The sequence below is a fragment of the Mycolicibacterium chlorophenolicum genome (assembly GCF_001044235.1).
Classification (GTDB): Bacteria; Actinomycetota; Actinomycetes; order Mycobacteriales; family Mycobacteriaceae; genus Mycobacterium; species Mycobacterium chlorophenolicum.
Genome location: NZ_JYNL01000051.1, coordinates 55,056 through 111,603, shown reverse-complemented (window position 1 = coordinate 111,603; position 56,548 = coordinate 55,056). Strand labels below are relative to the sequence as shown.

Here is a 56,548-nt window from a genome sequence, read left to right as displayed (position 1 = left end):
GCTAGGACGCCGAGGCCAGTTCGGGTTGCGCGGCGGACGTCTCGATCGGCGATGGGGCAGCCATCAGACGTTCGCCGCGCGCCACCCAGTCCGGATCGGCCCACTCGATGCAGGCCGGAAGCCGGCGCCAGTACGACGGGTGCGCCCGCAGGTAGCAATCCACGCTGGCGTGCACGGCGGCGCCGGCGGGGATGCGGCGCAGGGAGACCGGGTGGGTGCTCCCGGCCAGTGCGTCGACGGCACAGGGGGCAGGTGTCTGGTGGCGGGCCGCGTCGGCGACCTCGAGCCCCGCGGCGACCGCGCCGTCGAGCACCCAGTCCAGCGCGATGTCCGCCAGCGGCGCGCAGGCGTGTCTGCCGCGGGTGATATCGCAGTGCGCGCCGCGGAACCACACCTCCTCCACCTCGGGGCCGGTGTGGCCGAGCGGTACCGGGGCCACCCGCGCGTCGATGGCCAGCGCGTGGCGCGCCGCGCCGACCCGGGAGAGCGGGTCGGGGCCGCTGCGGCGCGGAAGGCCCGGCACGCCGAGGGTGTCCCACAGCCCGAGGAATTCGACGCCGACCGACGCGTCGGCGCATCCGCTCAGCGCGGCGGCGAGTCGCCCGACGCGCTGCCAGTCGGCAGGCTCCCGCGGGGTGCGGGGTACCGCGTAGGTGGCGAGCACGTACTCGCGCAGTTCGGGTGCCGGGGCGTCTGCGGTGGAGGACAGGACGCCGACGGTGCCCAGCAGTCGGGTGAGGGCCCGCGCGCAGTACCCGCCGCGACCGGCCCCGAACACGAACACGCGATCCCCGGACTCCCAGTGCTCGGCCAGATATTCGTAGGCCTCGACCACATGGGCGCGCGCCACGTCGACCTCGCGGGCCCGTCGCCGGCGCAGGCTGCGCACGGGCGGTTGGTCGCCGGTGGTGCCGATCGACGACCAGACGATCTGCCGGTCGGAGCGGAAGAGCAACTCACCGAGCGCCGCGGCGTTACCGCGATAGCCGGACTGGTCGAAGCACAGCGCGATGTTCTTCACGAGGACCCCCCGACGCGATCAAGCGGTGAGCGCTGTCTTAGGAGTTTGCCAGAATGGTGGCTCGTTGTCTTCGAATTGCCGCGTCAATCCCGCTGGTGGCCGCGGCATTCGCTCAGATCAGCTAAATAAAGCGCGGGTCCTGCGCAATTGACGAATGCGTCAGGCGCCCATCAGTGTGCGCCACTGCTCGAGGTTGCTGGCGCGGTAGACGTAGTTGGTGCGACGCACGTTGGTCAGCGGCGCGCTGGGCTGCGTCGAATACCAGTGCCCCGGGAACACCGTCGGGTCGCCGGGCAACTGTGCGAGCGCCTGCAGACTGCGGAACATGTCGTCGACGTTGCCGCCCGGGAAGTCCGTCCGACCGCATCCGTCGAGGAACAGGGTGTCCCCGGCGACCAGCCGGCCGTCGAGCAGGAAGCACTGGCTGCCCGGGGTGTGTCCGGGGGTGTGCAGCAGTTCGATGTCGATGTCACCGACGCTGACCGTGTCGCCGTGCCGATGCGCGGTCAGCTCGCTGCGGGCGATACCGGTGACGCGGGAGACCCACTCGGCTTCCTCGGCGTTGACGTGGACGGGCACGCTGACCCGCTCCAGCAGCTCGGCGAGCCCCTTGAGCTCGAAGCCCATCATCGAACCCCCCACGTGGTCGGGATGATGATGGGTGACCAGCACCCCCGACAGCGTCATGCCGTCGGCCTCCAGCACGTCCACCAGATCCTGCGCGGCGTAGGCCGGATCGACGACGACGGCGTCGCCGGTCTCCCGGTCCCCGATCAGGTACGCGAAATTGCGCATCTGCTGGGCGATCATGTCGCCGGTGGCGAAATCTCGGCCCGAGAGCAGCTGTTTGAAGTAGAGGCGGTCGGAGTCGGCCATGCCGGTCAGCGTAGGCGGTCAGCCGCAGAGGCCGGTCGCGAGCCGACAGTGACCAGCGGTTTGGCGCCGCAATCGGTGAGAATGTACCCTCTTTAAGGCTCGTCGCTTGGCGATGCGCCGAGTACGCGAGACAGGCCCCCTTAGCTCAGTCGGTAGAGCGTTTCCATGGTAAGGAAAAGGTCAACGGTTCGATTCCGTTAGGGGGCTCGGTGGACCGCTGCACGGTCCGCGGGGCGGTGTAGCTCAGCTGGTTAGAGCGCACGACTCATAATCGTGAGGTCGGGGGATCGAGCCCCCCCACCGCTACAAGAACTAACGAGACGTAGAAGAAAGAGACGACTGCCGTGGCCTCCAGTACCGACGTACGGCCCAAGATCACCTTGGCGTGCGAGGTGTGCAAGCACCGCAACTACATCACCAAGAAGAACCGCCGCAACGATCCCGATCGCCTCGAGATCAAGAAGTTCTGCCCGAACTGCGGCAAGCACCAGGCCCACAAAGAGTCGCGCTAGGCGGCACGACCGGCCCGGGCGCCGTCGGATGCACGCCGCGCCGCGCCTGACTAGGTAGGTTCATCAGTCGTGTCTTTCTTGGACGAATACGTCGGGTTGCACTACCGCCATCCCGACCATTACGTCGTCGGACGCGAGAAGATCCGCGAGTACGCCACCGCCGTCAAGAACGACGACGCGGCCTTCTTCGACGAGAAGGCCGCCGCCGATCTGGGCTACGACGGGCTGCTGGCGCCGCTGACCTTCATCTCGGTGTTCGGTTATCAGGCGCAGTCGGCGATGTTCGCCGCCGCCAAGATCGGCATCACGGACGCGAAGATCGTCCAGGTCGACCAGGCGCTGAAGTTCGTCCGTCCCATCAAGGCCGGCGACACCCTGCACTGCGACGTGTGGATCGAATCGGTCCGCACGGCCCACGGCACCGACATCATCGTCACCAAGAACATCGTCAGCAACAGCAACGGCGAGGTCGTACAGGAGTCCTACACCACCCTTGCGGGGCGGAGTGAAGAAGACGGAGAGAGTGGCTTTTCCCATGGCACTGCGTGAGTTCAGTTCGGTCAAGGTCGGCGATCAGCTGCCCGAGAAGGTCATCACGTTGACCCGGGCGGACCTGGTCAACTACGCCGGAGTCTCCGGTGACCTCAATCCGATCCACTGGGACGATGAGATCGCCAAGCAGGTCGGCCTGGACACCGCGATCGCGCACGGCATGCTGACCATGGGTCTGGGTGGCGGGTACGTCACCTCCTGGGTGGGCGACCCGGCCGCCGTCACCGAGTACAACGTGCGCTTCACCGCCGTCGTCCCCGTCCCCAACGACGGCAAGGGCGCCGAGATCGTGTTCAACGGTCGAGTGAAATCCGTTGATCCCGAATCGAAGTCGGTGACCGTGGCGCTGAGCGCCACCGCCGGCGGCAAGAAGATCTTCGGCCGCGCCGTCGCCACGGCGACGCTGGCGTAGGCGGCGCGTCATGGCACTCAAGATCGACATCAGGGGCATGGTCTGGAAGTACCCCGAGCCGTACGTGGTGGGTCACGAGCAGATCCGCCAGTACGCCAACGCCGTCAAGGCGACCGATGCGACGAGCCACAGCCTGGAGGCGGCGCGGGCGGCGGGTCACGAGGCGCTGATCGCACCGCCGACGTTCATGTCGATCTTCGCGGTGATGATCCAACGGCACTTCTTCCAGCACAACGACCTCGGCTTCGAGACCCTGCAGATCGTCCAGGTGGACCAGAGGTTCCAGTTCCACCGGCCCATCAAGGCGGGTGACGAGCTCGAGGGAACGCTGTACGTCGTGAGCGTCGACGAACGTTTCGGCGCGGACATCGTCACCACCCGCAACACGCTGATCGATCAGCACGGCGAGCTGGTCATGGAGTCGTTCACGACGCTGATGGGCCACAGCGGCGAGAATTCGATCTCCGCTGGGTGGGATCCCGAGACGGGTCAGGTGATGCGCAAACCCGTCGTGCACGACGACACCGAGGACACCGCGGACGCTGCCGCCCAGGCCGTGCCGGCCGGAACGGATTAGTAACTCGGACCTGCGGCACGCTACACTCGGTCCTCGGGGTTTTCCCAGTTGAGCGCGCTGTCCGTCGGGGTTCTTTCACCGAACGGGGGGCGCGCGAATTGTGTGGGCCCTGCAGGGAACCCTCTAGGGGCGTAGCTCAACTGGCAGAGCAGCGGTCTCCAAAACCGCAGGTTGCAGGTTCAAGTCCTGTCGCCCCTGCTCAACTGAATACACGACACGTGGGCCCGCTGGCCGGTTCTGGATACTGGACAGTGACCCACCAACCGGACGATCACGAGGGAGCACGCGGTGAGCGACGAGCGCGACGGTGCCAGCTCCGCAGGCACCGACAGCGGCGCGGAGACCGACGGCGGTGACGCGCGCGCGCAGACCGCGGTCGTGACGCGCCCGCTGCGACCCACCGGCAAGCGGTCGCGGCGCGGGGCGGTGGCCGAGGTCGACACCGAGGACACCGACACGGAGCCCGAGACCGACAGCTCCGGCGGCAAGGACGACGGCAAGGGCCCGAAGGCGAAGAAGAAGACCGCCAAGAAGCCCAAGGACGGCCCGTCCCGCAACCCGTTCGTCTTCATCTTCAACTACCTGAAGGAAGTCGTCGCCGAGCTGCGCAAGGTCATCTGGCCGAACCGCAAGCAGATGGTCAGCTACACCACGGTCGTGCTCGTGTTCCTGGTGTTCATGGTGGCGCTGATCGGTGGGGTCGACCTGGGCCTGGCCAAGCTTGTGACGCTGGTGTTCGGCTGACCTGAGGTCGGCCAACGCCACGCAATGACATCTGAGAGAGGACTGACACGTGACTAGCTTCGACGGCGAGACTGCCGCGAGCGTGTCCGAGGCGCGCGCCGAAGCTGCCGATCCGGCGGTCGTGATCGCTGACGAGGCCGCCGAGCACCTCGACGAGAGCACCGCGGCCGAAGCGGTCGAGGATGCGCCGCTGGACATCACCGACGAGACCGCGGAGGCCGACGACGCCGCCGAGGCGCCGGCCCCCGAGTCCGACGAGGAAGAAGACCCGGCCGTCGCGCTCAAGAAGGAACTGCGCCTCAAGCCGGGTGACTGGTACGTCATCCACTCCTACGCCGGCTACGAGAACAAGGTGAAGGCGAACCTCGAGACCCGCGTGCAGAACCTCGACGTCGGCGACTACATCTTCCAGGTGGAAGTGCCCACCGAAGAGGTCACCGAGATCAAGAACGGCCAGCGCAAGCAGGTCAACCGCAAGGTGCTGCCCGGCTACATCCTGGTTCGCATGGAGCTCAACGACGAGTCGTGGGGCGCGGTGCGCAACACCCCCGGCGTGACCGGTTTCGTCGGCGCGACCTCGCGGCCCTCGCCGCTGTCGCTCGACGACGTGGTGAAGTTCCTGCTGCCGCCCGCGGCCGCGAAGAAGCCGGCCAAGAGCACGGCCGGCGCCGCCGCGTCCTCCGAGGCGTCGATGGAGCGCCCCGAGATCCTGGTCGACTTCGAGGTCGGCGAGTCCGTCACCGTCATGGACGGCCCGTTCGCGACGCTGCCGGCCTCGATCAGCGAGGTCAACGCCGAACAGCAGAAGCTCAAGGTGTTGGTGTCGATCTTCGGCCGCGAGACGCCCGTCGAACTGACCTTCAACCAGGTCGCCAAGATTTAAGCCGGGCCCCTCGGCCGCGAGGAAGCCCACGAGAAAAAAGAAGGAACGCACGCAACCATGCCCCCGAAGAAGAAGGTCGCCGGGCTGATCAAGCTGCAGATCCAGGCCGGGCAGGCCAACCCCGCCCCGCCGGTCGGTCCCGCGCTCGGCCAGCACGGCGTGAACATCATGGAGTTCTGCAAGGCCTACAACGCGGCGACCGAGTCGCAGCGCGGCAACGTCATCCCCGTGGAGATCACGGTCTACGAAGACCGCACCTTCACGTTCGCGCTGAAGACGCCGCCTGCCGCGAAGCTGCTGCTCAAGGCCGCCGGAGTGCAGAAGGGTTCGGGTGAACCGCACAAGACCAAGGTCGCCAAGGTGACCTGGGATCAGGTGCGCGAGATCGCCGAGACCAAGAAGGAGGACCTGAACGCCAACGACATCGATCAGGCCGCCAAGATCATCGCCGGCACCGCCCGGTCGATGGGGATCACGGTCGAATAAGACGGCGTGGTCTCACGTTGAGACTGCGGTGAAGGTAGCGAGATCCGGCGACGGACCGCCCTGAGCGCAGGATCGACGACGTAATCCGTGGGAGAGCTGGCATCGGCTCGTCAACCACTGACTCTGAACAAGGAGAGAAAAAATGAGCAAGAACAGCAAGGCCTACAAGGAAGCCGCCGAGAAGGTCGACAAGACCCGGCTGTACACGCCGCTGGAAGCCGCGAAGCTGGCCAAGGAGACGGGCTCGAAGAAGCAGGACGCCACCGTCGAGGTCGCGATCCGGCTGGGCGTCGACCCGCGCAAGGCCGACCAGATGGTGCGCGGCACGGTGAACCTGCCGCACGGCACCGGTAAGACCGCCCGCGTCGCGGTGTTCGCCGTCGGTGACAAGGCCGAGCAGGCACTGGCCGCCGGCGCCGACGTGGTCGGCAGCGACGACCTGATCGAGAAGATCCAGGGCGGGTTCCTCGACTTCGACGCCGCGATCGCCACGCCCGACCAGATGGCCAAGGTCGGCCGCATCGCCCGCATCCTCGGCCCCCGCGGCCTCATGCCGAACCCGAAGACCGGCACCGTGACCCCGGACGTCACCAAGGCCGTGAACGACATCAAGGGCGGCAAGATCAACTTCCGCGTCGACAAGCAGGCCAACCTGCACTTCATCATCGGCAAGGCGTCGTTCGACGAGAAGTCGTTGGTGGAGAACTACGGGGCCGCGCTCGACGAGATCCTGCGCGCCAAGCCGTCGTCGTCGAAGGGCCGCTACCTGAAGAAGGTCGTCGTCTCGACGACCACCGGACCGGGCATCCCGGTGGACCCCGCGGTGACCAGGAATTTCACGGAGGAGTAACCCTCCCAGGAGTGCTTCTCGACCACCGCAACCGTCCGGCCTGACCCGAACCGCCGCCCCCCACGAACGGGGGCTCAGGTGCGCGGGCCGGACTTCGGGGGTCGCATCCCCCAGTGAACCCCGAAGTGGTGGCCGAGAAGCACCCCCGCGCAGCAACGTAGCACCGCAGACCGCGGTCGGCGCGGTCAACGACGAAAACGCAGCTAACAAAAATCCCCCGGGCCGAGGCCCGGGGGATTTTTGTGCGTCACAGGTCAGGCAGCGGCACCGGACTTCAGGTAGGTGACCAGGCTGACGTCGATGGACTCGTCGATGAAGTAGTACTGGCAGCCCTTCAGGTACCGCATGTAGTGCTGGTAGTGCTCCTCGTCGGTGGCCGCGATGGCCGTCTCCTTGTTGCTCTCCAGCCGGTCGGCCCAGATGCCAAGGGTCTTGATGTAGTGGTTGCGCAGCGACAGCGTCTCGGGCACCACGAAGCCGGCCTTCTCGCCGTGCTCGACCATCATCTGTGTGGTGGGCAGCCGGCCGCCGGGGAAGATCTCGGTGAGCATGAACTTGATGAACCGGGCCAGCTCGAAGGTGAGCTTCTTGCCCCGCGCGGCCAGGTCGTAGGGGTGGTACCCCACGCTGCTCTGGATCGTCATGCGGCCGTCCTCGGGCAGCACCTCGAAGCACATCTTGAAGAAGTCGTCGTAGCGCTCGAAGCCGAAGTGCTCGAACGCCTCGATGGACACGATCCGGTCGACGGGGGAGTGGAACTGCTCCCAGCCTTCGAGGCGGACGTCGAAGGTGCGCTCGGTGTCGAGCTTGGCCAGCAGCTGGTCGCAATAGGCCTTCTGGTTCTTCGACAGGGTCAGGCCGATGACGTTGACGTCGTACTTCTCCATCGCCCGCTGCAGAGTCAGGCCCCAGCCGCAGCCGACCTCGAGCAGCGTCATGCCCGGCTTCAGGTCGAGCCGGTCGAGGTGCTGGTCGACGTTGGCGATCTGAGCTTCCGACAGCGTGACGTCAGGACCGGTGAAGAAGGCGCAGCTGTACTTGCGGGTCGGGTCCTGGAAGACGCCGAAGAAGTCGTCCGAAAGGTCGTAGTGAGCCTGAATGTCCTCGAAATGAGGCGTCAGATCCTTCGTGCCGGTGGATTGGTCAGACATGTCTCTCTACGTCCCTCTACTTCGTGTGCTTCATGAGATGGTGCGGTTGCGACGACCGTACCGAAGCGCGGCCCTGCCTTGCTGCAAACACGCTTCTCGGGCGACCAGCCTATCTGGTGGCCGGTCGCCCGATCCAATCCGCTCAGACGGGCTGTTTGACCAGTGTGAACTGGTTGACGTCGGTGTATCCCTTGCGGAACGAGTCCGCGCACCCGGTCAGGTAGTGCATGTACCGGTCGTAGACCTCTTCGGACTGGACGGCGATCGCCTCGTCCCGGTGCTCCTCCAGCGCGGCCGACCAGAGATCGAGCGTGCGCGCATAGTGGGGCTGCAGCGACTGCTCGCGGGTCAGCGTGAACCCGGCCTTGCCCGCGTGCTCGCCGACGAGCTCGATCGTCGGCAGGTATCCGCCGGGGAAGATCTCGGTGAGGATGAACTTGATGAACCGCGCGACCGAGAACGTCAGCGGAATGCCGCGCTCGATCATCTGCGGGATCGTCAGCGCGGTGATGGTGTGCAGCAGCATCACACCGTCGTCGGGCAGCACCCGGTAGGCGGTGGCGAAGAAGTCGTCCCAGCGGTCCTTGCCGAAGTGCTCGAAGGCGCCGATCGAGACGATGCGGTCCACGGGCTGGTCGAAGTTCTCCCACCCCTCGAGCCGCACCTCCTTGGTCCGCGGGCTGTCGGACTCGGCGAAGATCCGCTCGACGTGCGCCTTCTGGTTCTCGCTCAGCGTCAGGCCGATGACGTTGACGTCATAACGCTCGATCGCCCGCATCATCGTGTAGCCCCAGCCGCACCCGACATCGAGCAGCGTCATGCCGGGCTCGAGGCCGAGCTTGCCCAGCGCGAGGTCGACCTTGGCGCGCTGAGCCTCCTCGAGCGTCATGTCGTCGCGCTCGAAGTACGCGCAGCTGTACATCTGCGAGGGGTCGAGGAACAGCCGGAAGAACTCGTCGGACAGGTCGTAATGCGCCTGGACGTCGTCGAAATGCGGCTTCAGTTGTTTTTTGGTCGAGGCCATGAGTGGCTCCTTGGGGACGCTGCCCGAAGAGGTTCTCCTGAAACGGCGGTCACGCGTGCCCGACAGGCATGCTACGTCTTTTCGGAAAACTGTGAATTGACGGAGACGCAGGTCACATGGCCTGGGCGAACGTCGTCTCGAGTTCGCCCACGATGTCGTCCCACAGCGGTTCGGGAAGCTCGTGGCCCATGCCGTCGAACAGCACCAGCCGGGCGCCGGGGATCGCGCGCGCGATGGCGCGCCCGCCCGAGGGCCGCATCAGCTTGTCCGCCTTGCCGTGGATGACGACGGTCGGCGCGGTGGTCTGCCGGTTGTAGCGGCGCAGACTGCCGCTGCCCAGGATCGCCGCGAACTGCCTGCCGACGCCGGCGGGGTAATACGACCGGTCGTAGCCCTCGACGGCCTCGGCGCGGATCACGTCGTCGGGGCGGGGAAAGCCGGGGCTGCCGATGATCTTGGTGACCCGGACCGCGTTGTCGACGATCGCGTCGCGGTCGCTGCCGGCGGGCTTGCCCAGCACCGCGAGCAGCTGCTGCGGGCCGGGCGGGGGCAGCGCCGCCTGGTTGTTGCTCGAGAAGATCACGCCGAGGCTCCTGGTGCGCGCGTGGTGGCGCGCCCCGAACACCTGGGCGATCATGCCGCCCATCGACGCACCGACCACATGCGCCCGGTCGATGTCGAGGTGGTCGAGCAGCGCGGCCGCGTCGTCGGCCATGTCCTCGAGCGTGTAGGCCGCCGGGCTGGCCAGCCCGACGAACGACCGCGCCATCCGCGGCAGCAGCGGCGCGCCGGAGTGGTGGCCGGGTAGCTTGCCGGACAGCCCGACGTCGCGGTTGTCGAAGCGGATGACCCGCAGGCCCTGGTTGATCAGCTTCTCGCAGAACCCGGTGCGCCAGAAAATCATCTGCGCACCCAGACCCATGATCAGCACGACCGCCGGATCGCCCGGATCGCCCATGTCCTCGTAGTGGATGCCGATCTCGCCGGACGGGGCGGTTCCGGTGCGGACCTGCATCAGGCGTCCAGCTCCTCGGAATGCTCCCGGGACACCTCGACCATGAAGTTGGCGAAGTAGCCGGTCAGGGAGGGGTCGCTCATCATCTGCCATTTCGGCGCGAGCAGCTTCATGTAGCGCTCGACATAGAGGAACTGCTTGCCGATCAGCACCAGCTCCCGGGGCAGCTTGACGTCGTAGGCCTCGGCGAGCGCGGAGAGCTGCTTGCCGATCTCGGCGTAGCTCAGATCGCCGAGCGACGTCATCGTCAACGGGGTCGCGAACTTCTCCAGGTCCTTGGCGGCCTCCGCCTCCGGCTTGACGGTGCCCACAGCGCCCATCAGCACGACGATCTTGCCCGCCGCGGCGTGGTCCTTCTTCACCAGCAACGCGTACACCAGCTCACGCAGCAGCCAGCGGGTGCGGGGATCGATGCGGCCCATGATGCCGAAGTCGAAGAACACGATCTTGCCGTTGTCGTCGACGTAGAGGTTGCCCGCGTGCAGGTCGCCGTGGAACAGGCCGTGCCGCAGCCCGCCCTCGAACAGGCTGAACAGCAGCGCCTTGACCAGCTCGGTGCCGTCGAAGCCCTTCTTGCGGATCGCGGCGACGTCGTCGATCCGGGTGCCCTGCACGCGTTCCATCGTCAGCACCCGCGCACTGGTCAGATCCCAGTACACCTGGGGCACCCGGATGTTGGCGCCCAGCGGCGAAGCGTGCATGTGGGCCACCCACGCGTCCATCGACTGCGCCTCGAGCCGGAAGTCCAGTTCCTCGGCGAGGTTGTCGGCGAAATCGGCGACCACATCCTGCGCGGACAGCCGCTGGCCCAGCTTGGCGAACTCGACCAGCCGCGCGCCGCGCTTGAGGATCTGCAGATCCGCGGCGACCCGGCGGCGGATGCCCGGCCGCTGGATCTTCACCACGACCTCCTCGCCGCTGTGCAGCGTCGCGTAGTGCACCTGCGCGATCGACGCCGAGGCGAACGGTGTCTCGTCGAACGTCTTGAACAGGTTGGCCGGGTCGTCGCCGAGGTCCTCGACGAACAGCTTGTGGATCTCTTTCGGGTCCGCGGGCGGCACCCGGTCCAGCAGGCTGCGGAACTCCCTGCTCAGCGGTTCGCCGAAGGCGCCCGGGCTGGACGCGATGATCTGGCCGAACTTCACGTAGGTGGGGCCCAGGTCGGCGAAGGTCTGCGGGATCTGCTTGACGATCTTCTGCTGCAGGGAGCCGCGGCCGGTCAGCTTCGCGGCGACGCGCGCGCCGGTGCGGGTGATCTGCCACCCGGTGGCTCCGATGCGGGCCGCCTCGACCGGCAGCGGGACCCGGTCCAGTCTGGCAACCTCGCGATGTTGGCTGTTGTCGGCTTTCCGCGTGGTGCTCATATCAGCAGTGTCCCAAAAAGCCCCGGTCGGCGAAAAAACGTGTGCATCGGGTCACAGTGGCCCACCTGCCGCGGAAGCGCATTCCTGGTCGCGATTCCTGCGCTGCAGCAGCCAGGAACGCTATTCCGCGGGGGGCGGGGGCTCAGGCGAACGCGTCCTCGAGTTCCTCGCGGGTGCGCACCGGGTCGGTGCCCGGCCGGTAGGTCGGCAGCGTGTGCGGCACGGTCGTCCCCGCGGCGACCCGCGCCTTGGCCTGCTCGAACTCCGACGCCGCACCCGCGGCGAGGTGCACGCCGTTGATGATCGACCACACCAGCGCGCGGCGGGCGGTGCGCTCGACGATGTTCGGGTTGCTGTGCTGGATCAGTCCCTGCGCCCACGACGGCATGGTGTCGCGGACGGCCCAGTTCAGCGCCGCCTGCGGCAGCGGCAGATTCGGCCCGGTCGCCATCGCGGTGCCGTAGGTGACCGCGAGCTTGGGCAGATAGGACTTCAGGCAGTCCAGCGTCTCGGCCTTGGTGGTCGGCAGGTCGGTTCCCCCCAGTGCGTGCCCGACGCGCACGAACTCGCCGTAGTAGCGATCGATCTTGTTGCCGCGCAACGGGTTCGGATGATACAGCTCGTGCGCGGTGGCAATCCCCCACACCACGGTCGCGTAGTTCCAGCGCAGCCACTCGGGATCGTCGGCGTCATAGCGCGCGCCGTCGGGACGGGTGCCCTTGATGGTGTGGTGCATCGAGCGCACCGCGGTGGCCAGCCGATCGGCCGTCTCGGTCGAGCCGTACGCCGTCCCGATGAAGAACGCGACCGAATGCCCGAGCCGGGTCAGCGCGCCCTTCGGGTCGATCTGGGGCATCGGGTCGTCGCGGGTGTCGTCGCGGACGAGCCGGGAGTGGTGCACGCCCATCCAGTAGATCGACGGGTCGAGGCGCTCGAGGAAGGCCGCACACTGCAGGCCGAAGATCAGCGCGTGCATGTGGGAGTGCACGTGCCACACCGCGCTGCCCGGCCCGAACCAGCCGGGGTCCCCGACGGGCGCGGCGAACTCCATGCCCTTGAAGAATCGGCGCCGCACATCCTGGTCGAACCGCTGGTTGAGCATCTGGCCGACGAGCTGGTGCGGCAGGAACATCGCATCCTCCAATGTGGTCACGGGTGTGGCCAGAATAGCGTTTGGCGACGGATGTGACCAGAACCGGGCCGGCGCGGCTTAGGCTGACCGGATGTCGAGTCCCACCCGGTGGGCGGGCGTCCCGCTCACCGACCGCCGCGCGGAGCGGCGCGAGCTGCTGGTCGACGCCGCCTACCGGCTGTTCGGCGACGGCGGGGAGGCCGCACTCGCGGTGCGCTCGGTGTGCCGGGAGAGCGGGCTGAACTCCCGCTACTTTTACGAGAGCTTCGCCGACCTCGACGACCTGCTCGGCGCGGTGTACGACCGCGTCAGCGCCGAACTCGCGCAGGCGGTCGGCGCGGCGATGGCTACGGCCGGGGAGTCGCTGCGGGCGCGCACCCGTGCGGGCATGGCCGCCGTGCTGGAGTTCAGCTCGGTCGATCCGCGGCGTGGGCGCGTGCTATTCACCGACGCGCGAGCCAACCCGGTGCTGACCGCGCGCCGCGCCGCGACCCAGGACCTGCTGCGCGAAGCCGTGCTCACCGAGGGCTGGCGGCTGCATCCCGACACCGACCCCGTCGCCGCCATGGTCGGCGCCGCGATGTACACCGGCGCGATGGCCGAGCTGGCTCAGCAGTGGCTCGCCGGGCACCTCGGCGCCGAACTGGACGTCGTCGTCGACTACGCGCTGCAGCTGGTGCTGCGCTGACTACGGCGTGGCGGCCGGCGTCCACGGCTTGAGCCAGTCGGTCTCCGGCCAGCCCTCGACACCCGCGAGCAGCTCGTAGAGCGTGGCGCCGTCGATGCTCTCGCGGATGATGTCGCCCTGTCCGGCGTGGCGGGCCAGCTCCTCGATCATGTGGAAGAACACCCACCGCACCGACCATGCCGCGATGTCCTTGGGGAACCACGGCGCGTCCTGCGGCACCGGCACCGCCGCTCCGAGGTCGGCCGTCTCGACCAGCCGGATCGTCTCGGCGTTCTGGGCGTCGAACGCCGCCAGCACGCCGGCGAGCGTCTCGTCCTCGCGCATCGTGAACTCGTCCTCCCAGTCGGCGGCCCGTTCGTCGGCCGGGCGGCCGTCGTCGGCGACGGCGTCGGGGGCGGCGGCGACGCGTTCCATCCACCCGCGCTGACACGTGGTGACGTGCTTGATCAGCCCGCCGATCGACAGCGCACTCACCGACGGCGTGGAGCGGGCCTGCTCGTCGGTGAGCCCGAACGCGATCGCGTGGAACGCGTGCTGCTGCGCGGTGAGGTACTCCCGCAGACCGGCGCGTTCGTCGGCGATGGGTGGGGGCATGGCGGCCATGTCAGCTCTCCTTCGGGTGGGTGTGGGTGTAGAGGTCACGCAGCAGCGCGATCTCGGCTCCGTGGTGGATGACTTCGCGGGTGATGTGCAGGACGAGCGTGATCATCGGCGCCTGTGCCCACGGTCCCTCGGCGGGTCCGACCGGCTGCGCCAGCCGCGCCGTGTCCAGGCCCCGCACCCCCTCGATCCAGCGCCGGTAGGCGTCGTCGAGCTGAGTCAGAGCCGTGGCGGCGTCGGTGGCGTACGACCAGCTCTGGTAACCGGCCGGCGGTCCGCCGAAATGTGCGTGCGAGCGCGTCGCCAGCACGCCGACGATGACGTGGGCCATCCGCCACGCGATCGTGGTGACGGCCTCGGGTTGCGGCGCCGGGAACTCGAAATCGATGCCGCCGTCGCGGTGCACGGTCCAGCAGCCCGGCACCGGCTCCCAGAAGTACTCGTCGTCGGCGAGGCCGTCCAGGCGGGGCCGCAACTGGGACCGCCAGTGCAGGTCGAGCTGTTCGGCCAGTTCGGACACCACATCGATGCTCATGGATGTCACTGTCGCACCCGATGCGGACAGTTTCTGTCCTCAATGTGCGGCAGGATGGCGGCATGTCGGAAACGACCGGCCGGGTGCTCCAGTTGCTCGGCCTGCTGCAGGCCCGCCGCGTGTGGAGCGGCGAGGAGCTGGCCGAGCGGCTCGGCGTCACCACCCGCAGCGTGCGCCGCGACGTCGACCGGCTGCGCGAGCTCGGCTATCCCGTGCACGCCAGCACCGGCGTCGGCGGCGGCTACCGGCTCGGCGCCGGGGCAGCCCTGCCCCCGCTGTTGCTCGACCCGGACGAAGCCGTCGCGATGGCGGTGTGCCTGCGCGTCGCCGCGGGCGGCAGCGTCGCCGGGGTGGGGGAGTCGGCGCTGCGCGCACTGTCCAAACTCGACCAGGTGATGCCAGCGCGGCTGCGCTCGCAGGTCGCGGCCGTGCACCAGACGACCGTGACCCTGGGCACCCCCACCGAGACGCCGGTCGAGCCGGACGTGTTGATGACCCTCGCCCGGGCCAGCCGCGACCACGAGCACGTCACCGCCGGCTACGTCGACCTACACGGCAACGTCACGCACCGCCGCGTCGAGCCCTACCAGCTCGTGACGACGGGCCGGCGCTGGTACCTGCTCTGCTACGACCGGGACCGGTCGGACTGGCGCAGCCTGCGGCTGGACCGGATGTCCGACGTGCGCGCCCACGGCACCACGTTCACCCCGCGCGAGGCGCCCGACGCCGCGTCCTACGTGCGCCGGGCGATCAGCTCCTCGCCCTACCCCTACGTGGCGCGGGTGCGTTATGCGGCACCGCACGACGTTGTGGCGCAGTGCTTTTCGACGGCTTCGGTGCACATCGAGCCGGACGGTCCGGACGCGTGCATCCTCACCGCCGGAGCCGACGACCCGCAGCGGATGGTGCCGTGGCTGGCGCTGCCCGGCTGTGACTTCGAGGTGCTGGAACCGCCCGAGGTCGTCGAGGCGGTGCGCGTCGTGGCCGAGCGGATCGCCCGCGCCGCGCGTCAGTCCCCGACGCCGCCGCGCACAACGTCGCCGACGAGCGGGACGCCGGGCCGATAGGCCAGGTGGATGTAGGAGGGGGCGTCGAGGCGGACGAGGTCCGCGCGTTTCCCCGCGGCGAGCACGCCGATGTCGTCGCGCCGCAGAGCCCTGGCGCCCCCCGCGGTCGCCGCCCAGAGGGCCTCGGCGGGGGTGAAGCCCATGTCCCGCACGGCCACCGCGATGCAGAAGCCCATGCTCGTCGTGTACGAGCTGCCCGGGTTGCAGTCGGTGGCCAGAGCCACCGTGACGCCCGCGTCCAGGAATCGGCGGGCATCGGGCCACGGTGCGCGCGTGGAGAATTCGGCACCCGGCAGCAGCGTGGCGACCGTGTCGCCGGCGGCCAGGGCGTCGATGTCGGCGTCGGTGGCGTAGGTGCAGTGGTCCACCGACGCCGCCCCGAGTTCGACGGCCAGCCGAATCCCGTCGCCGGGGCCCAGCTGGCTCGCGTGCAGGCGGGGCACCAGTCCGACGTCGACGCCTGCCGTCAGGATGAACCGGGCCTCGTCGACGTCGAACGCGCCGCGGTCGCAGAACACGTCGATCCAGCGGGCATGCTCCCGGCACGCCGCGAGCATGTCGGCCGCCACCAGCCGGACATAGGCGTCGCGATCCTCGCGGTATTCGGGTGGGACCACATGGGCGCCGAGGAACGTCGTCTCGGCGGTGACCGACGTGGCCAGCTCGAGGCTGCGCTGCTCGTCGACGGTGGTCAGGCCATAGCCGCTCTTGGTCTCGAACGTGGTGACGCCGCCGCGGTGCAACTCGGCCGCGAGCCTTCCCACGTTCGCGGCCAACGCCCCGTTCGACGCGCCGCGGGTAGCCGCGACCGTGGAGGCGATGCCCCCGCCGTCGTAGGGCCGGCCCGCCATGCGCGCGGCGAACTCGGCGGACCGGTCACCGGCGAAGACGAGGTGGGCGTGGCTGTCGACGAAGCCGGGCAGCACGCTCGTGCCGCCGCAATCGACGCGTCGATCTGCCGCGGGCGCTTCGTGTTTCGGTCCCACCCAGGCGATGCGGTCACCGTCGACCAGCAGCGCGGCCCCGGTGATGACGCCGAGGGGGCTGCCGTCCCCGGCGGCCGGATCGTTGGTGACGAGCTCGCCGATGTCGTCGTACAGCACGGTCACGACCACATCTCCCCGATGATCTCTGCCAGCGCGCGCCCGGCATCGAGGCGGTGGTGCCGGTCGGTGACGACGGTACGCCCGTCGACGACGACGTCGGTGACGTCGGCGGCCGACGCGGCGAACACTACGTTCTCGGCAGTGGCGCCGCCGCCCGCGGTGCGCACCGACGCGAGGTCGACGGCCACCAGATCGGCTCGGGCACCGGGTTCGAGCCGGCCCGCGGTCGTCCAGCCCAGCGCCTGCTGGCCGTCGAACGTGGCGGCGTCGAGCAGTCGAGCCGCGGGAATCGTGCCGCGGCGGCGGCCGGCGAGCCGCTCGTCGAGTTCAACGGCCCGTGCCTCTTCGAGGAGGTCGATCATCGCGTGACTGTCGGTGCCCAGGCTGAACAGGCCCGGTCCGTCGAGTAGTGCTGGGGCGGGGCCGATTCCGTCGCCCAGATCGCGCTCGGTGGTGGGGCAGAAGCAGGTGCCGGTGGAGGTGGCCCGCATGTCGGCGATGTCTTGTGCGGTCAGATGCGTCGCGTGCACCGCGGTCGTGCGCGACCCCAGCACGCCGTGCTCGCGCAGCAGCGCCGTCGGCGTGCAGCCGTACGCGGCCAGGCACTGCTCGACCTCGGCGACCTGCTCGCTGGAATGCACGTGCAGCGGGGCGTCGTACGCCTGCGCCCACGACGCGACCCGGGCGAGCTGTTCGGCGGGCACGGCGCGGACGGAATGCACTGCGGCGCCGACGAGGACGTGGGGTTCGTCCTCGGCGGCCGACCGTAGCGCATCGGCTCGCTGGGCCCACCGGTCGGCATCGCCGTCACCGAACCGCAGCTGCGGACCGTCGAGGGGCTCGCCGGCCGGTCCCGCCGTCAGGTAGCAGGTGTCGAGCAGCGTGAGCCGGACACCGGCGTCGGCGGCCGCGGAGATCAGCGCCCGGCCCATCTCGTTGGGGTCGGCGTAGAGCACGCCGCCGGGGCCGTGGTGCAGGTAGTGGAATTCGCCGACCGCGGTGATACCCGCCGATGCCATCTCGGTGTACACCGCGCGGGCCAGCGCCAGGTAGCTCTGCGGGGTGAGGCGGTCGGCGATGCGGTACATCGCCTCGCGCCACGTCCAGAACGAACCGCCGCCACGCTGGGTGTGGGCCCGCAACGCGCGGTGGAAGGCGTGCGAATGCGCGTTGGCCAGACCGGGAATCACCAAGCCCTGCAGGCATGTACCGGTGGGAGGCCGACCGACCTCGACCGCGTCGATCACGCCGTCGGTCGTCGTGACGAGCACACCGTCGGCGACACGACCGTCGACCCAGGCGTGCTCACACCACCACGCGTCGCTCACCCGGTCACCCAGTCGACCATCACGTCGGCCAAGGCGTGGGCGCCCAGCCTGCAGTCGGCGATCTCGGCGTACTCGTCGGGGGAATGCGAGATACCGGTCGGGTTGCGCACGAACAGCATCGCGGTCGGCACCGTCGCCGACAACACCCCGGCGTCGTGCCCGGCCTGCGTCGGCAGCACGGGGACGTCGCCGAGCCCAGCGAGCGCGCGCACGATGCGCTCCCGCGGCTGATCGGGAAAGACCACGGCCGGGCTGACGGATTCGACGTCGACCTCCAGTGAGATCCGGTCGCCCTCGGCGAATGCGGTCGCGTCGGCGGCGATCGCCTCGACCATCGCGGCCAGCGTGTCCTCGTCGGCGGCCCGCGCGTCCAGCCAGGCCTCCAGCTGCGAGGGAATCGCGTTGGCGCCGTTGGGTGTCACGGCGAGCTTGCCGAACGTCGCGACGGCGTCGTGCACGGTGGCCCGGTCGCGGGCCGCCCGCACCGTCGAGGCGAATGCCAGCATCGGATCACGCCGGTCGACCAGTCGCGTGGTGCCCGCGTGGTTGCCCTCGCCGCGGAACCGGAAGCGCCATCGTCCGTGTGGCCAGATCGCCGAGGCGACGGCGACGGGGCGATCCATCAGATCCAGGGCGCGACCCTGCTCGACGTGCAACTCGACATAGACACCGACCCGCTCGACCAGGCGCGGGTCGACGCCGACGTGTTCGGGATCGCGGCCCGCGGCCCGCAGCGCCTCGGCCAGCGTGGTGCCGTCCGCGTCGCGCAGGTTCAGCGCGCGGTCGGCCGTGACGGCGCCGGTGGACAACTGGGAGCCGACGCAGGCCACGCCGAACCGGCCGCCCTCCTCGTCGGAGAAGGCGACGACCGCCACCGGGATCCGCGGGCTGACCCCGCGACCGATGAGGTCGTCGATCGCGGCGAACGCCGACACGATGCCCAGCGGTCCGTCGAACGCGCCGCCACCCGGCACGGAGTCCAGATGGGAACCGGTGACGAAGGCGCCCACGGGATCGCCGATCCAGCCGGCCGGCATCCACCACGCCCAGACGTTGCCGTTGCGGTCCTCCTCGACCGTCATGCCGCGCTTGCCCGCCTCGCCGGTGAACCATTCGCGCAGCGTCAGATCGGCGGTGGTCCAGGCGAACCGGCGGTAGCCGCCGGCGGGGTCACGGCCGACGTCGTGGATCGAGTCCCACAGGCTGTCAAACGTCATCTCGCCTGTCCTGCATCGGGATTCGAACCCCACGCTGCGCGGCGACCCGGGTGGCGTACTCGTAGCCCGCGTCCACGTGGCGGATGACGCCCATGCCGGGATCGTTGGTCAGCACGCGCTCGAGCTTCTGGGCGGCGAGCGCGGATCCGTCGGCGACGCACACCTGTCCGGCGTGGATGGACCGACCCATGCCGACCCCGCCGCCGTGGTGGATCGACACCCACGAGGCCCCCGAGGCGGTGTTCACCAGGGCGTTGAGCAGCGGCCAGTCGGCGATGGCGTCGGACCCGTCGAGCATCGCCTCGGTCTCGCGGTACGGGGACGCGACCGAACCCGAGTCCAGGTGGTCCCGGCCGATCACGATCGGCGCGGACACCGCGCCGGACGCCACCAGTTCGTTGAACTTGAGGCCCGCGCGGTGACGTTCGCCGTAGCCGAGCCAGCAGATGCGTGCGGGCAGGCCCTGATACGCCACCTTCTCCCCGGCCATGGTGAGCCAGCGGCGCAGGTGCTCGTTGTCCGGGAACAACTCCATCACGGCGCGATCAGTGACCTCGATGTCCTTCGGGTCGCCGGAGAGCGCCACCCAGCGGAACGGGCCGAGCCCCTCCTCGAACTGCGGACGGATGTAGGCCGGCACGAAGCCGGGGAAGTCGAAGGCCCTGTCGTAGCCGGCCTTGCGGGCTTCGTCACGGATCGAGTTGCCGTAGTCGAAGACCTCCGCGCCCTTGTCCTGGAAACCCACCATCGCCGCGACGTGCGTGGCCATCGAGGCCTGCGCCTGCTCGGTGAACCAGGCCGCGTCCTTGTCGGCCATCGTCTTCATGTCCTCGAACGCGACCCCGATCGGCAGGTAGGACAGCGGGTCGTGCGCCGAGGTCTGATCGGTGACGATGTCGATGGGTGCGCCCCGGTCGAGAAATTCGGGGAAGACCTCCGCGGCGTTGCCGAGCAGTCCGATCGACAGCGGCCGCCCCGCGTCGCGGGCCTCGACGGCGAGCCGCAGCGCGTCGTCGACCGACTCGGCGCTGGTGTCGAGGTAGCGCTGCTCGATGCGGCGCCGGATCCGGCTCGGGTCGCAGTCGACGCAGATCGCGACGCCGGAGTTCATCGTGACGGCCAGCGGCTGCGCGCCGCCCATACCGCCGAGGCCGGCCGTCAGCGTGATCGTGCCGGCGAGTGTGCCGTCGAACCGCTTGCGCGCGACGGCGCCGAACGTCTCGTAGGTGCCCTGCAGGATGCCCTGGGTGCCGATGTAGATCCACGACCCCGCGGTCATCTGGCCGTACATCATGAGTCCGGCGGCCTCGAGCTCGCGGAACTTCTCCCAGTTCGCCCAGTCGCCAACGAGATTGGAGTTCGCGATCAACACCCGCGGCGACCACTCGTGGGTGCGGAACACGCCCACCGGCTTACCGGACTGCACCAGCATGGTCTCGTCGTCCTCGAGTGTGCGCAGCGTGGCGACGATCGCGTCGAACGCCTCCCAGCTGCGCGCGGCGCGCCCGGTGCCGCCGTAGACGACGAGTTCGTCGGGATGCTCGGCGACCTCCGGATCGAGGTTGTTCATCAGCATCCGCAACACGGCCTCCTGTTGCCAGCCCTTGCAGGTGATCTCGCTACCCCGCGGCGCACGCACGGGGCGCGGCGATGACGACGTCGTGGTTCCCATGGCGTCCAGCACACCCGACCACGCACCATTGCTCCAGAGCATTCCAGCGGCTAGTGTCTCGTATCCGAGACGTGGAGGGGCCGCCGATGTCGAGCACCTCACCCGCCGTCGGCCGCGCCCTGGACGTGCTGCTGTACCTCGCGGGCAAGCCCGGTCCGGTGTCCGGTGCCGCGGTGGCCCGTGACCTCAAGATCCCGCGCTCGTCGACCTACCACCTGCTCGACGTGTTGATCGCGCGCGGATTCGTCGTGCATTTCCCCGACCGGCGCACCTACGGGCTGGGCATGGCCGCCTTCGAGATCGGGTCGGCGTACCTGCGCCACGAGCCGCTGGAGCTCCTCGCCCGCCCGGTGCTGCGGCGCCTGGTCGCCCAGGTCGGCGAGACCGCGCACCTCGGCGTCCTGCACGGCGCCGAGAGTCTGTACCTGCTCAAGGAGCAACCCGCCGTGGCCCGGATCCCGGTCACGCTGGTCACCGACGTCGGCGTCCGACTGCCCGCGCACCTCACCGCCAACGGGCGCTCCCTGCTGGCGCACCTGTCGGCGGCGCAGGTGCGGGCGCTGTTCCCGTCGACGCGCGGGTTCGTCGACCGCACCGGCCAGGGCCCGGCCACCCTGCCCGAGCTCCGGCGGGTGCTCGCCGCGGAGCGACGGCAGCGGTGGTCCGAGGAGATCGGGCTCGTCACCGCGGGGCTGCAGTCCGTGGCGGCCTGTGCCTTCGACCATTCGGGCCGCCCCTGTGCCGCGATCAGCGTGACGTGGCGGCAGGACCACACCCGGGCATCGCACCCGGATCTGGTGCACGCGGTCCGCACGGCCGCGAGCGAGCTGACCGCGGCGTTGTCGGGGCACGGCCCGGAGGGCTGGTTCGACGAGCCGGGTGTCTGAGATCCGAGACACTAACTCCCGGGGGCCGGTCCGGAACCGGGCTCGCACGCCCTAGGTTTGCGCACATGACAGTCACCGTCGGCATCGGTCCCGTCAGCTTCGACGACGTCGTGGCGGTCGCCCGGGCCGACGCTCCCGTCGTGCTCGCCGACGACGCGGTCACCGCGATCGAGCAGAGCCGCCGCCACATCGAGGCGCTGGCCGCCGATCCGACGCCGGTGTACGGGGTCTCGACCGGGTTCGGGGCACTCGCCACCCGCCACATCCCGCTGGACATGCGGACGGCCCTGCAGCGCAGTCTGATTCGCTCGCACGCCGCGGGCTCGGGCGCCGAGGTCGAACGCGAGGTGGTGCGCGCGATGATGCTGCTGCGGCTCTCGACACTCGCCAGCGGACGTACCGGGGTGCGTCGCGAGACGGCCCAGGCTTACGCCAACCTGTTGTCCGCCGGGCTGACCCCGGTGGTGTACGAGTACGGAAGTCTGGGCTGCTCCGGCGATCTCGCCCCGCTGGCACACGTCGCGCTCGCAGTGATGGGGGAGGGGCACGTCCGTGATCGGGACGGTGCGCTGCATCCCAGCGCCGGCGCGCTCGTCTCCCACGGCCTGGAGCCCGTCGTCTTCGCCGAGAAGGAAGGGCTGGCGCTCATCAACGGCACCGACGGCATGCTCGGACAGCTGATCCTCGCGCTCGCGGACCTGGACAACCTCTTCCGCGTCGCCGACATCGCCGCGGCGATGAGCGTCGAGGGTCAACTGGGCACCGACCGGGTGTTCGCCGAGGACCTGCAGCAGCTGCGGCCGCACCCCGGGCAGGCCGCGTCGGCGGCGAACATCCGGGCGCTGCTGGCCGACTCGGCGATCGTCGCCAGCCATCAGACCCCCGACTGCACCTACGTGCAGGATGCGTACTCGCTGCGCTGCGCACCGCAGGTGGCCGGGGCGGGCCGCGACACCGCCGCGCATGCGCGCGCCGTCGCGGAGCGCGAATTGGCCAGTGTCATCGACAATCCCGTCGTCACCCCGGACGGCCGGGTCGAGTCCAACGGCAACTTCCACGGCGCACCGGTGGCCTACGTGCTCGACTTCCTCGCCATCGCCGTGGCCGATCTGGCGAGCATCAGCGAGCGCCGTACCGACCGGTTCCTGGACGTGGCCCGCAATCACGGGCTCAACGCCTTCCTGGCCCACGACCCCGGCGTCGACAGCGGCCACATGATCGCCCAGTACACGCAGGCCGGGATCGTCTCGGAGCTCAAGCGGCTGGCGGCACCGGCGAGCGCCGACTCGATCCCGTCCTCGGCGATGCAGGAGGACCACGTGTCGATGGGGTGGTCCGCGGCGCGCAAGCTGCGCCGCGCGATCGACGGTCTCGGTCGCGTACTGGCCGTGGAGGTGCTCACCGCGGCGCGCGGCATCGACATGCGCAGCCCGCTGACCCCCTCGCCCGCCACCGGTGCCGTGGTCGCGCTGCTGCGTCGGCACGTCGCCGGTCCCGGCCCCGACCGCTACCTGGCCCCCGAGCTGACGGCTGCCGTGGCGCTGGTGCAGTCCGGCGCGGTGGTGGCCGCCGCCGAAGGGGCGGCGGGGCCGCTGCAGTAGAGACGGCGACTACGCCGAACACGGGGGATCGGTGCGGGCGCGCCCGTAGGGTGTGGTGGTGCACGTCACCTCCGCGGAGTCGACGGATCTGTTCTCCGGCCCGCCCGACGACGCGGTGCAGCTGGTGCGCGTCGCGTACCGCGCAGGGACCTCGCGAACCGCCGTGCAGGTGGAGGGACCCGGGCTGACGACCGTCGGCGAGGTCACCACCGAGTCCGGCGACGGCTCCGTCGAGGTCGCCGTGCGCGTCACCGATCCGGTGACCGGGCAGCGCCGTCCGGCGCGGGTGATCGCCGGCGACAGTTCCCTCGAATTCGACTTCGTCGTCGCCGAGCCCGGCTGGACCATGTTCATGATCAGCCACTTCCACTACGACCCGGTGTGGTGGAACACCCAGGCCGCCTACACCAGTCTGTGGACCGAGGACCCGCCCGGCCGCTGCCGGCAGACCAACGGGTTCGACCTCGTCCGCGCACACCTCGAGATGGCCCGGCAGGACCCGGTGTACAAATTCGTGCTCGCCGAGGTCGACTACCTCAAACCGTTCTGGGACACCCACCCCGAGGAGCGGGCCGACCTGCGCAGGTTCCTCGCCGAGGGCCGCGTCGAGATCATGGGCGGCACCTACAACGAACCCAACACCAACCTCACCGGCCCGGAGACCGCGATCCGGAACTTCGTCCACGGCATCGGGTTTCAGCGCGACGTGCTGGGAGCCTCGCCGACGACCGCGTGGCAGCTCGACGTGTTCGGCCACGATCCGCAGTTCCCGGGCATGGCGGCCGACGCGGGCCTGACGTCGAGCTCCTGGGCGCGCGGGCCGCACCACCAGTGGGGACCGATGGCCGACGGGGGTGATCCCGAACGCATGCAGTTCGCCAGCGAATTCGAGTGGATGGCGCCCTCGGGCCGCGGGCTGCTCACCCATTACATGCCCGCCCACTACGCGGCGGGGTGGTGGATGGACTCCGCGCCGACGCTGGCCGAGGCCGAGGCGGCGACCTACGCGTTGTTCCGTCAGCTGAAGAAGGTCGCGCTGACCCGCAACGTCCTGCTGCCCGTCGGCACCGACTACACCCCGCCCAACAAGTGGGTCACCGACATCCATCGCGACTGGAACGCCCGCTACACCTGGCCGCGGTTCGTGTGCGCGGTGCCCGGGGAGTTCTTCGCCGCGGTGCGCGCCGACGCCGCCGAGCGGGGCGTGACGCCCGCGCCGCAGACCCGCGACATGAACCCGATCTACACCGGCAAGGACGTCTCCTACATCGACACCAAGCAGGCCAACCGCGCCGCCGAGAACGCCGTGCTGACCGGCGAGCGGTTCGCGGTGTTCGCCGGCGCGCCGAGAACGACCGCGCGGTGAGCACGTTGTCGGAGAACGCCACCAGGGCGATACCGACNGGCGGCGCTGGCGAAGGCCTGGGTGCAACTTGCCTACGGCGCCCACCACGACGCGATCACCGGGTCGGAGTCCGACCAGGTGTACCTGGACCTGCTCACCGGGTGGCGGGACGCGTGGCAGCTCGGCCGCGGAATCACCGACCGTGCGCTGACACTGCTCTCCGACGCCGTCGATGCCACGGTGGTGGTATGGAACCCGTTGGCGCACAATCGGACCGATGTGGTCACCGTGCATCTCGACGAGCCGTGGCACGGCCGTGTCGTCGACGCCGACGGCGCGGCAGTCGCCGTGGTCGCCGAGCACGACGGCCGTGCGCTGACCTGGCTGGCCCGCGACGTCCCGTCGCTGGGCTGGCGGTCCTACCGGCTGGAGCCGGGTGGCGCCGCAGAAGACTGGAAAGCGTTGCCGGGCAACATCATCGCGAACGACACGATCACGGTCGCGGTGGACGCGTCCCGTGGTGGGGGCGTCAGCTCGCTGGTGGCGGACGGTCGCGAATTGCTCGCCACGGGCCGGGTCGGCAACGAACTCGCCGTCTACGACGAGTATCCCGCGCACCCGACCGCCGGGGAGGGGCCGTGGCACCTGCTGCCGCGCGGTCCGGTCGTCACGTCGGCGCAGTCGCCGGCGGCGACGGTGACCCGGTACCGCAGCGACATCGGCGAGCGTCTGGTCGTCACCGGGGAGATCCCCGGGGTGCTGCGCTACACCCAGACGTTGACGCTGTGGCACGGCGTCGACCGCCTGGACTGCCGCACCACCGTCGACGACTTCACCGGTGAGGACCGGCTGCTGCGGCTGCGGTGGCCCTGCCCGGTGCCGGGCGCCATGCCGGTCAGCGAGGTGGGCAACGCCGTGATCGGGCGCGGCTTCGCGCTGCTGCACGAACCGGGCTCGGCCGAGTCGGTCGACACGGCCGTGCACCCGTACACGCTCGACAACCCGGCCCACGGCTGGTTCGGCCTGTCTGCGACGGCGCGGATCCGGTTCCGCGGCACCGCGGCACGCGCGATCGCGGTCGCCGAGGTGGTGATCCCGGCCGCCGCCGACGCGCCGTTGCTCGCCGCGGTCCGCGAGCTTATGGCCGCGCTCGGCCGCGCCGGCGTGACCGCGACCTGCAGCAGCGCCGACGCGCCCCGCTACGGTGACCTGTCGGTCGACTCCAACCTGCCCGACATCCGCATCAGCATCGGCGACAACGCCTTCACCGCAACGGTTCTCGACGCCCCCGCGGCCGCGTCCCGGGTGTGGGTGCCCGCGACGGCACCGCTGCGTGACGTCTGGGTGCCCGGCGCTGACCTGCGTGCGCCACGGGTGCTCCCGGTCCTCGTGGTGGGCGCCGACGGGTACACCGTGGCCGCGGTCGCCGCACTGGCCGCCGACCTGGCCGATGGCGAGATCGGCGTCGACCAGGACGTAGGGGAGGAGTACGCATCCCACACCGTCGCCATCGTCAACCGCGGCTTGCCGGGCTTCGCCGTCGACACCGACGGCACACTGCACCTGTCGCTGATGCGGTCCTGCACGGGTTGGCCGTCGGGCACCTGGATCGACCCGCCGCGCCGCACCGCCCCCGACGGCTCCGGCTTCGGGCTGCAGCACTGGACGCACGCCTTCGACTACGCCGTGGTCACCGGAGCCGGTGACTGGCGCGACCTCGGAATGCCTGCGCGCAGCGCGGAATTCAACAACGAACTGATCGCCGTCCGCGCCCACCACGATCCGCGCGGCGGAGGTCTGCCCGCGTGGGGATCGCTGCTGGAGGTGCACCCCGCCGGCGACGTCGCCGTGGGTGCGATCAAGAGGGTGGGTAACCCCACCGCGCAGGGGAGTGCCCGGCGGGTCGGCCCGACCGACGACATCGCGATCCGGTTGGTCGAGACGCTGGGCCGCGGCACGCAGGTGACGCTGCAAACCGGGCTGCGCACCGTCTCGGGGGCAGAGCGCCTCGATCTGAAGGAAGAACCCGTCGAGGCGTCCACTGATGCGCTGCAGCTGGGCGGCTACGAGATCGCCACGCTGCGAACGCCGTTGAACCTGTCCCGGGTGCTCGACGCCGACGGTGAACCGCTCGGGCCCGATGCCGAACCGGCACAGCCGCTCTACAGTCGCTACTGGCTGCACAACCGCGGGCCCGCCCCGCTCGGCGGGCTGCCTGCGGTCGCCCACCTGCATCCCCACCGACTCGTGCTCGATCACGCCGCACCGGTGTCGCTGCGGCTGACCGTCGCCAGCGACGCCACCGATGCCGCGCTGCACGGCAGGGTGCGCATCGTCGCACCGCCGGACTGGACCCCCGGCGGCGTCGAACTGCCTTTCGTCCTGCCGCCCGGTGAACATCTCGAGTCCGTCGTCGACCTGGACGTCCCCGCGACCGCCGCGCCCGGCTGGTACCCCGTGCGCGCCGAACTCGCGGCGACCGGCGCCGCGATCCCCGCGGCCTGGCACCAGACCGTCGAGGACGTGTGTCTGGTGTCGCTGGGGCGCCACGACGATCAGGTGCTGCGCATCGTGGCAGAGCCCGCTCCCGTGACGCTCGCGCCGGGCCAGACGGCACCGTTGCGGGTGACCGTCGCCACCGACGCCCACACCGACCTCGCCGTCGAGGCACACCTGATCTCGCCGTGGGGGACCTGGGAGTGGTTGACGCCCAACATCATCGGCGACGTCCTTCCGGCTCGGGGCTCGGTCGACCTGCGGTTCGACGTCACGCCGCCGCGGTGGGCGCCGCCCGGGCGCTGGTGGGCGCTGATCCGCGTGGCCTGCGCCGGCGAGATCGTCTACACCCCCGCGGTGTCGGTCGAGGTGACATGGTGAGGGCGGAGGTGGCGGCCACGGTCGGCGGCGAACCGGTGACGGTCGCCGAGGTGGACGCCCGCGAACGCGCGGTGCGCGCCCGCGTCCCCGAACACGCACTGCCCCGGCCGGGCACCCGTGAGGCACGGCAGCTGCGGCGCTGGCTCACCCAGGTGCTGGTGGCCGAGCGGGTGGTCGCCCGCGAGGCCGGGACACTGCGCGGCGCCGACGCGCCGCCGCACGCCGACCTGCTGCCCGACACCCTGGCTCACATGGAGATGGGCAGCGTCGCCGCGGCCACGCTCGCCGACCCGGTCGGGCGCGCGGTGTTCGCCGACGTCACGGCCGGGGTGGTCGTGGACGCCGACGCGGTGGCCGACTACCACGCCCGCAACCCCGGCCGCATGCCGGAAAGCGCTGTCGCCGAACATCTCTGCGCATCGGCGCGGCGACGGGCCTACCGTCGCTGGCTGGACGCCCGCTGCGCCGAACTGGTGCAGCTCGCGCCCGGCTACGAGCATCCCGGTGATCCGCGCCAGCCCGACCACACCCACAGCCACTGATGACCGCACCGATCCTGGCCCTCGACATCGGCGGAACGAAGATCGCCGCCGGCCTGGTCGATACCGACGGCACCCTCACCCACCACGAACAGCGCCCCACCCCGCACGGTGACGCGGAGAGCGTGTGGGCGGCCGTCGCCGCGCTGCTCGCCGACGTCCGCGCCGCCTCCGGTACCGACGTGACCGCCGTCGGCGTCGGATCGGCGGGCCCCATCGACGTGCCCGCCGGCACCGTCAGCCCGATCAACATCCCGCAGTGGCGGGGCTTCCCCCTCGTCGCGCGGGTGGCCGAGGCGACCGGGCTGCCGGTGCGCCTCGGCGGTGACGGCCTGTGCATGGCGATGGGGGAGTGGTGGCGCGGCGCCGGCCGCGACGCCCGCTTCCTGCTCGGCATGGTGGTGTCCACCGGCATCGGCGGCGGCCTGGTGCTCGACGGCACGCCGTACCACGGCCGCTCCGGCAACGCGGGTCACGTCGGGCACGCCGTCGTCGAACCCGGCGGCGACCCGTGCACCTGCGGAGGCCGCGGCTGCGCCGAGACCGTCGCCTCCGGCCCGCACCTGGCCCGCTGGGCCCGCGACCACGGATGGCAGGCGCCGCCGGAAGCCGGTGCGAAGGAACTCGCCGACGACGCGCTGCGCGGCCACCCGGTGGCGTTGCAGGCCTTTGCGCGCGGCGCCGACGCGCTCGCCCGGATGATCGCCTCGGTGGCCGCGGTCTGCGACCTGGACCTGGTCGTCATCGGCGGCGGCGTCGCGAAATCCGGCGCTTTGCTCTTCGACCCGCTGCGCGCGGCGCTGACGACCTACGCCGGCCTCGACTTCCTCGCCGGCCTCACCGTCGTGCCGGCCCGTCTCGGCGGCGACGCGGGGCTGGTCGGTGCCGCCGCCCTCGGCCGTTTTGGCTGATCGGGCGGGGGCAGGCTATCCTGGCACGGTTCCACCGAAGACCGTCGGTCGCCAAGCAATTGGTCGAAGGTCCGGGTACATCTGTTGTTCGTCGCGCAAGCGGCTCATCAGAGACCCGGCGGCCCACGCAGGAGGACGAGGCTAGTACGTCTACGTGTGCGCCCCGACCTGTCTGCGTCGGGGCGTTGTGCTTTCCCGGGTCGGTCGAGGTGGAACAACCGAAATCAACCACGAGGAGGCATGCATGGCCAAGGCTGACAAGGCCACCGCGGTTGCCGACATCGCCGAGCAGTTCAAGGAGGCTTCGGCGACGCTCGTCACCGAGTACCGCGGACTGACCGTCGCCAACCTCAAGGACCTGCGCCGTTCGCTCGGTGATTCCGCCACCTATTCCGTCGCCAAGAACACGCTGGTCAAGCGTGCCGCGGCGGAGGCGGGCATCGAGGGCCTCGACGAGCTGTTCGTCGGGCCCACCGCGATCGCGTTCGTCAAGGGCGAGGCCGTCGACGCCGCCAAGGCGATCAAGACCTTCGCCAAGGACAACAAGGCGCTGGTCATCAAGGGCGGCTACATGGACGGCCGCGCGCTGTCCGTCGACGAGGTCAACCGCATCGCGGACCTCGAGTCGCGCGAGGTGCTGCTGGCCAAGATGGCCGGCGCGATGAAGGCGAATCTGGCCAAGGCCGCCGGTCTGTTCAACGCTCCGGCGTCGCAGGTCGCACGTCTGGCCGCCGCGCTGCAAGAGAAGAAGGCCGCTGAGGAAGCCGAGTAGCGGCTTCCGCACGTAGTTCACCACCCACTAGCTCAGAAGTAACCAAGGAAGGACCATCATGGCCAAGCTGTCCACCGACGACCTGCTCGAGGCATTCAAGGAGCTCACGCTGCTCGAGCTGTCGGAGTTCGTCAAGAAGTTCGAGGAGACCTTCGAGGTCACCGCCGCGGCGCCGGTCGCCGTGGCCGCTGCCGGCCCCGCCGCCGGTGCCCCCGCCGAGGCCGCCGAGGAGCAGTCGGAGTTCGACGTCATCCTCGACGGTGCCGGCGAGAAGAAGATCGGCGTCATCAAGGTCGTCCGCGAGATCGTGTCCGGCCTGGGCCTCAAGGAGGCCAAGGATCTGGTCGACAGCGCGCCCAAGCCGCTGCTCGAGAAGGTCACCAAGGAGGCCGCCGAGGACGCCAAGGCCAAGCTCGAGGCTGCCGGCGCGTCGGTCACCGTCAAGTAGTTCCCGTCGCCGTTCCCGACACGGGGACGCGTTGACGACAACGTCAGCCGTGGGGCTGGTCTGGCAAACAGACCAGCCCCACGCTACGTTGTGGGCTCGGTGGCTGCGGAGCGGTCCCGGCAGCTTGACCGACCCTGTGCTACGCCGTGACCGGGTAGGTTACAGTGACTCAAGCCACAGGCGGGGAGCCTGTGACGAGCATGTCTGAGACTGGCGAGAGGAATTCGCGTGGGCATTGGCATTCAGGTTGAGGGATTGACCAAGTCCTTCGGCTCACAGCGAATCTGGGAAGACGTCACGTTCGACCTGCCCGCCGGTGAGGTGAGCGTGCTGCTCGGCCCGTCGGGTACAGGTAAGTCTGTGTTCCTGAAGTCGCTGATCGGACTGCTTCGTCCCGAGCGCGGCAAGATCATCGTCGACGGCACCAACATCATCGAGTGCTCGGCCAAGGAGCTCTACGAGATCCGCACGCTGTTCGGTGTCATGTTCCAGGACGGTGCGCTGTTCGGTTCGATGAGCCTGTACGACAACACCGCGTTCCCGCTTCGTGAGCACACGAAGAAGAAGGAATCCGAGATCCGTCAGATCGTGATGGAGAAGCTGGACCTGGTCGGCCTGGGCGGGGACGAGGACAAGTTCCCCGGGGAGATCTCCGGCGGTATGCGCAAGCGCGCCGGGCTGGCGCGGTCGCTGGTGCTGGACCCGCAGATCATCCTCTGCGACGAGCCCGACTCGGGTCTGGACCCGGTCCGTACCGCGTATCTGTCGCAGCTGCTGATCGACATCAACGCCCAGATCGACTGCACGATCCTGATCGTCACGCACAACATCAACATCGCCCGCACGGTGCCCGACAACATGGGCATGCTGTTCCGCAAGCACCTGGTGATGTTCGGTCCGCGCGAGGTGCTGTTGACCAGCGACGAGCCGGTGGTCAAGCAGTTCCTCAACGGTCGCCGCATCGGGCCCATCGGCATGTCCGAGGAGAAGGACGAGTCGACGATGGCCGAGGAGCAGGCCATGGTCGACGCCGGTCACCACGACGGTGGCACCGAGGAGATCGAAGGCGTGCCGCCGCAGGTGATGGCCACCCCGGGCATGCCCGAACGCAAGGCCGTCGCCCGCCGCCAGGCCCGCGTGCGCGAGATCATGCACACCCTGCCGCCGGCCGCCCAGGAAGCCATCCGCGCCGACCTCGACGGCTCGAACCAGCACTCCGCTCGTGACTACGACAGCGAGCGGACCGAGGACGACGCGCCCACCGGGCGCATCCCGGTCGCCGGCGACCGCTGACCTCCGCCCGGGCGACCGGGCTCTCACGATCCCTGCATGGTGCCGTGGCGTGTCGCCGCGCGCCGATTCCAGCAATCAACGCCGAGTTTGACGTGCGCCGGCCGCGTCTGTGACGTGATGGCGGTCCGCCGTTGCTGAATCAGTACGACGGGGACCGCCTGGCGGCGCACAGCCCGAAACCGGCCCTGACCACGATCTTGATCATCGGCGGCAAAGCCCGGTAGAGCGCACGAATTGGCGCCTACTGAACAGCGCGTCAAATTTCGCTGGCCGACTCTTGCGAACCTGTTCTGCTGGCCTATACAGTTTGCCAGAATCGCATGTTCGTGCACGAAAGTGCACGTGCGGCGCGGAAGCGTCGTTGCTGCGCGATTTCTGACAACAGGAGAGCAATGGTCGACCGCTATCGGGTCTGGTTGGGGGCAGGCGTACTGGCGGGGGGAGTGTCGGCAGCAATGCTGGCAGGTGCGGGAGTCGCCGCGGCCGACGACGGAACATCGTCCGGCGGGCAATCCCGGGCGTCATCGAATGCAGGCCGGACCGACGACGCGGGCACGACCGCATCGGACACGAAATCGGACGCCTCTTCCGAGACGAAGACTGATACGACCTCCGGCGGCAAGGACGATCCGACGTCCGACCCGAAGGCCGACCCGAAGGGCGAGGACGCCGAATCGGCGGCATCGGAGGCCGCCGAGCAAGAGGCCGAGGAGGCGCCCGAGAAGGGGTCCGAGACGCCGCCGACGAAGACACCGTCGAGCGGAGGCAAGCATCGCGCCCCCGAGGGCGAGGCGCCGGAGAGCGAAGCCGCAGACACCGAGACGGAGTCCGAAGCGCCCTCGACCGAGCAGCAGGCAACCGACGAGGAAGCCCCGCAGCCCGCGGCCCAGCCGTCCGGACGCCACGCCGTTCGGCCCGCCCAGCCGAGCACCTACGCGCTCAGTGTCGACACCGATCTCGGGTCATCGGACGGCGCGGCGGTCATGCGCCTCGCCGCGGCGCAGGCCCCGCCGGTGACGCCCAAGCCGACGCTGCTCGAGGTGCTCAACAACATCAGCACGAAGTTCTACGACTTCTACACCGACGCCATGCAGTTCTTCGCCGGTCCGGTCCGGGCCCCGTTCGGCAGCACGGTCCGGGTGGAGTCCTCGACGCTGACCATCGGCGGCCACAAGGACGTCCCCGCCGATTGGTACTTCCCCGACACCGACACCCCGGCCGGCCTGATCTACCTTCAGCACGGCTTCCTGGCCAACGCGTCGTTCTACAGCGCCACCGCGGCGTACCTCGCGGAGAAGACCAGCAGCGTCGTCGTCGTGCCGACGCTCACGTGGAACTTCTTCGACGTCGACAACTACCCGCTGGAATGGCCGACCACCGGCCGCGCGATCGCCGACCTGTTCACCGGCGACCGGGCCGCGCTGACCGCCAGTGCCCGGGCCGCCGGCTACGACGGTGAGCTGCCGACCAAGCTCGTGCTCGCCGGGCACTCGGCCGGCGGCGGACTGATCGCGATGGTCGGGCGCTACATGGCCGAGGCGGGCAACATCGACGACCTGGCCGGGCTGGTGATGTTCGACGGCGTCGGCACGCTGAGCTTCCTGTCCCAGGACCTGGCCAAGATCCCGCTGTCGGTGCCGGTCTACAACATCGCGGCCGACCCGAGCCGCTGGAACTGGTACGGCGACACCAACCGCAAGCTCGACCTCGTCCGGCCCGGCATGTTCACCGGGGTGACGATCAAGGGCGGCCACCACGCCGACGGCATGCAGACCACCGCCCCGATCGTGCAGTACTTCGCCTACCTCGCGATGGGCCACTCGTCGCCGGTGGACGTCATGGCGAACAAGGTTCTGGCCGCGGGCTGGATCAACGACATGCTCGAGGGCACCCGCACCGCCGGGCTGTACAACGACAACGCCTCGACGTGGGACATCGTCACCGGCTGGTGGTGGGGGCAGATGACCAAGGCGTCGACCCGGCGCCCGCACGCGCTCGCCGTCTGATCGCCGCTCTCGTGAAATCTCCGCAGATCTCTGCCACCAAACACCGCGTTATCTCTTGACGGACGGACGAAAGCGGGCCAATCTATTGGCCAGCATGTTTGCACGGGATGAGGACGCCAGCCAGCGACCCCGCCTTCGTCGCATGTGGTCTGTCGCTGGGTGTTGAGGAATTCGCCGTCCTGCGCTATTGTTGGACGTTGCGCTGGCTGCATCCTGCCCATCTCGGTTTCCACGCCGCACCCACCACGTGGTTCTAGCCTGAGCCCTGCTCAGAGATCTAGACGCGTGCCGTGCGTCCGTCCGGGAGGCTCGTGAAGCCAGCCGAACCGACGCAGAATCGCGGCACGACGGTCCGGTGTCCACCGGCAACCACGGTCGCATGAGGTGCTGGAAGGATGCATCTTGGCAGGGTCCCGCCAGATCGAGTCAGTAGCTACCAACAACTCCGTTCCCGGAGCACCAAACAGGATTTCTTTCGCAAAACTCCGTGAGCCCCTCGAGGTTCCCGGGCTTCTCGACGTCCAAACCGAATCGTTCGAGTGGCTGATCGGCGCGGAGAGCTGGTTCCAGCGCGCCGTCGACCGCGGCGATGTGGACCCCAAGGGTGGTCTGCAGGAAGTGCTCGAAGAGCTCTCGCCGATCGAGGACTTCTCGGGCTCGATGTCGCTGTCCTTCTCCGATCCGCGCTTCGACGAGGTCAAGGCACCCGTCGACGAGTGCAAGGACAAGGACATGACGTACGCGGCACCGCTGTTCGTCACGGCCGAGTTCATCAACAACAACACCGGTGAGATCAAGAGCCAGACGGTCTTCATGGGTGACTTCCCGATGATGACCGAGAAGGGCACCTTCATCATCAACGGCACCGAGCGTGTCGTGGTGAGCCAGCTGGTCCGCTCGCCCGGTGTGTACTTCGACGAGACCATCGACAAGTCCACCGAGAAGACGCTGCACAGCGTCAAGGTGATCCCCGGTCGCGGTGCGTGGCTGGAGTTCGACGTCGACAAGCGCGACACCGTCGGTGTGCGCATCGACCGCAAGCGCCGTCAGCCCGTCACCGTGCTGCTCAAGGCGCTCGGCTGGACCAACGAGCAGATCGTGGAGCGCTTCGGCTTCTCCGAGATCATGATGGGCACGCTGGAGAAGGACAACACCGCGGGCACCGACGAGGCGCTGCTGGACATCTACCGGAAGCTGCGCCCGGGCGAGCCGCCGACCAAGGAGTCGGCGCAGACCCTGCTGGAGAACCTGTTCTTCAAGGAGAAGCGCTACGACCTGGCCCGTGTGGGCCGCTACAAGGTCAACAAGAAGCTCGGGCTCAACGTCGGTCAGCCGATCACGAGCTCGACGCTGACCGAAGAGGACGTCGTCGCGACCATCGAGTACCTGGTGCGTCTGCACGACGGCCAGACCTCGATGACGGTGCCCGGCGGTGTCGAGGTGCCGGTCGAGGTGGACGACATCGACCACTTCGGCAACCGTCGCCTGCGCACCGTCGGCGAGCTGATCCAGAACCAGATCCGGGTCGGCCTGTCGCGGATGGAGCGCGTCGTGCGTGAGCGCATGACGACCCAGGACGTCGAGGCGATCACGCCGCAGACCCTGATCAACATCCGTCCCGTCGTGGCGGCGATCAAGGAGTTCTTCGGCACCAGCCAGCTGTCGCAGTTCATGGACCAGAACAACCCGCTGTCGGGTCTGACCCACAAGCGCCGCCTGTCGGCGCTGGGCCCCGGTGGTCTGTCCCGTGAGCGCGCCGGCCTCGAGGTCCGCGACGTGCACTCCAGCCACTACGGCCGCATGTGCCCGATCGAGACGCCGGAAGGCCCGAACATCGGTCTGATCGGCTCCCTGTCGGTGTACGCGCGGGTGAACCCGTTCGGCTTCATCGAGACGCCGTACCGCAAGGTCATCGACGGCAAGGTCACCGACCAGATCGACTACCTGACCGCCGACGAGGAGGACCGCCACGTCGTGGCGCAGGCCAACTCGCCGCTCGACGGTGACGGCCGCTTCGAGGAGGACCGCATCCTGGTCCGACGCAAGGGCGGCGAGGTCGAGTTCGTCTCGGCCTCCGAGGTCGACTACATGGACGTCTCCCCGCGCCAGATGGTGTCGGTCGCGACGGCGATGATCCCGTTCCTCGAGCACGACGACGCCAACCGTGCCCTGATGGGTGCCAACATGCAGCGCCAGGCGGTTCCGCTGGTGCGCAGCGAGGCCCCGCTGGTCGGTACCGGGATGGAGCTGCGCGCCGCGATCGACGCCGGCGACGTCGTCGTCGCCGAGAAGGCGGGCGTCATCGAGGAGGTCTCCGCCGACTACATCACCGTGATGGCCGACGACGGCACCCGGCACACCTACCGGATGCGCAAGTTCGCCCGGTCAAACCACGGCACGTGCGCCAACCAGCGTCCGATCGTGGACGCCGGGCAGCGCGTCGAGTCGGGCCAGGTCCTCGCTGATGGTCCGTGCACCGAGAACGGCGAGATGGCGCTGGGCAAGAACCTGCTCGTCGCGGTCATGCCGTGGGAGGGGCACAACTACGAGGACGCGATCATCCTCTCCAACCGTCTGGTCGAAGAGGACGTGCTGACCTCGATCCACATCGAGGAGCACGAGATCGATGCCCGCGACACCAAGCTGGGCGCCGAGGAGATCACCCGGGACATCCCGAACGTCTCCGATGAGGTGCTCGCCGATCTCGACGAGCGCGGCATCATCCGCATCGGCGCCGAGGTTCGCGACGGCGACATCCTGGTCGGCAAGGTCACCCCGAAGGGTGAGACCGAGCTGACCCCGGAGGAGCGGCTGCTCCGCGCGATCTTCGGCGAGAAGGCCCGCGAGGTCCGCGACACGTCGCTCAAGGTGCCGCACGGTGAGTCCGGCAAGGTCATCGGCATCCGGGTGTTCTCCCGCGAGGACGATGACGAGCTGCCCGCCGGCGTCAACGAGCTGGTCCGCGTCTACGTGGCCCAGAAGCGCAAGATCTCCGACGGTGACAAGCTCGCCGGACGCCACGGCAACAAGGGCGTCATCGGCAAGATCCTGCCCGTCGAGGACATGCCGTTCATGCCGGACGGCACCCCGGTGGACATCATCCTGAACACCCACGGTGTGCCCCGTCGTATGAACATCGGCCAGATCCTGGAAACCCACCTCGGGTGGGTCGCCAAGGCCGGCTGGAACATCGAGGGCAGCCCGGAGTGGGCGGCCAACCTGCCGGAGGACCTGAAGTCCGCACCCGCAGACAGCATCGTCGCCACCCCGGTGTTCGACGGTGCCCGGGAGGGCGAGCTGGAGGGTCTGCTGGGCTCGACGCTGCCGAACCGCGACGGTGACGTCATGGTGAACGCGGAGGGCAAGTCCCAGTTGTTCGACGGCCGCAGCGGCGAACCGTTCCCGTACCCGGTGACGGTGGGCTACATGTACATCCTGAAGCTGCACCACCTGGTCGACGACAAGATCCACGCCCGTTCGACCGGTCCGTACTCGATGATCACCCAGCAGCCGCTGGGCGGTAAGGCGCAGTTCGGTGGTCAGCGTTTCGGTGAGATGGAGTGCTGGGCCATGCAGGCCTACGGCGCGGCGTACACGCTGCAGGAGCTCTTGACGATCAAGTCCGACGACACCGTCGGTCGAGTCAAGGTCTACGAGGCGATCGTCAAGGGCGAGAACATCCCCGAGCCGGGCATCCCCGAGTCGTTCAAGGTGCTCCTCAAGGAGCTGCAGTCGCTGTGCTTGAACGTGGAGGTGCTGTCGTCGGACGGCGCGGCGATCGAGATGCGTGACGGCGACGACGAGGACCTGGAGCGCGCTGCTGCGAACCTGGGAATCAACTTGTCGCGCAACGAATCTGCGTCCGTTGAGGATCTGGCCTAATCAGTATTTCTAGTCCCGAAAGGGGAAAGGGAGTTACGTGTTAGACGTCAACTTCTTCGATGAACTCCGCATCGGTCTTGCCACCGCGGACGACATCCGCAACTGGTCCTACGGCGAGGTCAAGAAGCCGGAGACCATCAACTACCGCACGCTCAAGCCCGAGAAGGACGGCCTGTTCTGCGAGAAGATCTTCGGACCGACTCGCGACTGGGAGTGCTACTGCGGTAAGTACAAGCGCGTCCGCTTCAAGGGCATCATCTGCGAGCGCTGCGGCGTCGAGGTGACCCGCGCCAAGGTGCGTCGTGAGCGGATGGGCCACATCGAGCTGGCCGCACCCGTCACGCACATCTGGTACTTCAAGGGCGTGCCGTCGCGGTTGGGCTACCTGCTCGACCTGGCGCCGAAGGATCTCGAGAAGATCATCTACTTCGCGGCCTACGTCATCACGGCGGTCGACGACGAGATGCGGCACAACGAGCTCTCCACCCTCGAGGCGGAGATGGCCGTCGAGCGCAAGGCGATCGAGGACCAGCGCGACGCCGATCTCGAGGCGCGGGCGCAGAAGCTCGAAACCGACATGAAGGAGCTCGAGGACGAGGGCGCCAAGTCCGACGTCAAGCGCAAGGTCCGCGACGGCGGCGAGCGCGAGATGCGTCAGCTGCGCGACCGCGCCCAGCGCGAGCTCGACCGGCTCGACGAGATCTGGACGACGTTCACCAAGCTGGCTCCCAAGCAGCTGATCGTCGACGAGCTGCTCTACCGCGAGCTGCAGGACCGCTACGGCGAGTACTTCACCGGTGCCATGGGCGCGGAGTCGATCAAGAAGCTCATCGAGACCTTCGACATCGACGCCGAGGCGGAGTCGCTGCGCGACACCATCAAGAACGGCAAGGGGCAGAAGAAGCTGCGCGCGCTGAAGCGACTGAAGGTCGTCGCGGCGTTCCAGACGAACGCCAACTCGCCGATGGGCATGGTGCTCGACGCGGTTCCGGTGATCCCGCCGGAGCTGCGGCCGATGGTGCAGCTCGACGGTGGCCGGTTCGCCACGTCGGACCTCAACGACCTGTACCGCCGCGTCATCAACCGCAACAACCGCCTCAAGAGGCTGATCGACCTCGGCGCGCCCGAGATCATCGTCAACAACGAGAAGCGGATGCTGCAGGAGTCGGTCGACGCCCTGTTCGACAACGGTCGCCGCGGGCGTCCGGTCACCGGACCGGGCAACCGTCCGCTGAAGTCGCTGTCCGATCTGCTCAAGGGCAAGCAGGGCCGCTTCCGCCAGAACCTGCTCGGCAAGCGTGTCGACTACTCGGGCCGTTCGGTCATCGTGGTCGGCCCGCAGCTCAAGCTGCACCAGTGCGGTCTGCCGAAGCTGATGGCCCTCGAGCTGTTCAAGCCGTTCGTGATGAAGCGTCTGGTCGACCTGAACCACGCGCAGAACATCAAGAGCGCCAAGCGGATGGTCGAGCGTCAGCGTCCGCAGGTGTGGGACGTCCTCGAAGAGGTCATCGGCGAGCACCCCGTGCTGCTCAACCGCGCGCCCACGCTGCACCGCCTCGGTATCCAGGCCTTCGAGCCGCAGCTGGTGGAGGGCAAGGCCATCCAGCTGCACCCGCTGGTCTGTGAGGCGTTCAACGCCGACTTCGACGGTGACCAGATGGCCGTGCACCTTCCGCTGAGCGCGGAGGCGCAGGCCGAGGCCCGCATCCTGATGCTGTCGTCGAACAACATCCTGTCTCCCGCGTCGGGCCGCCCGCTGGCCATGCCGCGTCTGGACATGGTGACCGGTCTGTACTTCCTGACCACCGAGATCGAGGGCGACCTGGGCCAGTACACGCCGGCCGCCAAGGATCAGCCGGAGTCCGGGGTGTACAGCTCGCCGGCCGAGGCCATCATGGCGCTGGACCGCGGCGCGCTGTCGGTGCGGGCGAAGATCCGGGTCCGGTTGACGCAGCAGCGTCCGCCGGCCGACCTCGAGGCACAGCTGTTCGAGAACGGCTGGACCCCGGGCGACGCCTGGATCGCCGACACCACGCTGGGCCGTGTGCTGTTCAACGAGCTGCTGCCGAAGGGCTACCCGTTCGTCAACGAGCAGATGCACAAGAAGGTGCAGGCCCGGATCATCAACGATCTGGCCGAGCGCTACCCGATGATCGTCGTCGCGCAGACCGTCGACAAGCTCAAGGACGCCGGTTTCCACTGGGCCACGCGTTCCGGGGTGACGGTCTCGATGGCCGACGTGCTGGTGCCGCCGCAGAAGCAGGAGATCCTCGACCGGTACGAGAAGGAAGCCGACGGGATCGAGAAGAAGTACCAGCGCGGCGCGCTCAACCACGACGAGCGCAACGAGGCCCTGGTCAAGATCTGGCAGGACGCGACCGAAGAGGTCGGTAAGGCGCTGGAGGAGTACTACCCCGAGGACAACCCGATCATCACGATCGTGAAGTCCGGCGCGACGGGCAACCTCACCCAGACCCGCACCCTGGCCGGCATGAAGGGCCTGGTGACGAACCCGAAGGGTGAGTTCATCCCGCGTCCGATCAAGTCCTCGTTCCGCGAAGGCCTGACGGTGCTGGAGTACTTCATCAACACCCACGGTGCCCGTAAGGGTCTGGCCGACACCGCGCTGCGTACCGCCGACTCGGGTTACCTGACCCGCCGCCTGGTGGACGTGTCGCAGGACGTCATCGTCCGCGAGAACGACTGCGAGACCGAGCGCGGCATCAACGTCACGCTGGCCGAGAAGCAGGACGACGGCACCTTGGTGCGCGATCAGCACATCGAGACCTCGGCCTACGCCCGCACCCTGGCGACCGACGCGGTCGACGCCGACGGCAACGTCGTCGTCGAGCGTGGTCACGACCTGGGTGACCCGGCCATCGATGCACTGTTGGCCGCGGGGATCACCGAGGTCAAGGTCCGTTCGGTGCTGACCTGCACGACGGGCACCGGTGTGTGCGCGATGTGCTACGGCCGTTCGATGGCGACCGGCAAGCTGGTCGACATCGGCGAGGCCGTCGGCATCGTGGCCGCGCAGTCGATCGGTGAGCCCGGCACGCAGCTGACGATGCGTACCTTCCACCAGGGTGGTGTCACCGGTGGTCAGGACATCGTCGGTGGTCTGCCCCGCGTGCAGGAGCTGTTCGAGGCCCGCGTGCCCCGCAACCGCGCCCCGATCGCCGACGTCACCGGGCGGATCCGCCTGGAGGAGAGCGACAAGTTCTACAAGATCACCATCGTTCCCGACGACGGGGGCGAGGAGGTCGTGTACGACAAGCTCTCCCGTCGTCAGCGCCTGAAGGTGTTCAAGCACGAGGACGGCTCCGAGCGACTGCTGACCGACGGCGACCACGTCGAGGTGGGCCAGCAGCTGATGGAAGGCTCGGCCGACCCGCACGAGGTGCTGCGCGTCCAGGGTCCCCGCGAGGTGCAGATCCACCTCGTCAAGGAGGTCCAGGAGGTGTACCGCGCCCAGGGTGTGTCGATCCACGACAAGCACATCGAGGTCATCGTCCGGCAGATGCTGCGTCGCGTCACGATCATCGATTCGGGTGCGACGGAGTTCCTGCCCGGCTCGCTGACCGAGCGCGGCGAGTTCGAGACGGAGAACCGTCGCGTGGTCGCCGAGGGCAACGAGCCCGCGGCGGGACGTCCGGTGCTGATGGGTATCACCAAGGCGTCGCTGGCCACCGATTCGTGGCTGTCGGCGGCGTCGTTCCAGGAGACCACCCGCGTGCTGACCGATGCGGCGATCAACTGCCGCAGCGACAAGCTGCAGGGTCTGAAGGAGAACGTGATCATCGGCAAGCTGATCCCGGCCGGAACCGGCATCAACCGGTACCGCAACATCCAGGTTCAGCCGACCGAGGAAGCCCGCGCTGCGGCGTACACGATCCCGTCCTACGAGGATCAGTACTACAGCCCGGACTTCGGCCAGGCCACCGGCGCTGCGGTGCCGCTGGACGATTACGGCTACTCGGACTACCGCTAGTTCGTACGGAAGAACCCCCGCTCCCGTTTTCGGGAGTGGGGGTTCTTTCTATCTCCGGAACTCGTCGACCGCGCGCAGTTTGTTGGTGACGTCGAGTGCGGCGACCTTGTAGGCCTCGGAGAACGTCGGGTAGTTGAGCACGGCGTCGACGAGGTAGTCGACGGTGCCGCCGCAGCCCATCACCGCCTGCCCGATGTGGATGAGCTCGGTGGCGTTGGTGCCGAAGATGTGCACCCCGAGCAGCGTGCGGTCCTCGGTGGACACCAGCAGCTTGAGCATGCCGTGGGAGTCGCCGGCGATCTGGCCGCGGGCCAGTTCGCGGTAGCGGGCCACCCCGAACTCGTAGGGCACCGACTGGTCGGTCAGTTCGGCTTCGGTGGCGCCGACGTAGGAGACCTCGGGGATGGTGTAGATCCCGATCGGTTGCAGGGCGGTCATGTCGTTCGCCGGTTCGTCGAACGCGTGGTAGGCGGCGAGCCGGCCCTGATCCATCGAGGTGGCGGCCAGCGCGGGGAATCCGATGACGTCGCCGACGGCGAAGATGTGGTCGACGCTGGTGCGGAAATCGTCACCGACGTCCAGTCGTCCCCGCTTGTCGGCTTCCAGCCCTGCCGCCTTCAGATCCAGCGTGTCGGTGAGGCCCTGGCGGCCGGCCGAGTACATCACGGTGTCGGCGGCGATCCGTTTCCCGGAGGCCAGCGTCGTCAACGTCGTCTCGTCGCCGATCTCCACGCCCGTCACCTCCTCGCCGAACCGGAACGTCACCGCCAGATCACGCAGGTGGAAGGTCAGGGCTTCGACGATCTCCGAGTCGACGAAGTCGAGCATGGAGGGCCGCTTCTCGACGACGGTGACCTTCGTGCCGAGCGCGGCGAAGATCGACGCGTATTCGATGCCGACCACGCCCGCTCCGACGACGACCATCGACGTCGGCACCTTCTTCAACCCGAGGATCCCGTCGGAGTCGAGCACGTGCTCGTCGTCGAACTCGATGCCGTCCGGCCGGGCGGGCTTCGTGCCGGTGGCGATCACGATGTGCTCGCCGCTGACGGTGGTGTGCTCACTGTCGTTCTCGTTCTCGACGACCACGGTGTGCGGGTCGACGAAGCGGCCGTGACCGGTGAACAGGTCGATCTTGTTGCGGATCAACTGTGAGCGGACCACGTCGATCTCGCGCGTGATGACGTGGGAGGTGCGCATGTGCAGATCCTCGGTGGTGATGTTGTCCTTGACCCGGTAACTCGTGCCGTACAGCTCGCGCTGGTTCATCCCGGTCAGGTAGATCACCGCCTCGCGCAGCGTCTTCGACGGGATCGTGCCGGTGTTGACGCAGACGCCGCCCAGCATCCAGCCCCGTTCGATGACGGCGACCGACTTGCCGAGCTTGGACGCGGCCACGGCCGCCTTCTGCCCGCCCGGTCCCGAGCCGATGACCACCAGGTCGTACTCCGTCTGCGACGCCATGACTGTTCCTTACCCCTTTCGGGCCGCCGCACCCCACACTCGGTGAGGTGCGGGCAACGTCGCGGGGCTTCGGCATCCACTACACCGTCGACGGCGACGGCCCGCCGCTCGTCCTCGTCCCCGGGACGCTGCTGGCGGCCCGGCATTGGACGGACTTCGGATACGCCGACGCCCTGGCCCGCGACTGGCGGGTGATCGCCATCGACCCGCTCGGACACGGTGGCAGCGACCGACCCCACGAGTCGGACGCCTACCGTCCCGCGGACGTCACGGCGGACCTGGTCGCCGTGCTCGACGCCGAGGGCGTACCTCGGGCCACCGTGTGGGGCTACTCCCGGGGCGGCTGGCTGGCCGTCAATCTGGCCGGCCGGTATCCGCAGCGGGTCGAACGTCTCGTGGTCGGCGCCTACGCGATGCACGCGCACGAGGAGGAGGTGGATCGCATCCTGGTCCCGTTCGCCGAGATGCTGCGCGACGGCGACTGGGCCGCGGTCTGGGGAGCGTTCGGTATCACCGACACCGCGGTGAGAGCGATGCTCGAAGAAGGCAACGATCCGCGCGCGGTGGCGGCGGCGGTCACCGGGTCGATGTGCCCGACCAGATACGTCGACCCGGCGTCCATCGCGTGCCCCGCCACCTACTACGTCGGCTCCCTCGAGTGGATCCTGCCGCACGTTCGCGCTGACGTCGCCGCGCTGAGCACCCACGGGACGACGCTCGACGTGATCGCCGGCCAGACGCACTTCGGGGTGTTCCTCGCCTCCGCGCGATCGGTGCTCGCCGCCGTCACCGCGCGGCTGCGCGAGTGACCCCGCGCCACTCGTGATGTCCGACGCCGCGCCTAAACTGGCGGCGTGCTGATCGGATCGCATGTCCACGGTGATGACCCTCTGGCCGCGGCGCAGGCCGACGGCGCCGACGTCGTGCAGTTCTTCCTGGGCAACCCACAGAGTTGGAAGAAGCCGAAGCCGCGGGAGGACGCCGACGTGCTGAAGGCGTCGTCGACCCCCATCTACGTGCACGCGCCGTACCTGATCAACGTGGCCTCGGCCAACAACCGGGTGCGCATTCCGTCGCGCAAGATCCTGCAGGACACCTGCGACGCGGCAGCCGAGGTCGGCGCCACCGCGGTGATCGTGCACGGCGGCCACGCCGACGACAACGACATGCAGGCCGGTTTCGAGCGGTGGGCCAAGGCGCTGGACTACCTCGAGACCGACGTGCCGGTCTACCTGGAGAACACCGCGGGCGGTGACCACGCGATGGCGCGGCACTTCGACACGATCGCGCGGCTGTGGGACCACATCGGTGACAAGGGCATCGGATTCTGCCTGGACACCTGCCATGCGTGGGCGGCGGGCGAGGCGCTGATCGACGCGGTCGAGCGGATCAAGGCGATCACCGGGCGCATCGACCTGGTGCACTGCAACGACTCCCGGGACGCGGCCGGGTCCGGCGCCGACCGGCATGCCAACTTCGGCACCGGCCAGATCGATCCGCAGCTGCTGGTGGCTGTGGTCTCGGCGGCCGACGCGCCGGTGATCTGCGAGACGGCCGACGAGGGGCGCAAGGACGACATCGCGTTCCTGCGGGAGCATCTGCGCTGACGACGCAGCCTGCAGACGGTCACACTTTCGTAGCCGAACCGATGTTGAACGGCGGGTGGCTGAGCGGTTAATTAGGCTTACGCCGGGAATCCTCCCCTTTTCCGGCGTCGAGAGGCTTATGTGTCCGCAATTGACCAGTCGTCGATTGCGCTGACGCACGATCCCGACCTCGCGTCGCCCTCGAGGCGGGTGCGCCGGTTGCGCATAGCCCGCTGGGTCGCCGTCGCGGTCTGGGCGACGGTGGTGGTGTGGCGCACGGTCACCGACGGGTTCGCGTTCAACCGTGAATTGCTGCTCGTCTACATCTGCACCGGGCTGATCGCCGCGAGCATCGGGCAGGGTCGCCGCGTGTTCCAGGTGGTCCGCGACTGGCTGCCGTTCGCGCTCGTGCTGATCGCCTATGACCTGAGCAGGGGAGCGGCCACGCTGATCGGGCGACCCACGCTGTGGCACTGGCAGGCCGATGCCGACCGCGCGATGTTCTTCGGCGCGATGCCGACCGTCTGGTTGCAGGAACGGCTGAAGCTGCCGTCGCCGCCCTGGTGGGAGGTGGTGATCAGCAGTGTCTACATGTCGTTCTTCATCCTGCCGTACGTGATCGCCGGGGTGCTGTGGCTGCGCGACCGGGAGGAGTGGAAGGCTTTCGTCCGGCTGTTCGTCGGGCTGAACATCACAGCGCTGCTGATCTACGCGCTGTTCCCCGCGGCTCCGCCGTGGGCCGCCGCCCGGTGCACGGCCGGTGACGTCGCCGGCGGACCGTCGGGCCCGGGCTGCATGTTCAGGTCCGCGCGGGGCGTGCCCGACGGTGGATTGCTCGGCTCCATGCAGGTCACCCAGGACGGCGCGCACGACTGGGTGGAGCGCATCGTCGGGCGCGGATGGGGCAAGTTGAACCTGCACTCGGCGACCGCCCTGCTCGACCAGGGGCAGGCCAGCGTGAACCTGGTGGCGGCCATCCCGTCGCTGCACGCGGGGATGTCCGCGGCGCTGGCGGCGTTCCTGTGGACCCGTGTGCCGCGCTGGTGGCGCCCGTTGCTGGTCGCCTATCCGGTGGCGATGGCCTTCACCCTGGTCTACAGCGCCGAGCACTACGTGGTCGATCTTCTGTTGGGCTGGGCGCTGGCCGCGGTGGTGATCCTCGCCCTGAGTCGGTTCGAGGCACGCCGCCGGCGCACGCCAAAGTGATCAACTCTGTTACAGATCTTGTGTGACCGTCGCGCTAATGTAACAGTGGTCGACATGGACACCCATGTCGTCACCAATCAGGTCCCTCCGCTGGAGAACTTCAACCCGGCGGCCTCGCCCGTGCTGGCCGAGGCGCTGATCCGCGAGGGTGGCCAGTGGGGCGCCGACGAGGTCCACGAGCTGGGGGCTCTCGGCGGCTCGACCCGGGCCCAGCACTGGGGCGAGCTCGCCGACCGGAACCGGCCGGTGCTGCACACCCACGACCGGTATGGGCACCGGATCGACGAGATCGAGTTCGACCCCGCCTACCACGAGCTGATGACCGTCGCCGTCGGCCACGGCCTGCACGCCGCACCCTGGGCGGACGACCGCCCCGGTGCGCACGTCGTGCGCGCCGCGAAGACCTCCGTGTGGACGCCGGAGCCCGGCCACGTCTGCCCGATCTCGATGACTTACGCCGTCGTCCCGGCCCTGCGGCACAACCCCGAACTGGCCGCGGTCTACGAGCCGTTGTTGACCAGCCGCAGCTACGACCCCGAGTTGAAGGTGCCCACCACCAAAGCCGGTATCACCGCGGGCATGTCGATGACCGAGAAGCAGGGCGGGTCCGACGTCCGCGCCGGCACCACCGAGGCCACCCCGAACGGCGACGGCACCTACTCGCTGCGCGGGCACAAGTGGTTCACCTCGGCGCCGATGTGCGACATCTTCCTGGTGCTCGCACAGGCGCCCGGCGGCCTGAGCTGCTTCCTGCTGCCGCGCATCCTGCCCGACGGCAGCCGCAACCGGATGTTCCTGCAACGGCTCAAGGACAAGCTGGGCAATCACGCCAACGCCTCGAGCGAGGTGGAGTACGACGGCGCCACGGCGTGGCTGGTGGGCGAGGAAGGCCGCGGCGTGCCGACCATCATCGAGATGGTCAACCTGACCAGGCTGGACTGCACGCTGGGCAGTGCGACCAGCATGCGCAACGGACTGATGCGTGCCATCCACCACGCCCAGCACCGAAAGGCGTTCGGCGCCTACCTGATCGATCAGCCGCTGATGCGCAACGTGCTGGCCGACCTCGCCGTCGAGGCGGAGGCGGCCACGATGCTGGCGATGCGGATGGCCGGCGCCACCGATCAGGCCGTGCGCGGCGACGAGCGCGAAACACTGCTCCGCAGAATCGGGTTGGCCGCTGCCAAGTACTGGGTGTGCAAGCGTGCGACGCCGCACGCCGCCGAGGCGATGGAGTGTCTCGGCGGCAACGGGTACGTGGAGGACTCCGGCATGCCGCGGCTGTACCGGGAGGCGCCGCTGATGGGCATCTGGGAGGGCTCCGGCAACGTCAGCGCGCTGGATACGTTGCGCGCCATGATGACTCGGCCCGAGTGCATCGACGTTCTGTTCGACGAGCTCACCACCACCGCCGGCCACGATCCGCGCCTCGATGCGCACGTGGGCGCGCTGCGGCCGCAGCTCGGCGATCTCGAGACGATCCAGTACCGCGCCCGGCAGGTGGCCGAGGCCATCGCGCTGGCGCTGCAGGGCTCGTTGCTCGTACGGCACGGCCATCCCGCGGTCGCCGAGGCGTTCCTGGCCACCCGGATGGGCGGCCAGTGGGGCGGCGCGTTCGGCATGCTGCCCACCGGGCTGGATCTCGCGCCGATCCTCGAGCGCGCGATGGTCAAGGCATGACTCACGCGATCAGACCCGTCGACTTCGACAATCTGAAGACGATGACCTACGAGGTCACCGACCGGGTCGCCCGGATCACCTTCAACCGCCCCGAGAAGGGCAATGCGATCGTCGCCGACACCCCGCTGGAGTTGTCGGCCCTCGTCGAGCGCGCCGATCTTGACCCCGACGTGCACGTGATCCTCGTGTCGGGCCGCGGCGCCGGGTTCTGCGCGGGTTTCGACCTGTCGGCCTACGCCGAGGGCTCGTCATCGGCGGGCGGCGGAAGCCCCTACCGCGACACCGTGCTGTCGGGGAAGACGCAGGCGATCAACCACCTTCCCGGTCAGCCGTGGGACCCGATGATCGACTACCAGATGATGAGCCGGTTCGTCCGCGGGTTCTCGAGCCTGATGCGCGCCGACAAGCCGACCGTGGTCAAGATCCACGGATACTGCGTGGCCGGGGGCACCGACATCGCGCTGCACGCCGACCAGGTGATCGCCGCCGCGGATGCGAAGATCGGATACCCGCCCACCCGGGTGTGGGGGGTGCCGGCCGCCGGTCTGTGGGCGCACCGGCTCGGGGATCAGCGGGCGAAACGCCTTCTGCTCACCGGTGATTGCATCACCGGAGCGCAGGCCGCCGAGTGGGGGCTGGCAGTCGAGGCGCCGGCGCCCGACGACCTCGACGAGCGTACCGAGCGCCTCGTGGAGCGCATCGCGGCCATGCCGGTGAACCAGCTGATGATGGTCAAGCTCGCCCTGAACAGCGCGCTCTACAACCAGGGCGTGGCCAACAGCGCGATGATCTCCACGGTGTTCGACGGCGTGGCACGGCACACGCCCGAGGGGCACGCCTTCGTCGCCGAGGCGCGCGAACACGGCTTCCGTGAGGCGGTGCGTCGCCGCGACGAACCGTTCGGCGACCACGGCCGCGCCACCTCGGGGGTCTAGGTGCCCGAGCCGGTGAGGCGGATGACGGCACGCTCGGTGGTGCTCAGCGTGCTGCTCGGCGCCCATCCGGCCTGGGCCACCGCGGCGGAGTTGCTCAGGCTCACCGCGGATTTCGACCTCAAGGAGCCGACGGTGCGGGTGGCGCTGACCCGGATGGTCAGCGCCGGCGACCTCGTCCGCTCCGATGACGGCTACCGACTCTCCGACCGGCTCCTGGCGCGGCAGCGCAGGCAGGACGTCGCGCTCGACCCGCGCACCCGGCGCTGGGACGGGTCGTGGACCGCGGTGGTCGTCACCAGTGTCGGCAACGACGCGCGCACTCGGGCTTCGATCCGAAGTGTACTGCAGGACAACAGGTTCGGTGAGCTCCGCGAAGGAGTGTGGCTGCGTCCGGCCAATCTCGACGTCGAGCTTCCCGGCGAGGTGGCCGGGCACACTCGGACCATGCGCGCGCACGACGATGATCCCGCGGGGTTGGCGGCGGCGCTGTGGGATCTGCCGGGCTGGATCGTCGCCGGCGAAAATCTGCTCGCCGAGATCACCACTGCCGCTGATGTGCCCGGCCGGTTCACCGCCGCCGCGGGCATCGTGCGCCACCTGCGAACCGACCCCGTGCTGCCCGAGGAACTGCTGCCCGCGGGGTGGCCGGGCGCCGCGCTGCGCGCGGCGTATCACGACTTCGCCGCGGAACTGGCTGCGCGGCGCGACGACGAGATGATGGAGGCGCGATGACAGGTCCAGGTGGCGTGCGGGTGGAGAAGAACGGTCCGGTCACCACGGTGATCATGGATCGCCCACAGGCCCGCAACGCGGTCAACGGACCGGCCGCCGCCGAGCTTTACGCGGCGTTCGACGCGTTCGACAAAGACGACTCTGCGTCGGTGGCCGTGTTGTGGGGCGACAATGGAACCTTCTGCGCCGGAGCGGATCTCAAGGCCTTCGGCACCCCGGAGTCGAATGCCGTGCATCGCAGCGGTCCGGGTCCGATGGGGCCGAGCAGGATGGTGCTCTCCAAACCCGTCATCGCCGCGGTGAGTGGCTACGCGGTGGCCGGCGGCCTGGAGCTGGCGCTGTGGTGCGATCTGCGGGTGGTCGAGGAGGACGCCGTCATGGGGGTCTTCTGCCGGCGGTGGGGGGTGCCGCTCATCGACGGCGGCACCGTGCGGCTGCCGCGGCTGATCGGACACAGCCGTGCGATGGACCTGATCCTGACCGGACGCGCCGTCGCCGCCGACGAGGCGCTGGCCATCGGGCTCGCCAACCGGGTCGTCCCGACGGGGGAGGCCCGCGCGCGGGCCGAGGAACACGCTGCGGAGCTCGCGCGGCTCCCTCAGCTGTGTCTGCGCAACGACCGGATGTCGGCGCTCACCCAGTGGGGGATGTCGGAGGCCGACGCGATGGACGTCGAGTTCGGCAGCATGTCGCGCGTCGCCGCCGAATCACTGGAGGGCGCAGCACGTTTCGCCGGCGGCGCGGGGCGCCACGGGGCAAGTGCGGCGGCGACGACGTAACACCTGCCCGGTCCGGGCCCGATGGCTGGGAAAAGCGAGTAGCGTCCTACTCACGCGCAACGGAATGCCCCGTCGCACCCTGAGGGGACGCCGCGACGCACCGGGAGACGTGACCATGACTGCTCTGCAGCAACAAGCGCTCGATTCGTTCTACGCCATCGACAATGTGATCACGATCAAGATCACGATGCCTGCGGCGGAGTGGGATGCGCTGCGAAACGAGGAGCCCAAGGGCGGTCGCTGCAACTTCGAGTTCACCGACGGCGCCAGGTACACGTGGCGCAAGGCCGCCTCGGTCGAGATATCCGGCACGAAATTCCCGGCTGCGACCACGTTCACCGACGTGGGGGTCAAGAAGAAGTCGTTCTGCGGCTCGATCGACAGCGACAAGCCTTGCCTGCATGTTGACTTCGGCAAGTTGAGCGACGCCAACGTGGCCGGCATCGAGGACCTGATCGGGTCGCGCTACGTCACACTCAACAACTCCATCCAGGACAGGTCCTACGTCAAACAAACGCTCGGCTACCGATTGCTGGGCATGGCGGGGCTGCCCCACTCACGCTGCAACTACGCCCGCGTTTTCGTCAACGGAACGCCGATCGGTCAGGGGGCCGCCGGCGTCAACGCCCCGGGTGTCTACGTCAACGCCGAGCCGGTGATGAAGCGCTACATCGAGCGCAACTTCAACGGCAACCTGAAGGGCAACCTGTACGAGCTCGAGCACCACGACGATCTCGTCGAGGAGAGACTCGACTTCATCGGCGTGGAGGCGCTGTCCAAATTCGAGGACAAAGCCGATCTCACATTCGCGTGCGCTCACATCAAGGCGAACGGCCTCGCTGGTGCCGACCAGGTGTTCGACATGGGTCAGTTCCTCAAGATCTACGCGATGGAGTTCTTCCTGAAGCACTGGGACGGCTACGCCGACAACACCAACAACACCTACCTCTACAACGACGTCACCGCCGTCGCGGCACCGGATGTGGGCGACATCAGGTTCACGATGATCCCCTGGGGAATCGACCAGACACTGCAGCCGGGCAGGCCGTTCACGTTGGGCAGTGACGGCGTGATCGCCCAACTGGTGCGCAATGACGACGCACGCCGGAAGCAGTTGTTCGACCAGATCCGGGCGTACCGCGACACGGTCTTCAGCCGCGAGAACCAGCAGACCGTCCTTCGGCCCCTGATCGACGAGATGCAGGCACTGCTGACGGGATTCGGCGTCCCCGACGTCGTCACGGAAATCGACCTGGTGCGGCAGCAACTGCGACTGGCCGAATCGGCCGGATACATCGCCACGGGTCTGCCGGGCCCGGCCGATCCCGTCTACATCCTCAAGCACGATACGAGTGCGTGCCTGCATGCGAGCAACACCGAGTCGATTCCGCCCGGCGCGCCCACCCCGGCGAACTTCGAGGTCTACCACCAACCGCTCAAAGACGACAACGATCCGGCCGACCTGTGGGCTCTCGACCAACTCGGGACCGGAAAGTCGTTGACCAGCAAGGCTTTCGGCCGGAATCTGCACGCGAGCGCGTCGCAGGTGACCCCGCAGGGACACAAGTATCTCTACACCTGCGCGCCGAGCAACGGCCAGCACGCCGAAGAGTTCACGATCGCCCCGGTCCCCGTGCCGGTGACCGATCCGGCGAATCCGCCGGGCCGGTTCGCCTACACCGGCTATTTCAATCTGGTCAGCGCGCGGACGACGGAGATGGCGAAGTTCGGGCTCGACCTCACTCCGGGCGGTAGGGCCAGGGTGCATCAGGAGCTGCCCGGCTCCAACCTCTATTTCTACTGACCACCCGCGGGGTGATCACAGACCGCGTAGCCGCCTCGGTCGTCGACGATCAGGAGTTTTCGGTCGCCGCCGCGGGAGAACGCGGCGACGCCCTCGGGCTTCATCGACCGGTGGAAGGTGACGTCGAGTAGTTCGATCTGATCGCCGGCGCCGCTCCATGTGCCGAGCTGGAATGGATCGTCGCCGGAGCTGATGGAGCGCCCGAGCAGCACCAGGAAGTCTTCGGTCTGTTCGTCGTAGGAGAGGTCGCGGACACCTTGCGCCGCGGTGGACCGGGGGAGCCGGATCTGCACTGCCGACGGCGCGCCGAGGGACGGGACCGTCCACGGAGCGCGAACCGCGTCGACGGGAATCCGGATCACGGTGGCGGCGCCGGGTGCGTTGGGTGCCCGTACGCCGAACAGCAGGGTGCGGGTGTGCGGATCCCAGGCGAGGCCTTCGATGTTCAACCCGCCGTCGTCGGGGGTGCGCCGGCCTGCCGCGGCCAGCGATGGCATGAGGCGCAGCAGCCAATCGCGGAATCCGTGCATGCCTTCCGCGGGAAGGTCACCGTGGTGGGTGTAGCGGACCCGCACCAGTCCGTCACTGACTCGGTGTCCTGCCTCGGACACACACAGCGAGGAGGTGATGATGAGGAAGATCTCGCCGTCGCTGTCGATGCGCGTCAGCCCTTCGGGATCGCGCAACCGACCCTCGGCGATGCCGACCAGGGGGCGCCGCGAAATCCGTTCTGCCTCTTCGCCATCGGCGTCGAGCGCGAGCTCGAAGACAGCTGTCGGGTCGTTGTTGTCGATGAACACGAACCGGCCAGGACCGACCTGGACCACACCGGAGGCGTTGAACGGCGCGTGTCCGTTTCTCTCGTCGAACGCCGTCGACTTGATCGTCCTGTGTCGGAAACGACCCGCGATCGCGTGAAACGCCGCCGCGAAGTCGGGCAGCGCGACCTACCCCTTGTTGATCGTGTTGTTGCTGCCGGTGTCGTTGACCTTCGGGTCGCCGTCGCGGTAGGTGACGGTGTTGTTCAGTCCCACCACCGACAGTTCGGCGTCGACCCGGTCGAACGTGATCTTGTTGTCGGCCCCGCCGATGTTGACGTTCGCACAGGTGCCCGTCACGGTCAGCGTGTTGTTCGAGCCGCCCACGTTGAGGGATTTCCCGTCGGCGCAGTCGATGTCGGCCGTCGTGCCGAACGATCCGTAGTTGATCGTGTTGCCGATCTCGATCTGCGCGCCGGAGGAGCCGGCCGTGGCCGTCGGCCTGTCGCTGTCGGAACTGGTGGACCCGCATGCGGAGAGTCCGAACGTGGCTGCTGACAGCGCTGCGACACCGACACCGGCGAGTACTCGAGGGGGATACACGCTCAGGCGGGTACCCGATCGATGCGGTTTGTCATCCCGAGTTCGCGACCGCGGTCCCAGACGATCGGCGCGCCGTTCTTGTAGAACACCGTCTGGTCATAGCCGTAGACCGTGACGTCGTTGATGACGTTGTCGGCCACGATCACGTTCGAGGACCCCTGCACCGTCACCGCCCAGCAGGTTCCGACCGCGGTGATCTGATTGCCGGTCCCCACCACGATGAGGGTCGCGTTGTTGCAGTCGATGGTGCGGGAGACGCCCTGGCCGGTGATGTGGGTGTCACCGTTCTTGGCCTGCGCCGGCGGACTCAGCGTCAGCACCGCGGACATCGTCAGCACGCACGCGGCCAGCACTCGTCCCGTTGTGGTCACACCGGCAGCCTACGACGTCGGACGAGTCGCCACAGCCAGTTGTGCTGGGTACCGTGAGCTGCGATGCGCCGACGTGTCCTCGAAGTCCTCACCGTTGCTGTCCTGGGGGCCGCGACCGCTGGGGGCTGCGCGCAGACCGTCGAAGGCGTGGCACAACGCGAGGACGGAACCGTTCCCGACCCCGACCGCACCTACGGCTACGTCGACGACCGCTGCGGACTGCTCGACGACAGCACGGTGCAGGCGACGTTGGGCGCAGCCGAGGTCATCCGGCCCTACAGCGGTGCGGTGTGCCAGTACATCCTGTCCCGCCCTGGCTCCGGCACGATCGACGTGACGTTCTCGTGGTTCGACACCGGCAATCTGGCCCGCGAACACGACCTGGCCGCGCGGCGCGGCGCCGTCGTAAAGGACACCGTCGTGGAACGGCATCAGGCGTTCTCCGCACGCCGCGACGTCACCGGCGCCGCCTGCTCGGCCACCGCGGCGGCCGGTACCGGGGTGCTCAGCTGGTGGGTGCAGTACCGCGGCCAGAAGACGGGCGACCCGTGCGTCGACGCGCAGAAGCTCCTCACGGCCACCCTGCGCTCGGACATGTGAGATGACCGCCGTCCGCCTCGTCGCCGGGCTCTGCCTGACGCTGACCCTGGCCGCCTGCTCCGGCGCCGAGCGTTCGGCCGAGCCGTCGTCCGACGGCGGCTCGGGCACGGCCGGGGGCGGGTTCCGCAGCGTGGACTGCAACGGCATCACCGACGCCGACGTGGCCAAGGCCGCGGGATCGAACCTGTTCACCCCCGCCGTGGTCAGTAACGCCGGGTGCTTCTGGCAGGAGAACACCATGATCGGCAACGTCGGGGCCGGCATGGGCATCTCGACGTGGTGGTACCGCGGCAGCGACATGGACACCGAGCGTGAACTCGAGCAGCAGGCCGGCCGCACGCTGACCGAGCTCGCGATCGACGGGAACAAGGGCTTCAAGGCGTCCGACGACTCGGCGTGCAGCATCTACGTGGCCAAGGGCGGCGACGTCATCACGTGGTCGATCCAGACGATGAACTCGGAGACCCTGCCGGATCTGTGCACGATCGTCGGTCAACTCGCGCAGCTCAGCCAGGAACGGGTGAACTAGAGTCTCTCGTCGACCCTCGTAGCGTTCGGGTCGGCCGCGGCGAAGGGGGAACCACGAGATGGCAACTCGGCCGCCGCGCACGGCGAAGCTGAGCCGCGAGGCCATCGTCAACGCCGCGCTGACCTTCCTGGACCGCGAGGGCTGGGACGCGCTCACCATCAACGCGCTGGCCAACCAACTCGGCACCAAGGGTCCGTCGCTGTACAACCACGTGCACAGCCTCGACGATCTGCGCCGCTCGGTGCGGATGCGCGTGGTCGGCGACATCATCGACATGCTCAACACCGTCGGCCAGGGCCGCACGCCCGACGATGCGGTGATGGTGATGGCCGGTGCCTACCGCAGCTACGCGCACCACCACCCGGGCCGGTACTCGGCGTTCACCCGGATGCCGCTCGGCGGGGACGACCCGGAGTTCACCGAGGCCACGCACGCCGCGGCCGCGCCGGTGATCGCGGTCCTGTCCGCCTACGGCCTGGACCAGGAGTCGGCATTCTTCGCCGCCCTGGAGTTCTGGTCGGCCATGCACGGGTTCGTGCTGCTGGAGATGACCGGGGTGATGAGCGGCCTCGACACCGACGCGGTGTTCAGCGACATGGTGATGCGGCTGGCCGCCGGCATGCGGCACCGGTGACGGGTCGCAGCGACAGCTGCGCAGGTCAGCGGGTTTTGTCGAGGTCCGCGGCCCTGGTATTGTGGACCGTCGTGCCTGGCAGATAAGGCGCTTGAGGCTTGACTGAGTCACAAGCACGCCTGCACGCCGGGCCACTTTGCATGTCTAGCGCCGCGGGCGCCTTGGAAATTACTCCGAGATTCACGCGGCGGCCGCATGCGACACGCCCGGATGCGGGGTAGCCCGCGACACGAAACTTAAAGAAGACGCAAGCAACACAGGAAGCCGGTACATGCCAACCATCAACCAGCTGGTCCGTAAGGGTCGCCGCGACAAGATCGCCAAGGTGAAGACCGCGGCGCTGAAGGGCAGCCCGCAGCGTCGCGGTGTGTGCACCCGCGTGTACACCACGACCCCGAAGAAGCCGAACTCGGCACTTCGCAAGGTCGCGCGTGTGCGACTGACCAGCGCGGTCGAGGTCACCGCCTACATCCCGGGTGAGGGCCACAACCTGCAGGAGCACTCGATGGTGCTCGTGCGCGGCGGTCGTGTGAAGGACCTTCCGGGTGTGCGCTACAAGATCATCCGCGGCTCGCTGGACACCCAGGGCGTGAAGAACCGCAAGCAGGCCCGCAGCCGTTACGGCGCGAAGAAGGAGAAGAGCTGATGCCGCGCAAGGGACCGGCGCCCAAGCGTCCGTTGGTCAACGACCCCGTCTACGGCTCGCAGCTGGTCACCCAGCTCGTGAACAAGGTGCTGCTGGACGGGAAGAAATCACTGGCCGAGCGCATTGTCTATGGTGCGCTCGAACAGGCCCGGGACAAGACCGGCACTGATCCGGTGGTCACGCTCAAGCGGGCCATGGACAACGTCAAGCCCTCGCTCGAGGTCCGCAGCCGCCGCGTCGGTGGCGCCACCTACCAGGTTCCGGTCGAGGTTCGTCCGGACCGCTCGGTGACCCTGGCGCTGCGCTGGCTGGTCAGCTTCTCCAAGCAACGCCGCGAGAAGACCATGGTCGAGCGTCTGGCCAACGAGATCCTCGATGCCAGCAACGGCCTGGGTGCCGCGGTCAAGCGCCGCGAGGACACCCACAAGATGGCCGAGGCCAACCGCGCCTTCGCGCATTACCGCTGGTGATTGCACACCCTGCAGTCACTGAGGACCGCAGGGCGCAACTGAACACCCGACAAGCAAGCGAAAGAGTGGGAATCTAGCCGTGGCACAGGACGTGCTGACCGACCTCACGAAGGTCCGCAACATCGGCATCATGGCGCACATCGATGCCGGCAAGACGACGACGACCGAGCGCATCCTCTACTACACCGGTATCAGCTACAAGATCGGTGAGGTGCACGACGGTGCCGCCACGATGGACTGGATGGAGCAGGAGCAGGAGCGAGGGATCACGATCACCTCGGCTGCCACCACCTGCTTCTGGAACGACAACCAGATCAACATCATCGACACCCCGGGCCACGTCGACTTCACGGTCGAGGTGGAGCGTTCGCTGCGTGTCCTCGACGG

Annotated in this window: 52 protein-coding genes, 3 tRNA genes and 1 pseudogene (1 of these 56 running past the window's edge); 39 read left to right on the top strand and 17 right to left on the bottom strand. The window is 68.7% G+C overall.

Features of this window, described 5'->3' with window-relative positions; translation table 11 throughout:
* Window position 1: 1 nt before the first annotated feature.
* On the bottom strand, window positions 2–1,021 hold the full coding sequence (locus tag MCHLDSM_RS20205) for a phospholipase effector Tle1 domain-containing protein (RefSeq protein ID WP_048471698.1): 1,020 nt from the start codon (window positions 1,019–1,021) through the stop codon (window positions 2–4).
* A 159-nt stretch (window positions 1,022–1,180) separates the two neighbouring features.
* A complete protein-coding gene (locus tag MCHLDSM_RS20200; RefSeq protein WP_048471697.1) occupies window positions 1,181–1,897 on the bottom strand; it encodes an MBL fold metallo-hydrolase in 717 nt (238 codons plus the stop codon).
* Window positions 1,898–2,031: 134 nt separating this feature from the next.
* Here MCHLDSM_RS20200 and MCHLDSM_RS20195 point away from each other — a divergent pair.
* The 11 genes from MCHLDSM_RS20195 (at window position 2,032) to rplA (ending at window position 6,913) form a co-directional block, all read left to right on the top strand.
* A tRNA-Thr gene (locus MCHLDSM_RS20195) sits at window positions 2,032–2,104 on the top strand.
* A gap of 25 nt (window positions 2,105–2,129) precedes the next feature.
* A tRNA-Met gene (locus MCHLDSM_RS20190) sits at window positions 2,130–2,203 on the top strand.
* 38 nt (window positions 2,204–2,241) lie between these two features.
* Window positions 2,242–2,409 (top strand): 50S ribosomal protein L33, encoded by a 168-nt coding sequence (gene rpmG, locus MCHLDSM_RS20185; protein WP_003929651.1) that lies wholly within the window; start codon window positions 2,242–2,244, stop codon window positions 2,407–2,409.
* Between the two features lie 69 nt (window positions 2,410–2,478).
* Window positions 2,479–2,958: a (3R)-hydroxyacyl-ACP dehydratase subunit HadA gene (gene hadA / locus MCHLDSM_RS20180; protein WP_048471696.1), complete on the top strand. Its 480-nt coding sequence runs from the start codon at window positions 2,479–2,481 to the stop codon at window positions 2,956–2,958.
* Window positions 2,945–3,373 carry a (3R)-hydroxyacyl-ACP dehydratase subunit HadB gene (hadB, locus tag MCHLDSM_RS20175; protein ID WP_048471695.1) on the top strand — a complete coding sequence of 143 codons (429 nt, stop codon included), beginning with the start codon at window positions 2,945–2,947 and terminating at the stop codon, window positions 3,371–3,373. Before hadA ends, hadB begins: the two co-directional genes overlap by 14 nt.
* Before the next feature lie 10 nt (window positions 3,374–3,383).
* Window positions 3,384–3,950, top strand: a complete 567-nt coding sequence (hadC, locus tag MCHLDSM_RS20170; protein WP_048471694.1) for a (3R)-hydroxyacyl-ACP dehydratase subunit HadC — start codon at window positions 3,384–3,386, stop codon at window positions 3,948–3,950.
* Between the two features lie 125 nt (window positions 3,951–4,075).
* Window positions 4,076–4,148: transfer RNA gene (locus MCHLDSM_RS20165), tRNA-Trp, on the top strand.
* Window positions 4,149–4,238: 90 nt separating this feature from the next.
* Entirely contained in the window at window positions 4,239–4,694 is a 456-nt protein-coding gene (secE, locus tag MCHLDSM_RS20160; RefSeq protein WP_048416949.1) for a preprotein translocase subunit SecE, read from the top strand.
* A 49-nt stretch (window positions 4,695–4,743) separates the two neighbouring features.
* Entirely contained in the window at window positions 4,744–5,577 is an 834-nt protein-coding gene (gene nusG / locus MCHLDSM_RS20155) for a transcription termination/antitermination protein NusG (RefSeq protein WP_048471693.1), read from the top strand.
* A gap of 57 nt (window positions 5,578–5,634) precedes the next feature.
* On the top strand, window positions 5,635–6,063 hold the full coding sequence (gene rplK, locus MCHLDSM_RS20150; RefSeq protein ID WP_043405614.1) for a 50S ribosomal protein L11: 429 nt from the start codon (window positions 5,635–5,637) through the stop codon (window positions 6,061–6,063).
* Window positions 6,064–6,205: 142 nt separating this feature from the next.
* Window positions 6,206–6,913 (top strand): 50S ribosomal protein L1, encoded by a 708-nt coding sequence (rplA, locus tag MCHLDSM_RS20145; RefSeq protein WP_048471692.1) that lies wholly within the window; start codon window positions 6,206–6,208, stop codon window positions 6,911–6,913.
* 254 nt (window positions 6,914–7,167) lie between these two features.
* Here rplA and MCHLDSM_RS20140 read toward each other — a convergent pair whose 3' ends face one another.
* The 5 genes from MCHLDSM_RS20140 to MCHLDSM_RS20120 all read right to left on the bottom strand — a co-directional run bounded on the left by MCHLDSM_RS20140 (window position 7,168) and on the right by MCHLDSM_RS20120 (window position 12,599).
* Window positions 7,168–8,064 (bottom strand): cyclopropane mycolic acid synthase family methyltransferase, encoded by an 897-nt coding sequence (locus tag MCHLDSM_RS20140; protein ID WP_048471691.1) that lies wholly within the window; start codon window positions 8,062–8,064, stop codon window positions 7,168–7,170.
* A gap of 142 nt (window positions 8,065–8,206) precedes the next feature.
* On the bottom strand, window positions 8,207–9,088 hold the full coding sequence (locus MCHLDSM_RS20135) for a cyclopropane mycolic acid synthase family methyltransferase (protein WP_048471690.1): 882 nt from the start codon (window positions 9,086–9,088) through the stop codon (window positions 8,207–8,209).
* Between the two features lie 112 nt (window positions 9,089–9,200).
* Window positions 9,201–10,103: an alpha/beta fold hydrolase gene (locus tag MCHLDSM_RS20130; RefSeq protein ID WP_048471689.1), complete on the bottom strand. Its 903-nt coding sequence runs from the start codon at window positions 10,101–10,103 to the stop codon at window positions 9,201–9,203.
* Window positions 10,103–11,467, bottom strand: a complete 1,365-nt coding sequence (locus MCHLDSM_RS20125) for an ABC1 kinase family protein (RefSeq protein WP_048471688.1) — start codon at window positions 11,465–11,467, stop codon at window positions 10,103–10,105. Before MCHLDSM_RS20125 ends, MCHLDSM_RS20130 begins: the two co-directional genes overlap by 1 nt.
* A 142-nt stretch (window positions 11,468–11,609) precedes the next feature.
* Entirely contained in the window at window positions 11,610–12,599 is a 990-nt protein-coding gene (locus MCHLDSM_RS20120) for an oxygenase MpaB family protein (RefSeq protein WP_048471687.1), read from the bottom strand.
* Between the two features lie 91 nt (window positions 12,600–12,690).
* On the opposite strand from MCHLDSM_RS20120, the gene MCHLDSM_RS20115 reads away from it, so the two are divergent.
* The gene (locus tag MCHLDSM_RS20115) at window positions 12,691–13,287 is read left to right on the top strand and encodes a TetR/AcrR family transcriptional regulator (RefSeq protein WP_048471686.1); all 597 of its coding nucleotides are present in this window, start codon (window positions 12,691–12,693) and stop codon (window positions 13,285–13,287) included.
* Here MCHLDSM_RS20115 and MCHLDSM_RS20110 read toward each other — a convergent pair whose 3' ends face one another.
* Both MCHLDSM_RS20110 and MCHLDSM_RS20105 read right to left on the bottom strand, forming a co-directional pair.
* Window positions 13,288–13,890 (bottom strand): DinB family protein, encoded by a 603-nt coding sequence (locus MCHLDSM_RS20110; RefSeq protein WP_048471685.1) that lies wholly within the window; start codon window positions 13,888–13,890, stop codon window positions 13,288–13,290. It lies immediately after the preceding gene.
* A gap of 1 nt (window position 13,891) precedes the next feature.
* Window positions 13,892–14,422, bottom strand: a complete 531-nt coding sequence (locus MCHLDSM_RS20105; protein WP_048471684.1) for a DinB family protein — start codon at window positions 14,420–14,422, stop codon at window positions 13,892–13,894.
* Between the two features lie 62 nt (window positions 14,423–14,484).
* Here MCHLDSM_RS20105 and MCHLDSM_RS20100 point away from each other — a divergent pair, with 62 nt between their 5' ends.
* Window positions 14,485–15,489 carry a helix-turn-helix transcriptional regulator gene (locus tag MCHLDSM_RS20100; protein ID WP_048471746.1) on the top strand — a complete coding sequence of 335 codons (1,005 nt, stop codon included), beginning with the start codon at window positions 14,485–14,487 and terminating at the stop codon, window positions 15,487–15,489.
* On the opposite strand, the gene hutI is transcribed toward MCHLDSM_RS20100, so the two are convergent.
* Genes hutI through hutU form a run of 4 tightly spaced genes read right to left on the bottom strand, consistent with a single transcriptional unit; the run spans window position 15,432 to window position 20,812 of the window.
* On the bottom strand, window positions 15,432–16,604 hold the full coding sequence (hutI, locus tag MCHLDSM_RS20095; protein ID WP_234714127.1) for an imidazolonepropionase: 1,173 nt from the start codon (window positions 16,602–16,604) through the stop codon (window positions 15,432–15,434). The genes MCHLDSM_RS20100 and hutI overlap by 58 nt on opposite strands.
* Window positions 16,595–17,923 carry a formimidoylglutamate deiminase gene (locus MCHLDSM_RS20090; RefSeq protein WP_048471683.1) on the bottom strand — a complete coding sequence of 443 codons (1,329 nt, stop codon included), beginning with the start codon at window positions 17,921–17,923 and terminating at the stop codon, window positions 16,595–16,597. Before MCHLDSM_RS20090 ends, hutI begins: the two co-directional genes overlap by 10 nt.
* Window positions 17,920–19,140, bottom strand: coding sequence for an allantoate amidohydrolase (locus MCHLDSM_RS20085; protein WP_048471682.1), 1,221 nt, complete (start codon window positions 19,138–19,140; stop codon window positions 17,920–17,922). Before MCHLDSM_RS20085 ends, MCHLDSM_RS20090 begins: the two co-directional genes overlap by 4 nt.
* Window positions 19,130–20,812 carry a urocanate hydratase gene (gene hutU, locus MCHLDSM_RS20080; RefSeq protein WP_048471744.1) on the bottom strand — a complete coding sequence of 561 codons (1,683 nt, stop codon included), beginning with the start codon at window positions 20,810–20,812 and terminating at the stop codon, window positions 19,130–19,132. Before hutU ends, MCHLDSM_RS20085 begins: the two co-directional genes overlap by 11 nt.
* 86 nt (window positions 20,813–20,898) lie before the next feature.
* Between hutU and MCHLDSM_RS20075 the strand changes: the two genes are divergently transcribed.
* The 12 genes and pseudogenes from MCHLDSM_RS20075 to MCHLDSM_RS20025 all read left to right on the top strand — a co-directional run bounded on the left by MCHLDSM_RS20075 (window position 20,899) and on the right by MCHLDSM_RS20025 (window position 41,364).
* Window positions 20,899–21,699, top strand: a complete 801-nt coding sequence (locus tag MCHLDSM_RS20075) for an IclR family transcriptional regulator (protein WP_048471681.1) — start codon at window positions 20,899–20,901, stop codon at window positions 21,697–21,699.
* A 65-nt stretch (window positions 21,700–21,764) separates the two neighbouring features.
* Window positions 21,765–23,300, top strand: a complete 1,536-nt coding sequence (gene hutH / locus MCHLDSM_RS20070) for a histidine ammonia-lyase (protein WP_048471680.1) — start codon at window positions 21,765–21,767, stop codon at window positions 23,298–23,300.
* Window positions 23,301–23,358: 58 nt separating this feature from the next.
* Window positions 23,359–24,703: pseudogene (locus MCHLDSM_RS39585) on the top strand (glycoside hydrolase family 38 N-terminal domain-containing protein); the annotation flags it as partial.
* Window position 24,704: 1 nt separating this feature from the next.
* On the top strand, window positions 24,705–27,522 hold a 2,818-nt coding region (locus MCHLDSM_RS20065), incomplete at its 5' end, for an NEW3 domain-containing protein (RefSeq protein ID WP_234714126.1).
* The gene (locus tag MCHLDSM_RS20060) at window positions 27,519–28,064 is read left to right on the top strand and encodes a DUF7158 domain-containing protein (protein ID WP_234714125.1); all 546 of its coding nucleotides are present in this window, start codon (window positions 27,519–27,521) and stop codon (window positions 28,062–28,064) included. The genes MCHLDSM_RS20065 and MCHLDSM_RS20060, both read left to right, overlap by 4 nt.
* The gene (locus tag MCHLDSM_RS20055; protein ID WP_048471678.1) at window positions 28,064–28,972 is read left to right on the top strand and encodes an ROK family protein; all 909 of its coding nucleotides are present in this window, start codon (window positions 28,064–28,066) and stop codon (window positions 28,970–28,972) included. Before MCHLDSM_RS20060 ends, MCHLDSM_RS20055 begins: the two co-directional genes overlap by 1 nt.
* A 244-nt stretch (window positions 28,973–29,216) precedes the next feature.
* Window positions 29,217–29,744, top strand: a complete 528-nt coding sequence (gene rplJ / locus MCHLDSM_RS20050) for a 50S ribosomal protein L10 (protein ID WP_048416967.1) — start codon at window positions 29,217–29,219, stop codon at window positions 29,742–29,744.
* Between the two features lie 58 nt (window positions 29,745–29,802).
* Window positions 29,803–30,192, top strand: coding sequence for a 50S ribosomal protein L7/L12 (gene rplL, locus MCHLDSM_RS20045; protein ID WP_048471677.1), 390 nt, complete (start codon window positions 29,803–29,805; stop codon window positions 30,190–30,192).
* A gap of 228 nt (window positions 30,193–30,420) precedes the next feature.
* Window positions 30,421–31,485: an ABC transporter ATP-binding protein gene (locus MCHLDSM_RS20040; RefSeq protein WP_048471676.1), complete on the top strand. Its 1,065-nt coding sequence runs from the start codon at window positions 30,421–30,423 to the stop codon at window positions 31,483–31,485.
* 392 nt (window positions 31,486–31,877) lie between these two features.
* Window positions 31,878–33,491 (top strand): alpha/beta hydrolase, encoded by a 1,614-nt coding sequence (locus tag MCHLDSM_RS20035; RefSeq protein WP_131722661.1) that lies wholly within the window; start codon window positions 31,878–31,880, stop codon window positions 33,489–33,491.
* A gap of 384 nt (window positions 33,492–33,875) precedes the next feature.
* Window positions 33,876–37,373, top strand: coding sequence for a DNA-directed RNA polymerase subunit beta (rpoB, locus tag MCHLDSM_RS20030; RefSeq protein ID WP_048471675.1), 3,498 nt, complete (start codon window positions 33,876–33,878; stop codon window positions 37,371–37,373).
* A gap of 37 nt (window positions 37,374–37,410) precedes the next feature.
* A complete protein-coding gene (locus MCHLDSM_RS20025; RefSeq protein ID WP_048471674.1) occupies window positions 37,411–41,364 on the top strand; it encodes a DNA-directed RNA polymerase subunit beta' in 3,954 nt (1,317 codons plus the stop codon).
* A 48-nt stretch (window positions 41,365–41,412) separates the two neighbouring features.
* Here MCHLDSM_RS20025 and sthA read toward each other — a convergent pair whose 3' ends face one another.
* Window positions 41,413–42,828: a Si-specific NAD(P)(+) transhydrogenase gene (gene sthA / locus MCHLDSM_RS20020; protein ID WP_048471673.1), complete on the bottom strand. Its 1,416-nt coding sequence runs from the start codon at window positions 42,826–42,828 to the stop codon at window positions 41,413–41,415.
* A 47-nt stretch (window positions 42,829–42,875) separates the two neighbouring features.
* Here sthA and MCHLDSM_RS35080 point away from each other — a divergent pair, with 47 nt between their 5' ends.
* The 8 genes from MCHLDSM_RS35080 (at window position 42,876) to MCHLDSM_RS19980 (ending at window position 51,550) form a co-directional block, all read left to right on the top strand.
* Window positions 42,876–43,637 carry an alpha/beta fold hydrolase gene (locus MCHLDSM_RS35080; RefSeq protein ID WP_053083036.1) on the top strand — a complete coding sequence of 254 codons (762 nt, stop codon included), beginning with the start codon at window positions 42,876–42,878 and terminating at the stop codon, window positions 43,635–43,637.
* 45 nt (window positions 43,638–43,682) lie between these two features.
* Entirely contained in the window at window positions 43,683–44,435 is a 753-nt protein-coding gene (locus MCHLDSM_RS20010) for a deoxyribonuclease IV (protein WP_048416972.1), read from the top strand.
* Window positions 44,436–44,555: 120 nt separating this feature from the next.
* Complete coding sequence (locus tag MCHLDSM_RS20005) at window positions 44,556–45,620, top strand: phosphatase PAP2 family protein (RefSeq protein ID WP_048471672.1); 1,065 nt, start codon at window positions 44,556–44,558, stop codon at window positions 45,618–45,620.
* A 54-nt stretch (window positions 45,621–45,674) separates the two neighbouring features.
* Complete coding sequence (locus MCHLDSM_RS20000) at window positions 45,675–47,300, top strand: acyl-CoA dehydrogenase family protein (protein WP_048471671.1); 1,626 nt, start codon at window positions 45,675–45,677, stop codon at window positions 47,298–47,300.
* Window positions 47,297–48,235: a crotonase/enoyl-CoA hydratase family protein gene (locus tag MCHLDSM_RS19995; RefSeq protein ID WP_048471670.1), complete on the top strand. Its 939-nt coding sequence runs from the start codon at window positions 47,297–47,299 to the stop codon at window positions 48,233–48,235. Before MCHLDSM_RS20000 ends, MCHLDSM_RS19995 begins: the two co-directional genes overlap by 4 nt.
* Window positions 48,236–48,256: 21 nt before the next feature.
* A complete protein-coding gene (locus tag MCHLDSM_RS19990) occupies window positions 48,257–48,967 on the top strand; it encodes a PaaX family transcriptional regulator C-terminal domain-containing protein (protein WP_048471741.1) in 711 nt (236 codons plus the stop codon).
* Entirely contained in the window at window positions 48,964–49,746 is a 783-nt protein-coding gene (locus tag MCHLDSM_RS19985) for a crotonase/enoyl-CoA hydratase family protein (RefSeq protein ID WP_048471669.1), read from the top strand. The genes MCHLDSM_RS19990 and MCHLDSM_RS19985 overlap by 4 nt, the downstream gene beginning before the upstream one ends.
* Window positions 49,747–49,861: 115 nt before the next feature.
* Window positions 49,862–51,550 carry a CotH kinase family protein gene (locus MCHLDSM_RS19980; protein ID WP_048471668.1) on the top strand — a complete coding sequence of 563 codons (1,689 nt, stop codon included), beginning with the start codon at window positions 49,862–49,864 and terminating at the stop codon, window positions 51,548–51,550.
* Here MCHLDSM_RS19980 and MCHLDSM_RS19975 read toward each other — a convergent pair.
* The 3 genes from MCHLDSM_RS19975 to MCHLDSM_RS19965 form a co-directional block, all read right to left on the bottom strand.
* The gene (locus MCHLDSM_RS19975; RefSeq protein ID WP_234714124.1) at window positions 51,544–52,377 is read right to left on the bottom strand and encodes a DUF3616 domain-containing protein; all 834 of its coding nucleotides are present in this window, start codon (window positions 52,375–52,377) and stop codon (window positions 51,544–51,546) included. The genes MCHLDSM_RS19980 and MCHLDSM_RS19975 overlap by 7 nt on opposite strands.
* 120 nt (window positions 52,378–52,497) lie before the next feature.
* A complete protein-coding gene (locus MCHLDSM_RS19970; protein ID WP_082168985.1) occupies window positions 52,498–52,911 on the bottom strand; it encodes a DUF3060 domain-containing protein in 414 nt (137 codons plus the stop codon).
* Window positions 52,912–52,913: 2 nt separating this feature from the next.
* Window positions 52,914–53,240, bottom strand: a complete 327-nt coding sequence (locus MCHLDSM_RS19965; RefSeq protein WP_048471740.1) for a DUF3060 domain-containing protein — start codon at window positions 53,238–53,240, stop codon at window positions 52,914–52,916.
* 105 nt (window positions 53,241–53,345) lie between these two features.
* On the opposite strand from MCHLDSM_RS19965, the gene MCHLDSM_RS19960 reads away from it, so the two are divergent.
* From MCHLDSM_RS19960 to fusA, 6 genes are all read left to right on the top strand, one after another.
* The gene (locus MCHLDSM_RS19960) at window positions 53,346–53,882 is read left to right on the top strand and encodes a DUF3558 domain-containing protein (RefSeq protein WP_048471665.1); all 537 of its coding nucleotides are present in this window, start codon (window positions 53,346–53,348) and stop codon (window positions 53,880–53,882) included.
* A 1-nt stretch (window position 53,883) separates the two neighbouring features.
* Complete coding sequence (locus tag MCHLDSM_RS19955; RefSeq protein ID WP_048471664.1) at window positions 53,884–54,411, top strand: DUF3558 domain-containing protein; 528 nt, start codon at window positions 53,884–53,886, stop codon at window positions 54,409–54,411.
* Window positions 54,412–54,469: 58 nt separating this feature from the next.
* Complete coding sequence (locus tag MCHLDSM_RS19950) at window positions 54,470–55,045, top strand: TetR/AcrR family transcriptional regulator (RefSeq protein ID WP_048471663.1); 576 nt, start codon at window positions 54,470–54,472, stop codon at window positions 55,043–55,045.
* Window positions 55,046–55,316: 271 nt separating this feature from the next.
* Window positions 55,317–55,691 (top strand): 30S ribosomal protein S12, encoded by a 375-nt coding sequence (gene rpsL / locus MCHLDSM_RS19945; protein ID WP_003929602.1) that lies wholly within the window; start codon window positions 55,317–55,319, stop codon window positions 55,689–55,691.
* Window positions 55,691–56,161, top strand: coding sequence for a 30S ribosomal protein S7 (gene rpsG, locus MCHLDSM_RS19940; RefSeq protein ID WP_043405699.1), 471 nt, complete (start codon window positions 55,691–55,693; stop codon window positions 56,159–56,161). The genes rpsL and rpsG overlap by 1 nt, the downstream gene beginning before the upstream one ends.
* Window positions 56,162–56,240: 79 nt before the next feature.
* Window positions 56,241–56,548, top strand: the start of a protein-coding gene (gene fusA, locus MCHLDSM_RS19935; protein WP_048416413.1) for an elongation factor G. It continues 1,795 nt past the right edge of the window; 308 of the gene's 2,103 nt are visible here — the first part of the coding sequence; the start codon lies at window positions 56,241–56,243; its stop codon lies off the right edge, out of view.

What these genes read in the sequence shown, in the direction of transcription:
- MCHLDSM_RS19985 (WP_048471669.1), top strand. Translation starts at nt 48,964, where the DNA reads ATGACAGGTCCAGGTGGCGTGCGGGTGGAGAAGAACGGTCCGGTCACC.
- MCHLDSM_RS20055 (WP_048471678.1), top strand. Translation starts at nt 28,064, where the DNA reads ATGACCGCACCGATCCTGGCCCTCGACATCGGCGGAACGAAGATCGCC.
- MCHLDSM_RS20130 (WP_048471689.1), bottom strand. Translation starts at nt 10,103, where the DNA reads ATGCAGGTCCGCACCGGAACCGCCCCGTCCGGCGAGATCGGCATCCAC.
- sthA (WP_048471673.1), bottom strand. Translation starts at nt 42,828, where the DNA reads ATGGCGTCGCAGACGGAGTACGACCTGGTGGTCATCGGCTCGGGACCG.
- MCHLDSM_RS19980 (WP_048471668.1), top strand. Translation starts at nt 49,862, where the DNA reads ATGACTGCTCTGCAGCAACAAGCGCTCGATTCGTTCTACGCCATCGAC.
- hutU (WP_048471744.1), bottom strand. Translation starts at nt 20,812, where the DNA reads ATGGGAACCACGACGTCGTCATCGCCGCGCCCCGTGCGTGCGCCGCGG.
- MCHLDSM_RS20000 (WP_048471671.1), top strand. Translation starts at nt 45,675, where the DNA reads ATGGACACCCATGTCGTCACCAATCAGGTCCCTCCGCTGGAGAACTTC.
- rpsL (WP_003929602.1), top strand. Translation starts at nt 55,317, where the DNA reads ATGCCAACCATCAACCAGCTGGTCCGTAAGGGTCGCCGCGACAAGATC.
- MCHLDSM_RS20035 (WP_131722661.1), top strand. Translation starts at nt 31,878, where the DNA reads ATGGTCGACCGCTATCGGGTCTGGTTGGGGGCAGGCGTACTGGCGGGG.
- MCHLDSM_RS20120 (WP_048471687.1), bottom strand. Translation starts at nt 12,599, where the DNA reads ATGTTCCTGCCGCACCAGCTCGTCGGCCAGATGCTCAACCAGCGGTTC.
- MCHLDSM_RS20125 (WP_048471688.1), bottom strand. Translation starts at nt 11,467, where the DNA reads ATGAGCACCACGCGGAAAGCCGACAACAGCCAACATCGCGAGGTTGCC.
- MCHLDSM_RS20085 (WP_048471682.1), bottom strand. Translation starts at nt 19,140, where the DNA reads ATGACGTTTGACAGCCTGTGGGACTCGATCCACGACGTCGGCCGTGAC.
- rplJ (WP_048416967.1), top strand. Translation starts at nt 29,217, where the DNA reads ATGGCCAAGGCTGACAAGGCCACCGCGGTTGCCGACATCGCCGAGCAG.
- MCHLDSM_RS20115 (WP_048471686.1), top strand. Translation starts at nt 12,691, where the DNA reads ATGTCGAGTCCCACCCGGTGGGCGGGCGTCCCGCTCACCGACCGCCGC.
- MCHLDSM_RS19950 (WP_048471663.1), top strand. Translation starts at nt 54,470, where the DNA reads ATGGCAACTCGGCCGCCGCGCACGGCGAAGCTGAGCCGCGAGGCCATC.
- MCHLDSM_RS19965 (WP_048471740.1), bottom strand. Translation starts at nt 53,240, where the DNA reads ATGTCCGCGGTGCTGACGCTGAGTCCGCCGGCGCAGGCCAAGAACGGT.
- MCHLDSM_RS20075 (WP_048471681.1), top strand. Translation starts at nt 20,899, where the DNA reads ATGTCGAGCACCTCACCCGCCGTCGGCCGCGCCCTGGACGTGCTGCTG.
- MCHLDSM_RS20140 (WP_048471691.1), bottom strand. Translation starts at nt 8,064, where the DNA reads ATGTCTGACCAATCCACCGGCACGAAGGATCTGACGCCTCATTTCGAG.
- MCHLDSM_RS19960 (WP_048471665.1), top strand. Translation starts at nt 53,346, where the DNA reads ATGCGCCGACGTGTCCTCGAAGTCCTCACCGTTGCTGTCCTGGGGGCC.
- hadB (WP_048471695.1), top strand. Translation starts at nt 2,945, where the DNA reads ATGGCACTGCGTGAGTTCAGTTCGGTCAAGGTCGGCGATCAGCTGCCC.
- rplA (WP_048471692.1), top strand. Translation starts at nt 6,206, where the DNA reads ATGAGCAAGAACAGCAAGGCCTACAAGGAAGCCGCCGAGAAGGTCGAC.
- rpsG (WP_043405699.1), top strand. Translation starts at nt 55,691, where the DNA reads ATGCCGCGCAAGGGACCGGCGCCCAAGCGTCCGTTGGTCAACGACCCC.
- MCHLDSM_RS19955 (WP_048471664.1), top strand. Translation starts at nt 53,884, where the DNA reads ATGACCGCCGTCCGCCTCGTCGCCGGGCTCTGCCTGACGCTGACCCTG.
- rplL (WP_048471677.1), top strand. Translation starts at nt 29,803, where the DNA reads ATGGCCAAGCTGTCCACCGACGACCTGCTCGAGGCATTCAAGGAGCTC.
- MCHLDSM_RS20135 (WP_048471690.1), bottom strand. Translation starts at nt 9,088, where the DNA reads ATGGCCTCGACCAAAAAACAACTGAAGCCGCATTTCGACGACGTCCAG.
- rplK (WP_043405614.1), top strand. Translation starts at nt 5,635, where the DNA reads ATGCCCCCGAAGAAGAAGGTCGCCGGGCTGATCAAGCTGCAGATCCAG.
- MCHLDSM_RS20110 (WP_048471685.1), bottom strand. Translation starts at nt 13,890, where the DNA reads ATGGCCGCCATGCCCCCACCCATCGCCGACGAACGCGCCGGTCTGCGG.
- MCHLDSM_RS20100 (WP_048471746.1), top strand. Translation starts at nt 14,485, where the DNA reads ATGTCGGAAACGACCGGCCGGGTGCTCCAGTTGCTCGGCCTGCTGCAG.
- hutH (WP_048471680.1), top strand. Translation starts at nt 21,765, where the DNA reads ATGACAGTCACCGTCGGCATCGGTCCCGTCAGCTTCGACGACGTCGTG.
- MCHLDSM_RS19990 (WP_048471741.1), top strand. Translation starts at nt 48,257, where the DNA reads ATGACGGCACGCTCGGTGGTGCTCAGCGTGCTGCTCGGCGCCCATCCG.
- MCHLDSM_RS20200 (WP_048471697.1), bottom strand. Translation starts at nt 1,897, where the DNA reads ATGGCCGACTCCGACCGCCTCTACTTCAAACAGCTGCTCTCGGGCCGA.
- MCHLDSM_RS20105 (WP_048471684.1), bottom strand. Translation starts at nt 14,422, where the DNA reads ATGAGCATCGATGTGGTGTCCGAACTGGCCGAACAGCTCGACCTGCAC.
- MCHLDSM_RS19995 (WP_048471670.1), top strand. Translation starts at nt 47,297, where the DNA reads ATGACTCACGCGATCAGACCCGTCGACTTCGACAATCTGAAGACGATG.
- hadC (WP_048471694.1), top strand. Translation starts at nt 3,384, where the DNA reads ATGGCACTCAAGATCGACATCAGGGGCATGGTCTGGAAGTACCCCGAG.